37 protein-coding genes are annotated in these 44,788 nt (G+C 62.6%); 13 read left to right on the top strand and 24 right to left on the bottom strand.

The genetic code is table 11. From position 1 onward, the window contains the following. The first annotated feature begins 342 nt into the window (after positions 1 to 342). The 5 genes from B2Y33_RS06875 (at position 343) to B2Y33_RS06895 (ending at position 4,641) form a co-directional block, all read left to right on the top strand. A complete protein-coding gene (locus B2Y33_RS06875; RefSeq protein ID WP_145280116.1) occupies positions 343 to 1,281 on the top strand; it encodes a 2-hydroxyacid dehydrogenase in 939 nt (312 codons plus the stop codon). A gap of 51 nt (positions 1,282 to 1,332) precedes the next feature. Further along, the gene (locus tag B2Y33_RS06880; protein ID WP_049695636.1) at positions 1,333 to 2,121 is read left to right on the top strand and encodes a PhzF family phenazine biosynthesis protein; all 789 of its coding nucleotides are present in this window, start codon (positions 1,333 to 1,335) and stop codon (positions 2,119 to 2,121) included. Positions 2,122 to 2,226: 105 nt separating this feature from the next. Continuing rightward, entirely contained in the window at positions 2,227 to 2,565 is a 339-nt protein-coding gene (locus B2Y33_RS06885) for an FKBP-type peptidyl-prolyl cis-trans isomerase (protein WP_027915980.1), read from the top strand. Positions 2,566 to 2,741: 176 nt separating this feature from the next. Then, a complete protein-coding gene (locus tag B2Y33_RS06890) occupies positions 2,742 to 3,404 on the top strand; it encodes a hypothetical protein (RefSeq protein WP_059183764.1) in 663 nt (220 codons plus the stop codon). Between the two features lie 43 nt (positions 3,405 to 3,447). After that, positions 3,448 to 4,641 carry a D-amino acid dehydrogenase gene (locus tag B2Y33_RS06895; protein ID WP_206405602.1) on the top strand — a complete coding sequence of 398 codons (1,194 nt, stop codon included), beginning with the start codon at positions 3,448 to 3,450 and terminating at the stop codon, positions 4,639 to 4,641. 54 nt (positions 4,642 to 4,695) lie between these two features. Here the strand turns inward: B2Y33_RS06895 and B2Y33_RS06900 are convergent, their stop codons facing one another. Then, the gene (locus B2Y33_RS06900) at positions 4,696 to 5,424 is read right to left on the bottom strand and encodes an aspartate/glutamate racemase family protein (protein ID WP_027915983.1); all 729 of its coding nucleotides are present in this window, start codon (positions 5,422 to 5,424) and stop codon (positions 4,696 to 4,698) included. Positions 5,425 to 5,440: 16 nt separating this feature from the next. Then, positions 5,441 to 6,973 (bottom strand): NCS1 family nucleobase:cation symporter-1, encoded by a 1,533-nt coding sequence (locus tag B2Y33_RS06905; protein WP_027915984.1) that lies wholly within the window; start codon positions 6,971 to 6,973, stop codon positions 5,441 to 5,443. Positions 6,974 to 7,474: 501 nt separating this feature from the next. Here B2Y33_RS06905 and B2Y33_RS06910 point away from each other — a divergent pair. Continuing rightward, a complete protein-coding gene (locus tag B2Y33_RS06910) occupies positions 7,475 to 8,401 on the top strand; it encodes a class I SAM-dependent methyltransferase (RefSeq protein ID WP_027915985.1) in 927 nt (308 codons plus the stop codon). Positions 8,402 to 8,506: 105 nt separating this feature from the next. Here B2Y33_RS06910 and B2Y33_RS06915 read toward each other — a convergent pair whose 3' ends face one another. From B2Y33_RS06915 to gcl, 8 genes are all read right to left on the bottom strand, one after another. Continuing rightward, entirely contained in the window at positions 8,507 to 9,505 is a 999-nt protein-coding gene (locus B2Y33_RS06915; protein ID WP_027915986.1) for a sulfate ABC transporter substrate-binding protein, read from the bottom strand. A gap of 208 nt (positions 9,506 to 9,713) precedes the next feature. Next, positions 9,714 to 10,538 (bottom strand): ion transporter, encoded by an 825-nt coding sequence (locus B2Y33_RS06920; RefSeq protein ID WP_027915987.1) that lies wholly within the window; start codon positions 10,536 to 10,538, stop codon positions 9,714 to 9,716. Positions 10,539 to 10,582: 44 nt separating this feature from the next. Further along, complete coding sequence (locus B2Y33_RS06925; protein WP_027915988.1) at positions 10,583 to 11,458, bottom strand: urea transporter; 876 nt, start codon at positions 11,456 to 11,458, stop codon at positions 10,583 to 10,585. Positions 11,459 to 11,668: 210 nt separating this feature from the next. Then, positions 11,669 to 13,084 carry a pyruvate kinase gene (gene pyk, locus B2Y33_RS06930; RefSeq protein ID WP_206405601.1) on the bottom strand — a complete coding sequence of 472 codons (1,416 nt, stop codon included), beginning with the start codon at positions 13,082 to 13,084 and terminating at the stop codon, positions 11,669 to 11,671. Then, entirely contained in the window at positions 13,081 to 14,355 is a 1,275-nt protein-coding gene (locus tag B2Y33_RS06935) for a glycerate kinase type-2 family protein (RefSeq protein WP_206405600.1), read from the bottom strand. The genes pyk and B2Y33_RS06935 overlap by 4 nt, the downstream gene beginning before the upstream one ends. 177 nt (positions 14,356 to 14,532) lie before the next feature. Next, positions 14,533 to 15,426 (bottom strand): 2-hydroxy-3-oxopropionate reductase, encoded by an 894-nt coding sequence (locus B2Y33_RS06940; RefSeq protein WP_027915990.1) that lies wholly within the window; start codon positions 15,424 to 15,426, stop codon positions 14,533 to 14,535. A gap of 43 nt (positions 15,427 to 15,469) precedes the next feature. Continuing rightward, a complete protein-coding gene (gene hyi / locus B2Y33_RS06945) occupies positions 15,470 to 16,252 on the bottom strand; it encodes a hydroxypyruvate isomerase (protein WP_206405599.1) in 783 nt (260 codons plus the stop codon). 49 nt (positions 16,253 to 16,301) lie between these two features. Further along, the gene (gene gcl / locus B2Y33_RS06950) at positions 16,302 to 18,077 is read right to left on the bottom strand and encodes a glyoxylate carboligase (protein ID WP_027915992.1); all 1,776 of its coding nucleotides are present in this window, start codon (positions 18,075 to 18,077) and stop codon (positions 16,302 to 16,304) included. Positions 18,078 to 18,323: 246 nt separating this feature from the next. Between gcl and B2Y33_RS06955 the strand changes: the two genes are divergently transcribed. Beyond that, complete coding sequence (locus tag B2Y33_RS06955) at positions 18,324 to 18,764, top strand: GlcG/HbpS family heme-binding protein (RefSeq protein WP_023535891.1); 441 nt, start codon at positions 18,324 to 18,326, stop codon at positions 18,762 to 18,764. Between the two features lie 81 nt (positions 18,765 to 18,845). Here the strand turns inward: B2Y33_RS06955 and B2Y33_RS06960 are convergent, their stop codons facing one another. Together B2Y33_RS06960 and poxB are read right to left on the bottom strand one after the other, a co-directional pair. Then, positions 18,846 to 19,457 (bottom strand): TetR/AcrR family transcriptional regulator, encoded by a 612-nt coding sequence (locus tag B2Y33_RS06960; RefSeq protein ID WP_027915993.1) that lies wholly within the window; start codon positions 19,455 to 19,457, stop codon positions 18,846 to 18,848. Positions 19,458 to 19,582: 125 nt separating this feature from the next. Further along, positions 19,583 to 21,307, bottom strand: a complete 1,725-nt coding sequence (poxB, locus tag B2Y33_RS06965; RefSeq protein ID WP_033695150.1) for a ubiquinone-dependent pyruvate dehydrogenase — start codon at positions 21,305 to 21,307, stop codon at positions 19,583 to 19,585. Between the two features lie 301 nt (positions 21,308 to 21,608). On the opposite strand from poxB, the gene B2Y33_RS06970 reads away from it, so the two are divergent. Beyond that, positions 21,609 to 22,529 carry a DUF808 domain-containing protein gene (locus B2Y33_RS06970; protein ID WP_049695641.1) on the top strand — a complete coding sequence of 307 codons (921 nt, stop codon included), beginning with the start codon at positions 21,609 to 21,611 and terminating at the stop codon, positions 22,527 to 22,529. Positions 22,530 to 22,582: 53 nt separating this feature from the next. On the opposite strand, the gene B2Y33_RS06975 is transcribed toward B2Y33_RS06970, so the two are convergent. From B2Y33_RS06975 to puuE, 7 genes are all read right to left on the bottom strand, one after another. After that, entirely contained in the window at positions 22,583 to 23,365 is a 783-nt protein-coding gene (locus B2Y33_RS06975; protein ID WP_027915996.1) for an outer membrane protein OmpK, read from the bottom strand. 354 nt (positions 23,366 to 23,719) lie between these two features. Further along, entirely contained in the window at positions 23,720 to 24,505 is a 786-nt protein-coding gene (locus tag B2Y33_RS06980) for an outer membrane protein OmpK (RefSeq protein WP_049695642.1), read from the bottom strand. A gap of 133 nt (positions 24,506 to 24,638) precedes the next feature. After that, positions 24,639 to 25,994: a nucleobase:cation symporter-2 family protein gene (locus B2Y33_RS06985; protein ID WP_288632796.1), complete on the bottom strand. Its 1,356-nt coding sequence runs from the start codon at positions 25,992 to 25,994 to the stop codon at positions 24,639 to 24,641. A gap of 159 nt (positions 25,995 to 26,153) precedes the next feature. Then, positions 26,154 to 27,467, bottom strand: a complete 1,314-nt coding sequence (locus B2Y33_RS06990) for a urate hydroxylase PuuD (RefSeq protein ID WP_027915998.1) — start codon at positions 27,465 to 27,467, stop codon at positions 26,154 to 26,156. Positions 27,468 to 27,526: 59 nt separating this feature from the next. Continuing rightward, positions 27,527 to 28,030, bottom strand: coding sequence for an ureidoglycolate lyase (locus B2Y33_RS06995; protein ID WP_023535901.1), 504 nt, complete (start codon positions 28,028 to 28,030; stop codon positions 27,527 to 27,529). 49 nt (positions 28,031 to 28,079) lie between these two features. Then, positions 28,080 to 28,595 carry a 2-oxo-4-hydroxy-4-carboxy-5-ureidoimidazoline decarboxylase gene (gene uraD, locus B2Y33_RS07000; RefSeq protein WP_128610324.1) on the bottom strand — a complete coding sequence of 172 codons (516 nt, stop codon included), beginning with the start codon at positions 28,593 to 28,595 and terminating at the stop codon, positions 28,080 to 28,082. Next, positions 28,595 to 29,521 carry an allantoinase PuuE gene (gene puuE / locus B2Y33_RS07005; RefSeq protein WP_027916000.1) on the bottom strand — a complete coding sequence of 309 codons (927 nt, stop codon included), beginning with the start codon at positions 29,519 to 29,521 and terminating at the stop codon, positions 28,595 to 28,597. The genes uraD and puuE overlap by 1 nt, the downstream gene beginning before the upstream one ends. 372 nt (positions 29,522 to 29,893) lie before the next feature. Here puuE and uraH point away from each other — a divergent pair, with 372 nt between their 5' ends. Beyond that, positions 29,894 to 30,247: a hydroxyisourate hydrolase gene (gene uraH, locus B2Y33_RS07010; protein WP_027916001.1), complete on the top strand. Its 354-nt coding sequence runs from the start codon at positions 29,894 to 29,896 to the stop codon at positions 30,245 to 30,247. Positions 30,248 to 30,646: 399 nt separating this feature from the next. Here uraH and B2Y33_RS07015 read toward each other — a convergent pair whose 3' ends face one another. Further along, positions 30,647 to 31,996 carry an NCS2 family permease gene (locus B2Y33_RS07015; RefSeq protein WP_111475179.1) on the bottom strand — a complete coding sequence of 450 codons (1,350 nt, stop codon included), beginning with the start codon at positions 31,994 to 31,996 and terminating at the stop codon, positions 30,647 to 30,649. Between the two features lie 299 nt (positions 31,997 to 32,295). Here B2Y33_RS07015 and B2Y33_RS07020 point away from each other — a divergent pair, with 299 nt between their 5' ends. Further along, a complete protein-coding gene (locus tag B2Y33_RS07020) occupies positions 32,296 to 33,051 on the top strand; it encodes a GntR family transcriptional regulator (RefSeq protein ID WP_027916003.1) in 756 nt (251 codons plus the stop codon). Between the two features lie 32 nt (positions 33,052 to 33,083). Here the strand turns inward: B2Y33_RS07020 and guaD are convergent, their stop codons facing one another. The 4 genes from guaD to xdhA all read right to left on the bottom strand — a co-directional run bounded on the left by guaD (position 33,084) and on the right by xdhA (position 39,174). Beyond that, positions 33,084 to 34,394 carry a guanine deaminase gene (gene guaD, locus B2Y33_RS07025; protein ID WP_206405598.1) on the bottom strand — a complete coding sequence of 437 codons (1,311 nt, stop codon included), beginning with the start codon at positions 34,392 to 34,394 and terminating at the stop codon, positions 33,084 to 33,086. A gap of 10 nt (positions 34,395 to 34,404) precedes the next feature. Beyond that, positions 34,405 to 35,250 (bottom strand): xanthine dehydrogenase accessory protein XdhC, encoded by an 846-nt coding sequence (gene xdhC / locus B2Y33_RS07030; protein ID WP_027916005.1) that lies wholly within the window; start codon positions 35,248 to 35,250, stop codon positions 34,405 to 34,407. An 80-nt stretch (positions 35,251 to 35,330) separates the two neighbouring features. Next, positions 35,331 to 37,727 carry a xanthine dehydrogenase molybdopterin binding subunit gene (xdhB, locus tag B2Y33_RS07035; RefSeq protein WP_196110084.1) on the bottom strand — a complete coding sequence of 799 codons (2,397 nt, stop codon included), beginning with the start codon at positions 37,725 to 37,727 and terminating at the stop codon, positions 35,331 to 35,333. Beyond that, a complete protein-coding gene (xdhA, locus tag B2Y33_RS07040) occupies positions 37,720 to 39,174 on the bottom strand; it encodes a xanthine dehydrogenase small subunit (protein ID WP_206405597.1) in 1,455 nt (484 codons plus the stop codon). Before xdhA ends, xdhB begins: the two co-directional genes overlap by 8 nt. 268 nt (positions 39,175 to 39,442) lie before the next feature. On the opposite strand from xdhA, the gene B2Y33_RS07045 reads away from it, so the two are divergent. From B2Y33_RS07045 to zipA, 3 genes are all read left to right on the top strand, one after another. After that, on the top strand, positions 39,443 to 40,102 hold the full coding sequence (locus B2Y33_RS07045) for a GntR family transcriptional regulator (protein WP_023535885.1): 660 nt from the start codon (positions 39,443 to 39,445) through the stop codon (positions 40,100 to 40,102). A 3-nt stretch (positions 40,103 to 40,105) separates the two neighbouring features. Next, positions 40,106 to 43,597, top strand: coding sequence for a chromosome segregation protein SMC (gene smc / locus B2Y33_RS07050; protein WP_027916008.1), 3,492 nt, complete (start codon positions 40,106 to 40,108; stop codon positions 43,595 to 43,597). Between the two features lie 204 nt (positions 43,598 to 43,801). Beyond that, complete coding sequence (zipA, locus tag B2Y33_RS07055) at positions 43,802 to 44,692, top strand: cell division protein ZipA (RefSeq protein WP_027916009.1); 891 nt, start codon at positions 43,802 to 43,804, stop codon at positions 44,690 to 44,692. Positions 44,693 to 44,788: the final 96 nt, after the last annotated feature.

Raw genomic sequence — 44,788 nt, forward strand, 5'->3', positions numbered from 1 at the left:
AAGGGTGACTGTGCGCCACCCTAGCCAATGAATACCTACTCAATATAAATGCCCATGCTAACAATCCAACTCCAGCCTCAAAGACCTGAGCCCCAAGTCCCAGGTTCAAAGTCCAAAGTCCAAATTTCAAATTTCAAATTTCAAATTTCAAATTTCAAATTTCAAAGTTCAAAATTCAAAGTTCAAAGTTCAAAAACCGCAGGGTCCAATTCAAGATCAAGCTAATTACAAAGCGCCCGCCCCCAAATCCCACTCCCGCCTCCCATACAGCCCCCACCCATAATACCCATTGACTCCACCACCCACCCCCTCCGCATAATCCCCAACCCACCCGGAGGCATCATGCACAAGACAATCCTGGTCCTGGTCGAAACCGTAGACACCTACCTCCCCCTGCTGACAAACGCCGGCTACCACCTCATCCTCGCCCAGACCCCCGACCTGCGCACCCAGGCCATCGAGCAAAACGGCCCTCGCATCGACGCCGTCCTCACCCGCGGCCCCCTCGGCCTGACAGCCAAGGAAATCGACGCACTGCCCAACCTGCAGATCATCTGCGTCATCGGCGCCGGCTATGAGCAGGTCGACCTGCAAGCCGCCCGTGCCCGCAACATCACCGTCACCAACGGCGCCGGCGCCAACGCCGACGCCGTGGCCGATCACGCCATGGCCATGCTCCTGGCACTGCTGCGCAACATCCCGCAAGCCGACGCCAGTACCCGCGCTGGCCAATGGCAGCGCGTGATCAGCCCATCGGTCACAGGTAAACGCCTGGGCATTCTGGGCATGGGCGCCGTTGGCCAGGCCATTGCCAAGCGCGCACACCAGGGGTTCGACATGCCCGTGAGCTACTACAACCGAACACCACGACCGGCGTTGCCCTACACCGGCCATGACAGCGTCCCGGCCCTGGCCGAGGCAGTCGATATTCTCGTGGTCGCCACACCCGGCGGCGCCGACACTCGCCACCTGGTGAATGCACAGGTGCTGAAGGCGCTCGGCACCCAGGGCTACCTGGTCAACATCGCTCGGGCCAGCGTCGTCGATACCCAGGCCCTGACCCAGGCACTGCAGAGCGGTCAATTGGCCGGTGCGGCCCTGGACGTGTTCGACGAGGAACCTGATGTTCCCGACACCCTCAAGTCGCTTCCGAACACGGTATTGACGCCCCATGTCGCCGGGCAATCGCCAGAGGCGGCAGAAGCCACGGTGACGTTGGTCCTGCGTAACCTCGATGCCTTTTTCGCCGGCAAGCCAGTGCTGACACCGGTGCTTCATTAGGCCCCACACCGCCAATAGCCTGCACAAGGGCAGGCAACAAGGAGCGTATTGATGCAACTCGAAATCTTCCAGGTCGACGCCTTCAGTGCCGAACCCTTCGGCGGTAATCCGGCCGCGGTCATCCCGCTCGATCAGTGGCTGCCCGATGCCGTGCTGCAGCGCATCGCCGAGGAAAACAACCTTTCGGAAACGGCGTATTTCGTGCGCAACGGCGATGTGTTCGACCTGCGCTGGTTCACGCCCACCGTGGAAGTGGACTTGTGCGGTCACGCCACCCTGGCCTCGGCCTACGTGCTGTTCGAACACCTCAAAGAACCGGCGCAGGTGCTGCGCTTCAATACCCGCAGCGGTGAACTGCGGGTAACACGGCAAGCGGACGGCCTGTTGGCCATGGATTTCCCTGCCCGCCAACCTGAGGCCCAGCCAGTGCCAGCCGGTCTGCTGCAAGCATTGGGCCTGCGCCAGGCGCAGGCGGTGTATCGCAGCGATGACTACGTGGTGGTGGTCGATGACCCTGAGTTGCTCGATACCCTCACGCCAGATTTCGTCGAGCTGGCTGGCTTTGACGTGCGCGGCATCGCCGTAACGGCGCCGGGGCGTGGGTTCGACTTCGTGACGCGCTGGTTCGGGCCACGCGTGGGGGTCAATGAAGACCCGGTGACCGGTTCGGCCCATACCTCGCTCGCACCGATCTGGGCACAACGGCTAGGCAAGCAGTCGCTTGAATGCGAGCAAGGCGGTGCGCGCAAGGGCCAGCTGCGCTGCGTGCTCCCGGGCAATGGCCGGGTGATCATCAGTGGGCGGGCGGCGTTGTTCATGCGCGGTACCGTCTACCTGTAAGACGACCCTGTCGTCACCGACGATGCGCAGGCCGACACCAAGGCTTGCCAAATCCGGGCAATGCTGCGAAAAGAACGGCATTTTCGTAGCGGCTGGAGCCTGCGCATGAACCAAGAACTGCAAATCATCGACCTGGTCGAGGGTGACGGCAAGGCGGCCGTCAAAGGTGCGCTGATCACGACCCAATACACCGGGTGGCTGGCCGATGGCACCGAGTTCGACTCCTCCTGGTCACGCGGCAAGCCGTTTCAATGCGTGATCGGTACCGGGCGAGTAATCAAGGGGTGGGACCAGGGCATCATGGGCATGCGCGTTGGCGGCAAGCGCAAACTATTGGTGCCGGCGCACCTGGGTTATGGCGCGCGTAGCGTTGGTTCTATCCCACCTGATTCGGACCTTGCGTTCGAAATCGAGCTGCTCGAAGTGCTGACGCGCGATGACTGACACGATAGCCCCGTAATGCCTGTGCCAGACGCCTGGCACCCTGGCAGCGGGGAACAAAACGGGCTATTGGCACTCTGAACCGAACCCGTCGTCAAGGAAGGCACTCACTGCAAAAGGCGCCCTGTGCCCGTCCAGGCGATGCGCGGGTGACCCGTTTGTCACACGAGCCTGCATTGATGAAGTTGATTCCACACCTGCATCGTCGCCGTCATTGGTTGCTGGGCCTGGCCCTGACCGCCGTAGGCGTACCGCTGGCGCTGGACGCCGTCGAGAGCCGCGCGCAACCGGTAAATGGCACCCAGACCCTGGTGTTTCTGCGCCATGCCGAAAAACCCGGTGAAGGCCTGGGCCAGCTGAACTGCCAGGGCCTGAACCGCGCGCTGGACCTGGCCACGGTTTTACCCGAACGTTTCGGCAAGGCCGATTACGTGTTTGCTGCCAACCCGTCCCGGCACGTGGAGGAGGGCGCTGATGACCAAAGCTACAGCTACCTGCGTCCGCTCATGACCATCAGCCCCAGTGCCATTCGCCTCGGCCTGCCGGTCAACATCGACTACAGCGCCAACGACACCGATGACCTGGCCGACGAACTGCTCAGCGACAAGTACCGTAACGCGACCATCTATACGGCATGGTCTCACGGCTACCTGCCGGACCTGATCAATACCGTCGCCCAGAAGGCTGTCGGCAAGGAGCATGTCATCACCGAAGATTGGCAGGATGGGGACTTCGACACCCTCTATGTCCTGACCCTGGACTGGCACGATGGCAAGGCCAGCCTGCGCAGCCGCAACGTGCGTCAGGGGCTCGATGACGGTGAGCATAGCTGCCCGACCTGATCCGCTGGTACTGTTGAGCCAGGATGCTGAACAGGGATGAACGATGAAGCGGCAGGTGACGGTGATCGGGGGCGGCGTGATCGGGCTGGCGACGGCCTATGCGCTGGTGCAGGAAGGCCATTGCGTTGAATTGATCGAGGCCCACGACACCTTGGGGGCGGCCACCAGCTTTGCCAACGGTGGTCAATTGTCCTACCGCTACGTCGCGCCACTGGCGGATGCGGGCGTGCCGTGGCAGGCGCTGGGGTGGTTGTTGCAGGGCGACTCCCCGCTGCGCCTGCGCTTGCGTCTAGACCCGGCGCAGTGGCGCTGGTTACTGGCCTTCACACTGGCGTGCCGACGCAGCGTCAATCAGCGCAACGCCGCCGTATTGCTTGACCTTGCCCTGCAAAGCCAGGCCGTGTTGGCCCAGTGGCGCCAAGCCCAGGCAATCGGTGATTTTGCCTGGCGCCGCAACGGCAAGCTCGTAGCGTTTCGCAGCGAAGCCCAGTTCAGGCGCAGCCGTGTGCAACTGACGGACCCTGATCGCCAGCAGGTACTCGGCGCCGCTGAGCTGCGGGCGCTGGAACCGGCGCTGCAGGCGTCGCCATTCGTGGGCGGCGTCTTCACCCCGGACGAAGAAGTGGGCGACTGCCACGCCTTCTGCCTGCGCTTGGCCGCCGCTCTGCAAGCCTGCGGCCAATGGCAGTTCCGGCTCGGTCAGCCGGTGACGCAACTGCTTCACCGTGAGCATCAGGTGGTGGCGCTGCGCCTTGGCCATGAAGAACTGCCAATCGACCAGTTGGTGCTGTGCGCAGGTTACCGCAGCGCGGCGCTGAAGGTGCCAGGGGTGAACATTCCGATCTATCCACTCAAAGGGTACAGCCTGACTGCGCCCCTGGTGCCGGGGCAGGGGGCGCTTGAGATCAGCCTGACGGACTACGAGCGCAAGATCGTCTATGCCCGGCTGGATCGACAGTTGCGCGTCGCGGCCATGGTGGACATCGTGGGGCAGGACGAGGCGCTGGACAAACGCCGCTTGCAGAGCATGCGCCGCCTGGCACTGGAGACGCTGCCCCATGCCGCCGATTATGCCCACGCGGTGGAATGGGCCGGTATGCGACCGGCGACGCCCACCGGTGTACCCATCATAGGCGCAACGCCTTACCGTAACCTTTGGCTCAACCTTGGCCATGGCGCGCTGGGCTTCACGCTGGCCTGCGGCAGTGGCCAGCGGCTGGCCAGAATGATCGGTTGAGCAGTGCCTGCGCAGGATCGATTGCCGATCCCGCGCAGGTTGCGCCCTGGTGCCCTAGCGGCCGACGCGCATTGGCCAGCCTATGACCTTCTTCGCCCGAGGGGTGGCATAGGTGCGCACCTTGGACGTACTCAGGCCCAGGCGCACCAACGACTCGGCGATGGTCACCGCCGCGCTGACCCCATCGACCACCGGTACCCCGGTGCGTTGGCGGATCTGCTCGTCCAGCCCGGCCATGCCTCCGCATCCCAGGCAGATGACCTCGGCCTTGTCATCACGTACGGCCCGTTCGGCTTGTTCGACGATGGCCTCGACAGCGCGCTGCGGATCGGCTTCGAGCTCCAGCACCGCCAGGCCGCTGGCGCGTACCGATGCGCAGCGGTCGTACAGCCCGGAAAGCCTGAGGCGGTCCTCGATCAAGGGGACGGTACGGTCCAGCGTGGTGACCACCGAGTAAGCGTGGCCCAGGTACATGGCGGTGCTGGCGGCGGCATCGGTGATGTCCACCACCGGCACGTTCAGCAGCTCCTGCAGGCCTTCACGGCCGTGCTCGCCATAACCGGCCTGGATCACTGCATCATAGGGGCCCTCATAGGCCAGTACCCGATCCATCACGGCAATGGCGGCCAGGTAACTCTCGAAATTGCCCTCCACCGATTCTGCGCCGAACCACGGCGTAAGGCCGATGACTTCTGTGCCCGGCGCCGCCACGGCGCGGGCCTGCTCGGCGATGGCCTCGGTGATGGCTTCGGTGGTGTTGACGTTGGCAATCAGGATTCGCATGGGCAGTCCTCCTTGTTCAGTGGCTGCTGTGGTCGACGGCGATGCATTCGCCGCTGACGTCGTGGTAATGACGGTTGCGCGGCGCGATCAACAGGTACAGGGCGGCGGCGATGCCAGCCCCGATCAGCCACGAGAAGGGCGCGACGCTGTGGAAGTTGGGTACCAGGGCCAGCACGATGGCCAACAGGGCCGCCGGCACGAACGCCGCGACCGCGCGCAGGTTGATGCCCTTGGTGTAGTGATACGCGCCGGCGGGGTCTTCGCTGTAGAGCTGCGGGACGTTGATGCAGCCTTTGCGCAGCAGCCAGTAGTCGGACATGATCACCCCGTACAGCGGGCCCAGCAATGCACCCAGGCCGGACAGGAAGTAGACGATCACCAAGGGGCTGTTGTACAGGTTCCACGGCAGGATGAGCACCGCCAGCGTGGCGCTGATCAGCCCCGCGCGACGGAAATTGAGGTGACGCGGTGCCAGGTTGCTGAGCACGAAGGCCGGTGCCACGAAGTTGGCCATGATATTGACCGCCACCGTGACGATGAGGAACGACAGGCAGCCCAGCACCAGGAAGGTGGTGTTTGGAATGGCTGCGACGATCTGCGTTGGGCTGTCGATGATCTGGCCGTTGATCTTGAACTGAGCGCCGCACAGCACGACGGTGATCACGGCAAACACCAGGATGTTCACCGGCAGGCCCCAGAAATTGCCAACGCGAATGGTCTTGCGGCACGGCGAGGAACGGGCGAAATCACAGAAATTGAGCACCAGCGTGCCATAGATGGCCAGCCACAAGGCACCGCCGGCAAAGATGTTGCGCCACATCTCGTAACCGCTCAGGGGTTCTGCCACCGACCAGGCGATGCGTGTGTCGGCCTTGAAGTACATGAACACCGCCAGCGCTGCAACCGTTACCAGAATGACAGGGCCTGCGAAAGCTTCGTAGCGACGGACCATCTCCATGCCGTAGGCGAGAATCACCAACTGCACCAGCCAGATGGCCACGAAACAGGCCCAGCCCAGGCTGGACAGGCCAAGGATGCTGTCGTGGTCGTAGGCTGCCATCTGCGGCCAGACGGCGCTGAGCAGCACGCGCAGGACCACCGAGGCCAGGTAGGTCTGGATACCGAACCAGGCGATGGCGATGACTGCGCGGATCAGCGCCGGGATCTGCGCGCCGTGGATGCCGAAGGCGATGCGGCTGATAACCGGGAAGGGGACGCCGGTCTTCTGCCCCATGTAGCCCGACAGGTTCATGAAGAAGTACACCAGGGCGGCGCCAATGGCCAGCGACAGCAATATCTGCCAGCCGCCCAGGCCCAGGGCGAACAGGCCCATGGCGAATGAATAGTTGGCGATGTTGTGCACATCGTTGGTCCACAGGGCGAAGATGCTGTAACGGCCCCAGCGGCGCCCGGCGATGCGGGTGGGGGCCAGGTCCCGGTTGTGCAGGCGGGGGCTCAGTGCCATGTCCGGCACCGTGTCGGCCGGGGTTGGTTGGGTCTGGGTGCTGGCGACGGATAGTTCAGGGGCAAGGTTGAGGCTGCTACTCATTCCGGCGGGCTCCTGATGCACGTTGACTGCGATGAGCGGGCAGCGCACGGGCTCGCCATCTCGTCGGTGCAGCGTTGGCATCTCGGGGTTCTGGGCGCGGCGGCCGACGGTCAATCGGCGTCGCGGGTTCTTGTGTATTTATGTTCGGTGAAACTTGTATACAAAACACAAGCACAGGGAAGCCAGTTCCATGCCAGCTTCAGCAGGCGATCGCCACAGTGACCACTCAGGAAGCGTGCAGATTTCAGTAACAAGCTGAAAAATCAGCGTTTTAAGCTGACCATTAAGTCAATAATTGTTTGAATTCATGGGCTTAGTTGATCAGATGGTCAGCATTAAGTGAGCGCTTCATGTAACACATCGGGGCACGGGCGGTGCAAGTGCACACAAAAATGGCACTTAAGGTGACATTAGTGTGTACAAAAAATAGACAATTCAAGGTGGCGCACCTGGGCGGCCTTGCCATGTAAAATACGCCTCCGCTTACCGATGTGACCTGACATGACCTCTCCGATTGCCGCCCTCGAGCAGCATCTGCTTGCCGCCCTGAACCCCGCCCCTGCAGAAACCCGTCGCCTTTTCCACGGCCGAGGACGTTGCTGGCCCGGCCTTGAGCAGATCACGGTGGACTGGCTTCAGGGCGTGTTGTCGGTCGCCTTGTTCCGTGAGCCCCCCGAGGGGCAATTGGCAGAGCTCGAGGCGATGCTGTTGCGGCTGTCGCACCTTGAGCAGTGGACGGGCCAGGCGATCCTGCTGCAACACCGTTACCTGCCCGACAGCCCCGGTCAGTGGCTGGTGGGCGAGCCGTGTCAGCAACGTGAGGTGATCGAGGACGGGCTGACCTACCTGCTGGACCTGGGGGTACGTCAGAACAATGGCCTGTTCCTGGACATGCGTCATGGTCGCCAGTGGGTGCGCGCCCAGGCCAAGGGGCAGCGCGTGCTGAACCTGTTTGCCTACACCTGCGGTTTTTCGGTGGCGGCGATTGCAGGTGGGGCCGAGCAGGTGGTGAACCTGGACATGGCGAAATCGGCACTGTCCCGAGGGCGCGACAACCATCGCCTCAACCAGCATGACCCGTCCCGTGTGGCCTACCTGGGTCATGAGCTGTTCAAGTCATGGGGCAAGGTGCGCAAATACGGGCCTTACGATCTGATCATCATCGATCCGCCCACCTTCCAGCGCGGCAGCTTCGTGTTGACCCAGGACTACGCGAAGATCCTGCGCCGCTTGCCTGAGCTGTTGAATGAAGGTGGGACGGTTCTGGCCTGCGTGAACGACCCCGGCATAGGGCCTGAGTTCTTGATCGAGGGCATGGCCGAGCACGCGCCCGGCCTCGCCTTCGTGGAACGGCTGCAGAACCCGCCGGAGTTCCCGGATGTGGATCCGGCAGGGGGGTTGAAGGCGTTGGTGTTTCGGTTAGGTTGATCGGGGCGGGCCGTCATTCAGGGGACCACAGCCGCGTCCGGCTTTCATGGGTGTTGCGAAGCTCAAGGCCCGGACCGCTGTACTGCCGGCCTAGCCCCATCAGCCTCACTGACCGGTATAGATCTGGTCGAACACGCCCCCATCGTTGAAATGCGTTTTCTGCACAGTGCGCCAGTCACCAAAGGTCTTCTCGACCGAGAGGAATTCGACCTTGGGGAAACGATCGGTGTACTTGGCCAACACGGTCGCATCGCGTGGACGCAAGTAGTTCTGGGCGGCGAGTTCCTGGGCGGCCGGTGACCACAGGTACTTCAAGTATTCCTCGGCCACGGCTTGGGTGCCTTTACGGGCCACCACTTTATCGACCACGCTCACCGGCGGCTCGGCTTCGGCTGAAACGCTTGGATAGACCACCTCGAACTGATCGCGACCGAATTCGCGCGCAATCATTTCCGCTTCGTTCTCGAACGTCACCAGCACATCGCCAATCTGGTTGGTCATGAACGTGGTAGTGGCGGCGCGACCACCGGTGTCCAGCACTGGCGCCTGCTTGAACAGCTTGCCGACGAACGCACGCGCCTTGGTCTCGTCACCGCCTTGCTTGAGCACATAGCCCCACGCCGACAGGTAGGTGTAGCGGCCGTTACCCGAGGTCTTGGGGTTGGGTACGATGACCTGTACGCCGTCCTTGAGCAGATCCGGCCAGTCCTTCAATGCCTTGGGGTTGCCCTTGCGCACGATGAACACCGTGGCAGAGGTGAACGGCGCACTGTTGTTCGGCAGGCGCGTGACCCAGTTTTCAGGGATCAATTTGCCGTTGTCGACCAAGGCATTGATGTCGGTGGCCATGTTCATGGTGATCACGTCGGCCGGCAGGCCATCGATCACCGCGCGCGCCTGTTTGCTGGAGCCACCGAAGGACATCTGCACAGTGACCTTCTCGTTATGCTCGGCCTCCCAGTGCTTCTGGAAGGCCGGGTTGTAGTCCTTGTAGAAATCACGCATCACGTCGTAGGAAACGTTCAGCAGGGTCGGGGCAGCGTGGGCCAGGGTGCCGAAGGCCAGGCTGGCAGCGGCCAGCGAGACGGTGAAAAACTTTTTCACGACGCATTCCTTATAGGTATGAATGTTGGGGCAATGTGCCAGCGACTATAGCGTCTTGTTCTTCAGGTATTAAAGAATCAATGCGTCTTTGCTTATGCGTGCTGGCCGATGGGCGGTGTTGGCAGTTGTCCACGGGCTTTGCCCACTCAATGACTCCCTCACCCTCCAAGGTGCGGGAGCCCTACGGATCTCGTCATGAGCGCCTCGCTCAACCGGATTTGGGGAACAACGCATTTCCACACCGGGCACAAAACGCCGCTCCACTTTCATGGGATTTCTTGCTGCAGGTCGGGCAGGGGTGTTGCAGTTGCTCGCCACGCATGGCATTGGCAAGCTCGGCGGTAAAGATCCCGGTTGGCACCGCGATGATCGAGTAGCCGATGATCATCACCAGCGAAGACAGCACCTGGCCCAAAGGTGTTCGGGGCACGATGTCGCCGAACCCGACCGTGGTCAGCGTGACGATGGCCCAGTAGATCCCCTTGGGAATGCTCGTGAAGCCATGCTCCGGGCCCTCGATCACGTACATGAGGGTGCCGAATACGGTGACCAGCGTTGATACGCTGACCAGGAATACGATGATCTTCTGCTTGCTGCCGCGCAGGGCATCGAGCAGGTAATTGGCCTGCTTGAGGTACGGGCTGAGCTTGAGTACACGGAAGATCCGCAACATGCGGATGACCCTCACGATCAGCAGGTACTGCGCGTCACTGTAGTACAGCGCGATGATGCCCGGCACGATCGCCAGCAGGTCGACCAGGCCGTAGAAGCTGAAGGCGTAGCGCAGGGGCCGGGGCGAGCAGTACAGCCGCGTCAGGTATTCGCACAGGAAGATGGCGGTGAAGCCCCACTCGATCGCGGCCAGCAGGCCTCCGTAGCCGCGATGCACCTCATCGATGCTGTCCAGGATGACCGTGACCAGGCTCGCCAGGATGATCAGCAACAGGGTTTTGTCGAAGCGTCTTCCGGCCACGGTGTCGCTCTGGAAGACGATCACGTAAAGCCGCTCGCGCAGGCTTGCAGGTTTGTTCATTGGCTCTGTCCATCGTGAAGTCGGCTGAGCCTATGGGGTGCCTTTCAGCTATGCAAGCGCCCCGGTGTCTGGCGTTTGCCAAGCTTCAGGTGACTGCCCAAGTGGATGAGCCAGCAGGCGGCGACGAAAGGCGCCGTGAGCGCCGGGAACGGCAGCCTGCTCAACAGCGGGTGTAACGCCAGTGCCAGGCCGATGGCCAACAACGTGACCCAGGGTTTTTCCCCCTGACGGCTGAAGGCTAGGGCTGCCAGGGCCGCGTTGAAACCATAAAGCCCCATCCATGCCGACGGCGTATCACCCACGAGCAGTGCCAGGCCTGCACCTGCGGCAGAGCCTATGACCGCCCAGAAGCAGGCATACGGGTTGGCGATCAATAGGCCGACGATGATCAGCAGCCCAGCCAGGGGTTGATCGAGCAGGAAGATCTGCCCGACCCCTCTTGCCAGGGCACTCGCCAGGTCGGCCTCGACCACCGCGGGTACGGTGACCGTCTGTACGAACAGCAACGTGCCCCAGCCCAGGAGCACGAACGGCGCCGTGTAGGCAGTCAGCAGCTTGCCGCCGCGTTTGCGCCACTGGTGGGTGATGATGCTGGACAGCCCGCCGGCAGCGAGGATCAGCGGCGGCAGAATGGCGGACCAGGGCAGCACGGCGCTGATCAGCAGGCCTATGAGTACGCTGTTGTAGCAGTACAGCCCGGCCTGGCGGTCAGCACGGTCGTAGCCGCGACGCTGCGCGGTGAGCAGGCCGGCCAAGGCGCCGAGCAGGGCGCCACCTACCAGGTTGGGCGCGGTCAGCAGGATGGCCAGCAGGCAGCACAGGCCGCACATGGGGTTGCGCAGCAGTAGCACCTGGCTGAAACCGTTGAGTATCGCCGTCGCCCAGTCGGGGCAAGGGTTTACGAAATTTTTGGTGTACATGGGGCAGTCAGTGAGGTGGATGGGAGGGCGGTGGGCCTCTTTGGGCCTCGATTTACCGCAGGTCCGGTACATCGGTGTTCGGGGAGGGCTGCGCCCTCCATTCGCGGGTCAAGCCCGCTCCTACAAGCTCTGCGCTGTGCCATGGAGCGGCGCGCCTCCTGTGGGAGCGGGCTTGACCCGCGACGGGGGCGCATAGCGCCCCCGGGAATCTCAGTTCAACGTCTCGATCCGCAGCGTGTTGGTCGACCCTGGCTTGCCGAAAGGCACACCGGCAGTGATCAGAAGCGTGTCGCCACGGCTGGCCATGCCTTGGGCCTGGGCAATTTCCAGCGCAGTGGAAACCACTTCGTCTACCTGGCGTAGGCGGTCATTCACTACCGAATGCACGCCCCAAGCCACGCTCAGGCGGCGAGCGGTGTTCGGGTTCGGCGTCAGGTTGAGGATCGGTGCCCGTGGCCGCTCGCGCGAAGCACGCAGGGTCGAGGCGCCTGACTCGCTGTAGTTGACCAGCACCGCCACCGGCAAGATGCCGCTGATGCGGCGGATGGCGCAGCTGATGGCGTCCGATACGGTGGTCTCTGCCTTCGGCCGGCCGACGTCGAGCTGGGCCTGGTAGTCCGGGCCGTTCTCCACCTGGCGGATGATCTTGCTCATCATCTGCACGGCTTCGAGCGGGTAATCGCCCGAGGCCGTCTCCGCCGACAACATCACAGCGTCCGCACCTTCCGCCACGGCATTGGCCACGTCGGTGACTTCGGCACGAGTCGGAGCAGGGGAGAAGCGCATGGATTCGAGCATCTGCGTGGCCACTACCACGGGCTTGCCCAGCTGGCGGCAGGTGCCGATGATGCGCTTCTGGATCTGCGGCACGCTCTCGGCAGGCACTTCCACACCCAGATCGCCCCGGGCCACCATGATCGCGTCGGCCTGCTCGGCGATCGCTTGCAGCTGCTCCACCGCCGACGGTTTCTCGATCTTGGCCATCAAGTAGGCGCGGTCGCCGATCAGCTGGCGTGCCTCGGCAATGTCCTCGGGGCGTTGCACGAACGACAGCGCCACCCAGTCCACGCCAAGCTCCAGGCCGAACGCCAGGTCGCGGCGGTCCTTCTCGGTCAGAGGCGACAAGTCCAGAACCGCCTGAGGCACATTCACCCCTTTGCGGTCGGACAGCTCTCCACCTGCCAGCACCTCGGTGACGATGGCGTCACGGTGTTTGGCCGTCACGCGCAGCCGCAACTTCCCGTCGTCCAGCAGCAGGTCCATGCCAGGTTCCAGCGCAGCGATGATCTCCGGGTGAGGCAGGTTGACCCTGCTGCTGTCGCCTGGCGTCTTGTCCAGGTCCAGGCGCAAGGCTTGACCACGTTGCAGGTGCACCTTGCCTTCGGCAAAACGACCCACCCGCAGTTTTGGCCCTTGAAGGTCCATGAGGATGCCCAATGGGTAGTTGAGCTGCTGCTCCACCTCGCGGATCCATTGATAGCGCAGCGCATGGTCGGCGTGCTCGCCATGGCTGAAGTTCAGGCGAAAGATATTCACGCCTGCTTCCACCAGTTGCCGTACAGCGTCGATGCCACCGGTAGCCGGGCCCAGGGTGGCGAGGATTTTCACTTTCTTGTCAGGCGTCATGAGGGGTCGGTCTCGAGAATCAGGATGGCGCGAAAGTCGTTGACGTTGGTGCGCGTGGGTTCAGTGACGATCAGCGCTTCGAGCGCGGCGAAGTAGCCGTAGCCGTTGTTGTCGTCCAGCTCGTCGCTGGCAGAAAGGCCCAGGGCTTGGGCGCGTGCGTAGCTGCTGGGGGTCATCACAGCGCCGGCGTTTTCTTCCGAGCCGTCGATGCCGTCGGTATCGCCTGCCAGTGCGTAGACGCCCGGCAGGCCCTTGAGGCTTTCGGTGAGGCTGAGCAGAAATTCCGCGTTGCGCCCGCCGCGCCCATTGCCGCGCACGGTGACCGTGGTCTCACCGCCGGACAGAATCACGCAGGGGGCCTTGAGCGGCTGGCCATGCTGGACGATTTGCCGGGCAATGCCTGCGTGCACCTTGGCCACTTCCCGTGACTCACCCTCCAGGTCGCCCAATATCAACGGACTGAAGCCTGCCTGGCGCGCCTTGACTGCCGCAGCTTCCAGCGATTGCTGAGGCTTGGCGATCAGCTGGAAATGGCTGCGGGCCAGGGCTGGGTCGCCCGCCTTGAGGGTTTCGGAGGCCGGGTCGTTGAGCCAGTCGATGACGGCCTGTGGGGCGTCGATGGCGTAGCGTTTTAGGATCGCCAGTGCCTGGGCCGAGGTGCTCGGGTCGGCCACGGTGGGGCCAGATGCGATGACCGTGGCCAGGTCGCCCGGCACGTCCGAGATCGCATAGGTGTAGACCGTGGCCGGCCAGCAGGCCTTGGCCAGGCGCCCACCCTTGATCGCCGAGAGGTGCTTGCGCACGCAGTTCATCTCGCCGATGGTGGCGCCGGATTTGAGCAGGGCCTTGTTGATGTGCTGCTTGTCCGCCAGGGTCAGGTCGGCGGCGGGCAGCGCCAGCAAGGCAGAGCCACCGCCGGACAGCAGGAATATCACCCGATCCTGCTCGCTGAGGTTGCCGACCAGCTCCAGCACGCGCCTGGCAACCGCCAGGCCGGCTGCATCAGGCACCGGGTGGGCGGCTTCGACCACTTCGATGTGTTGGCAGTTGGCACCGTGGCCGTAGCGGGTCACGACCAGGCCGCTGACCTCGCCTTGCCAGTGCTTTTCGACCACCTCGGCCATGGCGGCGGCGGCCTTGCCTGCGCCGATGACGATCACCCGGCCACTGCGGTCGGCGGGCAGGTAGGGTTCGAGCACGTGGCTGGGGTGGGCAGCGGCAATGGCTGTGTCGAATAGCTCACGCAGCAGTTTCTGTGGATCGACCGACATGGCAGGCTCCCTTTATTGTTGTTCTGCACAATCGAGAACGCCCCTGGAACAGCCTCCGTGCAGGCCGAACCAGGGGCGGTGTTGCTCGGGGTCACCCCTGGCTGTGTTCAGCCAAGAGGCGTAACAGGCGTGCCGGTTTACCGGCAGCAGGGCTGCAAGGCAGGACCGGCGCTCGGATCAGCGGTCGTCGCGGATCGAGAAGTTGGCCATGTGCTCCAGGCCCTTGATCAGCGCCGAGTGGTCCCAGTTGCTGCCGCCCAGGGCCGCGCAGGTGTTGAACACCTGCTGCGCGTTGGACGTGTTGGGCAAGTTGATGCCCAGCTCACGGGCACCCTGCAGGGCCAGGTTGAGGTCCTTCTGGTGCAGGCTGATGCGAAAACCTGGGTCGAAGGTGCCTTTGATCATGCGCTCGGCGTGCACTTCCAGAATTTTCGACGAGGCGAAACCGCCCATCAGTGCTTCGCGCACCTTGGCCGGGTCTGCGCCGTTCTTGGCGGCAAACAGCAGCGCCTCGCTGACGGCCTGGATGTTCAGGGCGACGATGATCTGGTTGGCCACTTTCGCCGTCTGACCGTCACCATTACCGCCTACCAGGGTGATGTTCTTGCCCATGCTCTGGAACAGTGGCAGGGCGCGCTCGAAGGCGTTCGGGCAGCCGCCGACCATGATGCTCAGGGTCGCGGCTTTGGCACCCACTTCACCTCCGGATACCGGAGCGTCCAGGTAGGTAGCGCCGGTGGCGTTGATCTTCTGCGCAAAGGCTTTGGTGGCGGTCGGGGAAATCGAACTCATGTCGATCACCACCTTGTTCGGTCCCACGCCCTGGGCGACGCCGTTTTCCCCGAACAGCACACTGTCGACTTGTGGGGTGTCCGGGACCATGACGATGATGAACTCGGCTTCCTGGGCTACTTCCTTGGGGTTGGCCAGGGCCACGGCGCCGTCGGCGATCAGGTCGGCTGGAGCCGCATCGTGGTGGGTGGAGACGAACAGGCTGTGCCCTGCTTTTTGCAGGTTCTGGGCCATGGGCTTGCCCATGATGCCGGTGCCGATGAAACCGATTTTAGCCATGAGAAATTACCTCTTTTATCGTTGTTCGCGTTCCCGGTGGGGCTCAGATCGCGTTGTGTGATTTCAGCCAGCCGAGGCCTGCTTCGGTGGTGGTCAGTGGCTTGTACTCAGCCCCCACCCAGCCCTGGTAGCCGATGCGGTCCAGGTGCTCGAACAGGAAGCGGTAGTTGATCTCGCCCGTGCCCGGTTCATGGCGGCCAGGGTTGTCGGCCAGCTGCACGTGGTTGATCAGCGTGAGGTTGGCTTCCAGCGTGCGCGCCAGGTCACCTTCCATGATCTGCATGTGGTAGATGTCGTACTGCAGGAACAGGTTGTCGCTGCCCACCTCGGCCTGGATGGCCAGCGCCTGCTCGGTGGTGGTGAGGTAGAAGCCTGGGATGTCGCGGGTATTGATCATTTCTATGACCAGACGAATACCGGCGGCCTGCAGCTTGTCGGCGGCATAGCGCAGGTTTTCCACGAAGGTCTTGCGCACGGTGGCGCAGTCCGGGCCGTCTGGACGAATCCCAGCCAGGGCGTTGACCTGGGTGTTGCCCAGTACCTTGGCGTACGCGATGGCCTTGTCGACACCTGCACGGAATTCTTCGACGCGGTCGGGGTGGCAGGTGATGCCACGCTCACCCTTGGACCAGTCACCTGCGGGAAGATTGAACAGCACCTGGGTCAGGCCATGGGCCTTGAGCTGCGCCTGGATTTCTTCAGCGCTGAAATCGTAGGGGAACAGGTATTCGACACCACTGAAACCGGCGTCGGCGGCGGCCTTGAAGCGGGCCAGGAAGTCCTGCTCGGTGAACAGCATGGACAGGTTGGCAGCGAAGCGAGGCATGGTTGTCTCCTTGCGTTGAGAGCCCCGGACCAGCCGGGGCGTCAGGCGATCAGTCCAGCAGCGAGATGGCGGTCGGCGCGTCGTTGCCGACCAGGGCGAGGTCTTCGAATTCGTTGACCGCGTTGATCTCGGTGCCCATGGAAATGTTGGTGACGCGTTCAAGAATGATCTCGACCACGACCGGCACGCGGAACTGCTCGGCCATTTGCCGTGCCTTGAGCAGGGCAGGGGCGATGTCGGCCGGCTCGAATACCCGCAGGGCCTTGCAGCCCAAGCCTTCGACCACGGCTACGTGATCGACGCCATAGCTGGCAGCGTCGGTGGCGTTGATGTTCTCGAATGCCAGTTGTACACAGTAGTCCATGTCGAAACCACGCTGAGCCTGGCGAATCAGCCCCAGATAGGCGTTGTTCACCAGCACGTGGACGTAGGGCAGGTTGAACTGCGCCCCGACGGCCAGCTCCTCGATCATGAACTGGAAGTCGTAGTCGCCAGACAAGGCCACGACCTGGCGCTTGGGGTCGGCCTTGACCACGCCCAGTGCTGCAGGAATGGTCCAGCCGAGCGGGCCGGCCTGGCCGCAGTTGATCCAGTGCCGTGGCTTGTACACGTGCAGGAACTGCGCACCGGCGATCTGCGACAGCCCGATGGTGCTGACATAGCAGGTGTCCTTGCCGAACACCTGGTTCATCTCCTGGTACACACGCTGAGGCTTGACCGGTACGTTGTCGAAATGGGTCTTGCGCTGCAGGCTGGCCTTGCGCTGCTGGCAGTCTTCAAGCCAGGCCTGCCGGCACTTGAGTTTCCCGGCGGCTTGCCATTCCCTGGCGACTTCCAGGAACACATCCAGGGCTTTGCCGGCATCGGACACGATGCCCAGGTCCGGGGTGAACACGCGGCCAATCTGGGTCGGCTCGATGTCCACATGCACGAATTTGCGGCCTTCGGTGTACACGTCCACGGAACCTGTGTGGCGGTTGGCCCAGCGGTTGCCGATGCCCAGCACCAGGTCGGACTTGAGCAGGGTGGCGTTGCCATAGCGATGAGAGGTTTGCAGGCCGACCATCCCGACCATCAGCGGGTGGTCATCGGGGATGGTGCCCCAACCCATTAGGGTCGGGATCACCGGCACACCGGTCAGTTCGGCGAATTCGACCAGTTTGTCGCTGGCGTCGGCGTTGATGATGCCGCCGCCTGCAACGAGCAAGGGCCGCTCGGCTTCGTTGAGCATGGCCAGGGCTTTTTCGGCCTGGACGCGCGTGGCCGACGGCTTGTGCACGGGCAATGGCTCGTAGGCATCAATGTCGAATTCGATTTCAGCCATCTGCACGTCGAATGGCAGGTCGATCAGTACCGGGCCGGGGCGGCCGCTGCGCATCTCGAAGAACGCTTTCTGGAACGCGTACGGCACCTGGCCAGGCTCCAGCACGGTGGTTGCCCACTTGGTGACGGGCTTGACGATGCTGGTGATGTCCACGGCCTGGAAGTCTTCCTTGTGCAGGCGGGCGCGCGGCGCCTGGCCAGTGATGCACAGGATCGGGATGGAGTCGGCGCTGGCGCTGTAAAGGCCGGTGACCATGTCCGTGCCAGCTGGGCCGGAGGTGCCAATGCAAACGCCGATGTTGCCCGGGTTGGCACGGGTATAGCCCTCTGCCATGTGCGAGGCGCCTTCGACGTGGCGAGCGAGGACGTGATCGATGCCACCCACTTTCTTCAGGGCCGAGTACAACGGGTTGATGGCAGCCCCTGGGATGCCGAACGCAGTCACGACGCCTTCACGGCGCATGACCAGTACGGCTGCATCGATTGCTCTCATTTTGCTCATGATTTGTGCCTCATCGATTTTGTAATTGTATACAACCTGCGTTGCGATTCAGTGTATTCACGGTCAGGTGATCAGGTCAATGGGTTTTGATCGGGTAAGTCGATGCGGCCGTGAAATGGGGTGATTGCGCTATCGAATACGATTGGATCTAAATATTGTATACAAAAATATTTTCGGTTGTGTTCTATTGCTGTATCGGTTTTCAACTGCCCTCAGGGCTTCTCACAATAAAAAGAGGACCTTCCCATGAATGCTTTGAACCTGAACCTGGCGCTGAGCCTGGTAAACGCCGCATTGGCTGCTGGGCGGACCATCCAGGCGGCGCCGCTGACGGTGGCGGTGCTCGATGCCGGTGGGCACTTGCTTGCCTTGCAGCGTGAAGACGGCGCGAGCCTTATCCGACCCGAGGTCGCAACGGGCAAGGCCTGGGGGGCGATAGCGCTGGGCAAGGGCTCGCGTCTGCTGGCGCTGGATGCGCAGCAACGGCCGGCTTTCTTCGCCGCGCTCAACGGATTGGGCGAACGTCCGGTCGTGCCGGCGCCAGGCGGCGTGCTGGTGCGTGATCAGGATGGGCGGGTGCTAGGTGCGGTGGGGATCAGCGGGGATACATCGGATATCGACGAGCAGTGCGCGATCAGTGCCATCGAGGCGCTGGGGCTGCGCGCCGATGCGGGCGCGGTGGCCTGACCCGCATCAACTGTCTTTGCTCAATGCCCCAACCTGCGGCGCAGGTGGGCACATTCAGGGCGAACGGCAAGATGGTGCTGCTCAGGCCGGCTCGGGTTCGCAGCCCTTGAGCACCATGCGGATGATGGTTTCGGCCGCAGCGTCGTAGTCGCTGTCGGCCAGCTTGGCCTTGCCGGTCACCGCCGAGATCTGCCAGTCGAAATCGGCGTATGTCTGGGTCGCCGCCCAGATGCTGAACATCAGGTGATGCGCATCGACGTGAGCAATCTGGCCGCGGTCTATCCACTGCTGGATGCACTCGATGTTGTGCCGCGCCTGTTCGTTGAGCTGTTCAACCTGGCTGGGCGACAAGTGCGGTGCGCCGTGCATGATTTCGCTGGCAAATACTTTCGAAGCATGGGGCAGATCGCGGGAGATCCGGATCTTGGAGCGAATGTACGCGCTCAGTACTTCGCGAGGATCGCCATCGGCGTTGAATGGGGTGGAGGCCTGCATGATCGGCGCGATGATGCTTTCCAGCACCTCGCGGTACAGGTTGTCCTTGGATTTGAAGTAGTAGTAGACGTTGGGCTTGGGCAGGCCGGCCTTGGCGGCGATATCGCTGGTTTTGGTGGCTGCGAAGCCCTTGTCGGCGAATTCCTCGCTGGCCGCGCGCAGGATCAATTCCTTGTTGCGCTCGCGAATGGTGCTCATGGTCAGGGATCTTCCTCGTGTCAGGCCACCTCTAGGAGGCAGCCGGCATGGTAGCACCGTGCCCAATGGCGGCTCAAGGCAGCGGCTTTGGGCAGGGCCTTTGCATCCAGTCGCGCGCGTAGGCGCTAGCGCAGCAGGTTGGTCTTCGCCAGGTCCAGCACCTCGTCGCCGCGCCCGCTCATCACAGCCTTGAGCATGTACAGGCTAAAGCCCTTGGCCTGCTCCAGCTTGATCGCTGGCGGCATGACCAGTTCTTGGGTGGCGGTGACCACGTCGACCAGTACGGGGCCGTCGTGGGCCAGCGCACGGCGCAGGGCCTGCTCCAGGTCTTCGGAGCGCTCGACGCGAATCCCCAGGATGCCCATGGCATTGGACATGGCGGCGAAATCGGGGTTGTGCAGGTCGGTGCCGGTATCGAGGTAGCCGGCAGCCTTCATTTCCATGGCGACGAAGCCCAGTGACGCGTTATTGAACACCACCACCTTCACGGGCAGCTTGAGCTGCGCGAGCGAGATGAAGTCCCCCATCAGCATGCTGAACCCACCATCGCCACTCATCGAGATCACCTGGCGCCCCGGGAAGGCCGCCTGTGCGCCCATGGCCTGGGGCATGGCGTTGGCCATCGAGCCGTGGTTGAACGAGCCGACCAGGCGACGCTGGCCATTCATCTTCAGGTAACGCGCCGCCCAGACCGTGGGCGAACCAACGTCGGCGGTGAAGATCGCGTCTTCGGTGGCCAGTTCGCTGAGCAGGCGTGTGACATATTGCGGATGGATCGGCCGGTCACCCTTAGAGGGTACCGCCAGATCGTCCAGCCCCTGGCGCGCCTTGTCATAGGCTTTGAGTGCATCATCCAGGAAGCGCCGATCAGTCTTGCGCGTCAGGCGTGGCAGCAGGGCGGTGAGGGTTTCGCCGACATCGGCAGCGATACCCAGCGATAACGTGGCGCGTCGCCCCAGCGCTTGCGGGTCACGGTCGACCTGCACGATCTTGGCGTCGCTCGGGAAAAACTGCCGGTAGGGAAAGTCGGTGCCCAGCATCACCAGCGTGTCGCAGCCGAGCATGGCGTGGTAACCGGAACTGAAGCCGATCAAGCCCGTCATGCCGACGTCGAAGGGGTTGTCCCATTCCACATGCTCCTTACCGCGCAGCGCATGGACCACCGGTGCGCCGAGTGCATCGGCCAGGGCCACGACCTGGTCGTGCGCACCTGCGCAGCCGCTGCCGCACAGCAGGGTCACCTTGTGGCTGTCTTGCAACAATTCGGTCAGGCGCTGCAGATCGACGTCCGTGGGCAAAATGCGTGGCTGCTGCAGGGTAGGCCAGGCCGCCGGTTTCTGCTCGACCTCCAGCAGCGAGACGTCACCGGGAATCACCACCACCGCCACACCGCGATTGAGGATGGCCGAACGCATGGCCCGGTGCAGCACCTGCGGCATTTGCGCAGGGTTGCTGACCAGTTCGATGAAATGGCTGCATTCCTTGAACAGTTCCTGCGGGTGGGTTTCCTGGAAGTAGTTCAGGCCAATCTCCGAGGAGGGGATCTGCGCGGCGATGGCCAGCACGGGCACCCGGTTGCGGTGGCAGTCGAACAGGCCATTGATCAAATGCAGGTTGCCCGGCCCGCAACTACCCGCGCACACCGTCAGCTCACCGGTTACCGCCGCCTCGGCACCGGCGGCAAAGGCCGCAACTTCCTCATGGCGCACGTGCATCCACTCGATGCTGTCCATGCTGCGCAGGGCGTCGGTCAGGCCATTGAGGCTGTCGCCGGTCAGGCCCCAGATCCGCTTGATACCGGCTTGTTCGAGTGTCGAGGCCAACTGCTGGGCCATGTTGAGCTTTGCCATGGGTACTCCTGGTGCGAATGGAAGAATGTGATCGATGGGATAGAGACAGGCGCTTGGCCACGGCTGTTCGTTTGCGTCCATGAACGAATCGTCATGCGCGCTGCCCCGTGCCTGACGCTGCCCTGAAACCCATGTGTGCGTCCTGGGTCATCTGCCGCCGGCAGGCCACGGCACGCGCGCGCCCGGCAGAACTGTTCCGCCACCGGCCGGTCTGTATGCCATCGTGATTGCCCTGGGAGCGCCTGGTTATTCAGGCGCTTCAGGATGATGAAATCGCACGCGTCTACTAAGGATGAATGGAATGGCTGGCAGCAGTTTTTTTGCGTTGTTGGATGACATCGCGGCCCTGTTGGATGACATCTCGTTGATGACCAAGGTCGCGGCCAAGAAGTCGGCCAGCGTACTGAGCGATGACTTGGCCGTTAACGCCGAGCAAGTAACAGGCATGAAGGCCGATCGCGAACTGCCGGTGGTATGGGCCGTATTCAAAGGCTCTCTGAAGAACAAGGCCATCCTGGTGCCGTGCGCCCTGATCCTCAGTGCGGTGCTGCCGGCGGCGGTCAAATGGCTGCTCATGGCCGGCGGCCTGTACCTGTGCTACGAGGGCTTCGAGGCGATCAAGGACAAGTTTTCTCGCAGCGAGCATGGCGCGAAGGGGCAAGGGAAAAAAGCGCTTCCCAAGAGCCCCGAGGAACTGGCCGCGTATGAAAAACGCAAGGTCAAAGGGGCGATCAAGACCGACTTCATCCTGAGCGCAGAAATCATCGTCATTACCCTCAACGTGGTGGCTGAGGCCCCGCTGTACCAGCAGATTCTGACCTTGGTCTTGATCGCCTTGGTGATGACGATTGGCGTGTACGGGCTGGTCGCTGGCATCGTGCGGCTGGACGACGCAGGGTTCGCCCTGGCGAAATCCAAAGCCCAGGGTATGTGGGGTCGCGCGGTCAGAAAGCTGGGTGAAGTGCTGGTGTCGGCCGCGCCTTTCCTGATGAAGGCGCTGTCCTGGATCGGCACGGTCGCGATGTTTCTGGTCGGCGGTACATTCATTACTGAAGGCATTGCGCCACTTGAGCACGTCATCGAAGGCTGGGTCGCGCACAGCGGAAGCTGGGAAGCAGTGGCCAAGCTCGTCGTGTTCGGGGTTGTCGGGGCTGTCGCTGGCGGCCTGACAGCGCTGGTGGTCGGCGGATTCTCTTGGGTTCGCGCACGCGCTACCGGCTGAGCGACAACGCTTGGGCAAAGGGGCCGCCAGGCGGCCCCGTCATCATGCCGTGATCAGAACAGCACCTTGACCAGGAAGCTCATGGTGTTCTGGTCAGTGGTGAAAGCGCCGGAATCCTTGATGCCGTATTTGTTCTTCCAGTAGTCGTATTCCACACCCACGTACAGCTGCTTCTCGCCCAGGTGCATGGCTTTGCCCAGGTCATACTTGATCTGCGGGTTGAAGTGCAGGTTGGCGTGGTAGGTGCCACGGCGGTTTTCATCGTTGTCCACCACCCAGTCCATGAAGCCATCGATCAACACGTCGGAGGCGCCGACCGGGATGGTGTAGGCCCACACCGGGGTGATCTGCCAGACATTGTCACCAGGGCGGCTGCCGTCGGTGGTGCGCTGGTAGAAGTTCAGCTGGAAGTAGTCGAAGCCTGGGATGTCCAGGTCGAAGCCGGGGCCGATCAGGTAGGCTTCCGTGTCGCCCTCGCCAAACTCGTAGGTCATGGCCAGCAGCACGTCCTTGACCGGCCCGAAGGACAGCTTCTGATCGAAGATCTTGTTGAACGACAGCCGCGGGCTGATCTCGCCGTAGTAGGTGTTGGGGCCGTTGCCGGCGTCCTTCTGGCCTTGGTAGAAGATCTTGTCGACGAACAGGAAGTTATCGCCGTACTTCCAGCCGTCGGCGTGCTCGAAGGTCAGGGTCTGTTGGGTCGACGGGTTGACCTTGAAGTTCTTGCCCCACAGGTAGGTCAAGCTGTTGCTCTGCCACTGCAGCAGGTCGCCGGCGAAGGTGGTGCCACAGGCCAGCAGGCCGCCGGCGAGGATCAGGCTGTTGATGGTACGCATTGCGGATGTCGCTCCCTTGGTTGATCTGTTGTCAGCGCTCGGTGTTGGCGCTTTTTCTGTCTTTGTAGTCAGCTTTTTTCGATGGGCCACAGCTGTCTGGCAAGGGTTGAGCCAACTTCTTCCCGGTTGGCGAAACCGTCCTGCTCGACGTCGTTCTGAACGGATGAAAAGGGTCTTTCAGGCTGGCAACACGTTGGCCAACCGCCCGAATTCATTGACTGAGCGGTCAGTAAACGCAGGCAGAATCCGTCCTGCCCTGATCGAGGGGGCGCGCAGATTACTGGCTTGCGCGCCTGGCCTCAAGTGCTCCGTCATGGAGCACGGTGGAGCAAACCTGTGCATGTGGTCAGGTTGTCAGAAGTGTACCTTGATCAAGGCACTGGCCACGCTCTGATTGCTGTCCAGGGCGCCCCGGCTGTCGATGCCGTATTTGTCTTTCCAGTAGCTGTACTCCAAGCCCACGTACAGCTGCTTGTCGCCCAGGCTCAGCGCCTTGCCCAGGTCGTATTTCACCTGCGGGTTGAAGTGCAGGTTGGCGTGATAGGTGCCCCGTCGGTTCTGGTCGTTGTCGGTCACCCAGTCCATGTAGCCGTCTATCAGAATGTCGGATTTGCCCAGTGGCACGGTGTAGGACCAGGCGGGCGTGATTTGCCATACGTTGTCGCCGGGGCGGCTGCCCTCGGTATTGCGCACGTAGAAATTGAGCACGAAGTAATTGAAACCTGGCACGTCCAGGTCGAAGCCTGGGCCGATCAGGTAGGCTTCATTGTCACCTTCGCCACGCTCGTAGGTCATGGCCAGCAGCACGTCCTTGACCGGACCGAAGGCGAGCTTGCGGTCGAGGATCTTGCCCAGCGAGAAGCGAGGGCTGAACTCGCCGTAGTAGGTGGTCACCCCTTTGCCGGGGTCGGCCTTGCCGTTGTAGAAAATCTTGTCGACGAACAGGAACGTGTCGCCGTATTTCCACTTGTTGGCGTGCTCGAAGGTAAGCGTCTGCTGGATGCCAGGGTTGATCTTGAAATCCTTGCCGTACAGGTAGGTCAGGCTCTCGCCGTGCCATTGCAGCCATTGGCCGGCCTGGCTCGGTACGCTGGCAAGCAGGCTGGTGCCCAGCAACAAGGCGGTGGGGATGTGGTTCATGTGACAGCTCCCGGATGTTGTTCTTGTGGGTTGTCAGGCGCGTGCGCGCCCCGGGCGGCCCACGCGCAGTGGGCCGACGGCACAGCAGTGATTCAGGCGTGAAGCATGGGCGGCCAGGGCGCCGCCCGTTGGCTCAGTGGGGGTGGCAGGGCGCGTTGTGCGCTGCGCGGTCCGCGCCGCCGAGGATGTTGAACAGCACGTTGAGCACCAGCGCACTGACCGTGGCCATGGCGATGCCGCTGTGGGTGATGGGCTCCATCCACTGGGGCATCTGGGCGAAGAACTCCGGCCGTACCACCGGGATCAGACCGAAACCGACGCTGACCGCAACCAGCAACTGATTACGCCGATCGCCGATGTCCGCTTCCTGGAGGATCTTGATGCCCGTGGCAGTGACCATGCCGAACATGGCAATGGACGCGCCGCCCAGCACCGCTGGCGGGATCGAGGCGATCAGGTAGGCCGCCTTGGGCAGCAAGCTGAGCACCACCAGCAAGCCGCCGGCCACCACCGTGACGAAACGGCAGCGTACGCCGGTCATCTGCACCAGGCCGATGTTCTGGGCGAACGAGGAATGGGTGAAGGTGTTGAAAAAGCCTGCGATGAAAGAGGCGCCTGCGTCGCACAGCAGCCCCCGGCGCAGCATGCCTGGGGTGACTTCACGGTCGGTGACCTTGCCCAGGGCCAGGAACATGCCGGTGGACTCGACGAAGATGATCACCACCACCAGGCACATCGACAGGATCGGGGCCAGGCTGAAGGTGGGCATGCCAAAGTGCAGCGGCGTGACCACCTGCAGCCAGGGGGTGGCCCCCAGGCCCGAGAGGTCGACCATGCCGATCGACCCCGCCAGCAGGTAACCCAGGCCCATCCCCACCAGCACCGACACGTTGACCCAGAAGCCCCGCATGAAACGATTGATCAGCAGAATCACTGCCAGCACCAGGCCGGCGACCAGCAGATAGATCGGTGAGCCGAAGGTGGTCGCTTGCTGGCCGCCTCCGGCCCAGTTCACCGCCACGGGGAACAGCGACAGGCCAATGGACGTGATCACCGTGCCGGTCACCAGCGGCGGGAAGAACCTCACCACCTTGGACATGAAGGGCGCGACCAGCATGCCGAAGAAGCCTGCGGCAATGGTGGCCCCGAAGATGCCCTGCAGGCCCACGCCGGGCATGCCGGCCATGGCCACCATGCTACCGACGGCGGCAAAGCTGGCCCCCATCATCACGGGCATGCGAATACCCACAGGGCCGATGCCCAGCGACTGCACCAGGGTGGCGACGCCGGCGACCAGCAGGTCGGCGTTGATCAGAAAGGCAACTTCTTCACGGGACAGGCCTGCAGCCTGACCGATGATCAGCGGTACCGCGATGGCGCCGCCATACATCAGAAGCACATGTTGCAGGCCAACCAGAAAGAGCTGGAACAGGGGCAGGGGCTGTCGCGGCGGCGCTACCGAAATAGACGCCTTGGATGACTCGGACATGCAGCACCTCGAGTTTTGTTTTTATTCTCGGATCCAAGCGGCGGGCGAGCCCAGGCTTCAAATGGCGGTCTTCAACCTGAAGATCGCCTTGTTTGAAGCCTGTGCCAGCGCCTGCGCTCGATGCTTGCGTACGACGTTATGCGGTGTAGCCAATTACGCTCAGTTGACCGGCGCGCCCTTGGCGATCCAGTCGCCTACCAGCTTGCGCTCCTCGGTGGTCATCTGCGTGATGTTGCCCAGCGGCATGATCTGGCTGGCAACCGCTTGCGCCTGGATGCGCGCGGCCTGGGCCTGGATCTGTTGCGGTGTGTCGAACATCACGCCACCTGGAGCGGCGCTGAACAGTGGGCTGGTCGGTTTCGAGGAGTGGCACACGGTGCAGCGTTCCTGGATCACGTGATGGATCTTCTCGAAGCTGTCACCGCCGGCCTGCGCCGTCGCCTCGGCCGGCACCGCCGGTTCGGCGGGCTTGGCCGCGTCTTCGGCGCGGCGCTCGGCGGCCGTTTTGCCGCCCACGGCTGTGGCTGGCAATGGCTGGTATTCGATCTTGGCAGCGGCCTGTTCCGGGCTGACCGGCATTGGCTTGGGACCGGTGACATAGGCCAGGCAGATCATGGCCAGGGCACCGACCGGCAGCGTCCAGGCGTACTTGTTGCTGTCGTGACGGGTGTTGAAGTAGTGACGGATCAACACCGCCGCCACTGCGATCCCCGCCAGGATCAGCCAGTTGTACTGGCTGCCGTAGGTGCTGGGGAAGTGGTTGCTGATCATGATGAACAGCACCGGCAGCGTGAAGTAGTTGTTGTGGCGTGACCGCAGCAGACCCTTGGCCGGCAAGACCGGGTCCGGGGTCTGGTTGTTCTCGATGGCAGCCACCAGCTGGCGCTGGGCCGGCATGATGATACGGAACACGTTGCCGACCATGATGGTGCCGATGATCGCGCCCGTGTGCAGGTAGGCGCCGCGGCCACTGAACACCAGGCTGAAGCCCCAGCAGGCGGCAATGATCAGCACGAACAGCACCGCACCGAGCAGGGCAGGGCGCTTGCCCAGGGGCGAGTCACACAGGAAGTCGTAGACGAACCAGCCCACGACCAGCGACCCAATACCGATCGCCACGCCCTCGGCGCCACTGAGGGTGCTACCCGGTGCCAGCAGGTACAAGGTGGGGTTCCAGTAGAACACCACGCACAGCAGGGCAATACCGGACATCCAGGTGAAGTAGGCTTCCCATTTGAACCAGTGCAGGTTCTCGGGCATTTTCGGCGGGGCGAGCTTGTATTTTTCCAGGTGGTAGATACCACCGCCATGGATGGCCCAGAGGTCACCTGACAACCCATCGCGCGGGTTGCTTCGATTCAGGTGGTTCTCCAGCCAGACAAAGTAGAACGATGCACCGATCCAGGCCACGCCGGTGATCATGTGAACCCAGCGAATGCTCAGGTTCAGCCACTCGTGAAGGTGTGCTTCCACAGTATGTACCTCTTGCCGGTCACAGGCGCGGGCAGTGCCCTGGCATGACCGACCTTTTCTTATTGGTGGGGGTTGAGGATCAGCATCTGTTCCTCGCTGAAGTAATGCTCATCGCAGTTGTTGCCAGAACCACTGCGATCAACCACCAGGAAGTCATCCCGCTTTTCGATCGTCAGCACCGGGTGGTGCCAGACGCCGCGATGGTAATTGACGCCCTGCCTGCCGTTGCTGCGGAAGGCGCGGACCAAGCCTGATACAGGTGCATCGCCAAGTGGCGCGACCACGATCAGAAAGGGGTTGCCGAGCAGCGGAATGAAAGCCTGGCTGCCCAGCGGATGGCGTTCGAGCATGCGCACGGTCAGCGGCATTTCCAGCGCGTCGGCGCGGAAAATACTGATGATCGCCTTGTCTTCAGGCTCGGCGGTCTCGACCGTGGCGAGCTTGTGAAAGCGCATGGTCGAGCCGTTGTTGATCATGAAGTGGTCGCTGCCATCGGTTTCGATCACGTCACCGAAAGGGGCGAAGGCTTCTTTGGTCAGGGGCTCGATCATCAGGGTGCGCATGCGGTTATCTCTTCTATTGTGCGTTGTTCTGTAAAGAATCGTCGGTCGCTTACAGCTGTTGCAGGCGAAACAGGGCGATCTGGTTGATCTGCTTGAGCGCCTCGGCGAACTCGGCCTTCGCATCGTTGTGGATGCGCTGTTCGAACGAGGCCAGGATCTGGTGCCGGTCGCTGCCCTTGACGGCCATGATGAACGGGAACTGGAACTTGGCCTTGTACGCCTCGTTGAGCGAGGTGAAGCGCGCGAATTCCTCGGCGGTGCATTGGTGAATACCGGCCCCGGCCTGTTCGTTGGTGCTCGAGGCGGTCAGTTCACCCTGGACGGCAGCCTTGCCGGCCAGGTCCGGGTGGGCGTTGATCAAGGCCAGTTGGTCGGCGTGAGGTGCGCTCAGCAGGATGTCGCTCATGCGCTGGTGCAGCGCGTGCACGTTGTCCAGTTCGTCCGATTGGCCGAGGTCGTAGGCCTTCTCGGCAACCCAGGGCGAGTGCTCGTAGATGTCGGCGAAGGCGTGAACGAACGCGTCACGGTCAAGGGTGGACGGCTTGAGGGTCTTGAAGGTGGTCATCAGACGGTCTCTTTCTGGTACGGGTGGGTGGCTTGCCAGTGGCGGGCAATGTCGACACGGCGGGCGAACCATACCTGCTCGTGGCTTTTGGCGTAGTCGACGAAACGCTTGAGCGCTGCCAGGCGTGCCGGCCGGCCGACCAGACGGCAGTGCAGGCCGATGGAGAGCATCTTCGGCGCCTCGGCGCCTTCGGCGTACAGTACGTCGAAGGCGTCCTTGAGGTACTGGTAGAACTGCTCGCCACAGTTGAAGCCCTGGACCTGGGTGAAGCGCATGTCATTGGTGTCCAGGGTGTAAGGGATGACCAGGTGCGGCTTGCCGGTGGGATTGTTCGGCTCCCAGTAGGGCAAGTCGTCGTCATAGGTGTCGCTGTCGTAGAGAAAGCCGCCTTCTTCCATGACCAGCCGACGGGTGTTGGGGCCGGTGCGGCCGGTGTACCAGCCCAGCGGGCGTTCGCCAGTGATTTCGGTCAGGATGCGGATGGCTTCGAGCATGTGCTCGCGCTCCTGGGCCTCGTCCATGTACTGGTAGTCGATCCAGCGGTAGCCGTGGCTGCAGATTTCATGACCAGCCTGGACCATGGCGCGGATGACGTCGGGGTGGCGCTGGGCGGCCATGGCCACGGCGAAGATGGTCAAGGGGATGCCGCTGTCTTTAAACAGCTTGAGCAGGCGCCATACGCCTGCGCGGCTACCGTATTCATAGAGCGACTCCATGCTCTGGTTGCGCACGCCCTGCAACGGCTGGGCCGCGACCATCTCGGAGAGGAAGGCTTCGGATTCCTTGTCACCATGCAGGATGTTGCGCTCGCCGCCTTCTTCGTAGTTGAGCACGAACGACAGCGCAATGCGGGCGTTGCCTGGCCAGTGCGGGTGAGGAGGGTTATTGCCGTAACCGATCATGTCGCGAGGGTAGTCAGCGCTCACTGCAGTCTTCCTTCTTGTACGTGTGGGCAGGGTGGCGGGCCGCGTCGCTGTGTCGCACCACCGGATGCAATGATTGTATACAACTTATGAATTCTTTTGTAAGTCCGAATTTCCGTATTTATGACCAGGTGTCGCGTCTGGATACCTTGCAAGAAACCTGCCCACTTGGTCAGCTAAGCAAGGCGAAGACGCAGTGTCCCGCTTAATTCACGCTGGTGCCATGGCCCACAAGGGCATCGGCTTGGAAAGCAAAAAAATTGTGTACAATTTACTTTGCGAATGTCTTAATTGCGTTCATCCAAGGCGCACGCTGCCCCGATTCGGGTCACTGCCGTGCGTACTTGCCCCTGGCAAACACGAGGCGACAAGCAGATGGGACGTTTGACCACTCACGTACTGGACGCAGCCCATGGCTGCCCAGGCAGCGCAATCAACGTGGAGTTGTACCGTGTCGAAGGCAGCCAGCTGACGCTGGTCACCACGGCGCTCACTAACAGCGATGGCCGCGTCGATTCGCCATTGTTGCAAGGCGATGACTACCGTTCCGGTGTTTACCAGCTGCAGTTCAGTGCCGGTGACTACTACCGCGGGCGTGGCGTGGCGCTGCCTGAACAGCCGTTCCTGGATGTGGTGGTATTGCGCTTTGGCATCGATGCGCAGCAGGAGCACTACCATGTGCCGCTGCTGATCTCGCCTTACAGTTATTCGACCTATCGTGGAAGCTAGTTGGTCGCTAGAAGAATCTTCGTAGGTCCTTGCCCGCTCTCACACTGGCGGGCTTTTTTTTGCGTTGGGTACGCGTCAGATTCTCAATCTATCCAGACCTGCACCGCGCCAGTAGGCAAGCGCATCTCAAGCAGGTGCGGCCTTGCACTGCGATGAGCTCCAAATACGGTGCACGGTTGTTGCGCTCACCCCGCAGAGAGGTGGCCTTGAGGTACTGGCCGGCGGTTTACACCGATAAGGCATGCGCCCCAGTGCTGAGCGTTCGCATTGCTTATGCGCCTGGATAAACGGCAGTGTGCGAAGGTTGTACAAAGCGGTATTTCTCGTACCAGGGTCATGAGTTACATTCCGCCTCTGCGGACTTAGGCGCTCAGGCGCCTTTGTCCGCAGAGGATCGGGTCAAAGAAATATGAACTTGGCAATGAAGATCGCGCACAGTACCCACAAGCTGGCGGAAATCTCCTTGTACTTACCCGTACCGGCCTTCAATGCCACGTAGCTGATGAAACCCAGCGCAATGCCATCGGCCACCGAGAACGTCAGTGGCATCATGATCACGGTGACGATCGCCGGAATGCTGTCGGTCGCCTCGTCCCAATTGATGTGCGCCATGCTGCCCATCATCAGCATCGCGACATAGATCAAGGCACCTGCGGTAGCATAGGCCGGGATCATGCCGGCCAGCGGTGCGAAGAACATGGCGGCGATGAACAGCACGCCCACTACCACCGCCGTCAGGCCGGTGCGACCCCCGGCGGCCACCCCCGCTGCGCTTTCCACATAGCTGGTGACCGGCGGCACGCCGACCACCGCGCCAAACACGCTCGACGCACTGTCGGCCTTGAGGGCCCTGGACAGGTTCTCGATACGGCCGTCGGGGGCCACCAGGTTCGCCCGCTGTGCCACGCCCATCAGCGTGCCGGCGGTGTCGAACATGTGCACGAACAGAAACGCCAGGACTACGCTGATCATGCTGACGTTGAACACGCCCGCCACGTCCATGGCCATCCAGGTCGGTGCCAGGCTGGGCGGCATCGACACCACGCCACCGAACTTCACCAGCCCCAGGCCCCAGCCCGCCAGCGTCACGCCGATGATGCTGATCAGGATCGCCCCGAATACCCGCTTGTAGCTGAGGATGGCGATCAGCAGGAAGCACACCGCCGCCAACAGCGGGCCTGGTTCATGCAGCGAACCGAGCTTGATCAGGGTGGAGGGGCTGTCGACGATGATGCCTGCTGTCTTCAGGCCGATCAGGCCGAGGAACAGGCCCACACCGGCGCCCATGGCATGGCGCAGGCTGACGGGGATGCTGTTGAGCAGCCACTCGCGCACCTTGGACAGCGTCAGGAACATGAACAGCACGCCGGAGATGAAGACCGCGCCCAGCGCCGTTTCCCAGTTGTAGCCCATGGTGCCGACTACGGTGTAGGTGAAGAACGCATTGAGGCCCATGCCGGGGGCCAGGCCCACCGGCCAGTTGGCATACAACCCCATGAGCAGACAGCCGAGGGCGGCGGCGATGCAGGTAGCCACGAAGGCGGCGCCATGATCGATGCCGGCATCGGCCATGATGTTGGGGTTGACGAAAATGATGTAGGCCATGGTGATGAAGGTGGTCACCCCGGCGATCAGCTCGGTCTTGACGGTACTGCCGTGTTGCCTGAGTTTGAAAATGCGCTCCAGCCAACCCGTGGCGGGCGGTGAGGCGATGTCCAGCGTAGGGACTTCGGTTTTGCGGCTTTCCACAGCGAGTACTCCTCAAGTCTTTCTTGTTGTTATGCAGCCCGTGTTCCTGAGCAATGCACTTGGCGGCTCCGCGAGGGCGGCAACTGTCCAGCGGCTTGCAATGTCGCTGGATATTGTTGACCGTAAGGTCAGGAAGTTGCCTGAGCGATTATGCTTTTGTGTACAAAGAAGGCAAATACTGTTTTATGTTTTGTATGCCGGGTGTGGTGAACAATCGCTATATGCGTTAAAGCGCGCCTGCAGAAACGGCTCAGCCTGTGTACAATGACGCCATACTTTCCTTCGTGCCTCGAGAGCCCATGAACGAACAGCTGCAACCCCTGAAAAAACCCGCGCGTACCGGCAAGGCCGGCCGCAGTGGTACCCAGGACGACATTGTCTATGCGCACATCTTCGAGGCCATCCTGGAGCAACGTCTGGCGCCGGGCACCAAGCTCAGCGAAGAGGCGCTGGGCGAGATTTTCGGCGTCAGCCGCACCATCATTCGTCGGGCCCTGTCACGGCTGGCTCATGAGAGCGTGGTGCTGCTGCGGCCCAACCGAGGTGCCGTGGTCGCCAGCCCAACCGTGGAGGAGGCGCGCCAGGTGTTCTTCTCGCGGCGCATGGTCGAGCGCGCCATCACCGAGCTTGCCGTGGAGCACGCCACGGCCGAGCAGTTGGCCGAGCTTAGGCAGATGGTCCGCGAAGAGCGCGACAGCTTTTCTCGAGGGGATCGCGGTGCCGGTATCCGGTTGTCCGGCGAGTTTCACCTCAAGCTCGCCGAAGCGGCCGGTAATGCGCCACTGGTCAGCTTCCAGCGCAGCCTGGTATCGCAGACGTCGCTGATCATCGCCCAGTACGAAAGCGGCAACCGTTCCCATTGCTCGTACGACGAACACCTGCAACTGATCGATGCTATCGAAGCGCGTGACGCCGCCCAGGCCGTCAGCCTGATGATGCATCACATGGACCACATCGACAGCAAGCTGAACCTGGACGAGGAGAGTGCCTCGGACGATCTGCACGCAGTGTTCTCCCATCTGCTGAAAAAGCCCAAGGTCGCGGTCAAGAACTGACCGCTCGCCTGGGCTCGCATCAAGCGCGAACCTTATCCTTCGCGCTGATGCACGCAACGGCCGGCCGCATAGGTTTCACGAACCGTGCGGTCGTCGCCCAGGGTGGTCAACACGAACAACGTCTCCTCGATGTTTCTGGACTGCTGCAGGCGATAGTCCAGCAAAGGCGTTGCCTTGTAGTCCAGCACCACGAAGTCCGCGTCATTGCCCGGGCGCAGGCTGCCAATCCGGTCATCCAGGCGCAGCGCACGCGCACCGCCCAGGGTCGCCAGGTAGAGCGACTTGTAGGGGTGCAGGCGTGCACCTTGCAGTTGCATCACCTTGTACGCCTCATTGAGCGTGTTGAGCAGCGAGAAGCTGGTGCCGGCGCCTACGTCGGTGCCCAGGCCGACATTGACCTTGAAACGCTCCGCCTGGGGCAGGTTGAACAGCCCGCTGCCCAGGAACAGGTTGGAGGTGGGGCAGAACGCGATCGCCGAGCCCGTTTCTGCCAAGCGCTGGCATTCTTCGTCGCACAGGTGCACGCCATGGGCGAATACCGAGCGCTCGCCCAGCAGCTCGAAGTGGTCGTACACATCCAGGTAGCCTTTCTGTTCGGGGAACAGCGACTTGACCCAGTCGATTTCCTGAAGGTTCTCCGACAGGTGCGTGTGCAGGTAGACGCCTGGGTGTTCCTTGAGCAGTTGGCCGGCCCGTGCCAACTGCTCAGGCGTGCTAGTCGGTGCGAAACGCGGGGTGACGGCATAATGCAGACGACCCTTGCCATGCCAGCGCTCGATCAGCGCCTTGCTCTGAGCGTAACCGGACTCGGCGGTGTCGGTCAGGTAATCGGGGGCATTGCGGTCCATCATCACCTTGCCGGCGATCAGGCGCAGGTCCAGGCGCTCGGCTTCCTCGAACAAGGCATTGACCGATTCGGGGTGCACACTGCCGAACACCAGTGCGGTAGTGGTGCCGTTACGCAGCAGCTCCTTGAGAAAGATGTGCGCCACCTGGTCAGCGTGGTCCTTATCGGCGAATTGCTTCTCGCAAGGGAAGGTGTAGGTGTTCAACCAGTCCAGCAACTGCTCACCGTAGGAGCCGATCATGCCGGTCTGCGGGAAGTGGATGTGGGTGTCGATGAAACCTGGGGTGATCAATGCGTCCTGGTAGTGCTCTACCGGTATGTCGGCGTCCAGGGTCGGCAACAGGTCACTGGCATGGCCCACGGCCTGGATGCGTCCGCCGTCGATCACCAGGAGGCCGTCTTCGAAATACTCATGGGAAGCGTCCAGGCCGACCTCGGCCGGGTCGGCGATGCTGTGCAGGATGGCGGCTCGGTAGGCTTTGCGGGTAACGGTCATATCTCACTCGTCAAATGGCTTGGCTGCGCCGTGAAGGCGGCAGCAACTGGGCAATGGGGCCGGCGTTGGCGGCAGCATCGTGCTGGCCGAAGCGGGCGTTGTAGGTGGCGATGATTTCGCCGGCGATGGACACGGCGATTTCGATGGGCAGCTTGCCCTTGACCTCGGTCAGGCCCATCGGGCACCGCATGCGGGCCACCACGGCGGCATCGAACCCGCGCTCGCGCAGGCGATGCTCGAACTTGACCCGCTTGGTCTTCGAGCCGATCAGGCCGAACCAGGTGAAATCGTTGCGCTTGAGGATGGCAGCGGTCAGCTCCAGGTCGAGCTGATGGTTATGGGTCATGACGATGCAGTAGCAGCCCGGCGGCAGGTCTGCCACTTCGTCGACCGGCTCCTCGCTCACCACGCGCGTCACGCCAGCAGGGATCTGGGCAGGAAATTCCTGCTCGCGCGAATCGATCCAGCGCACCCGGCAGGGCAGCGCGGCGAGCAAGGGTACCAGAGCCCGGCCTACATGGCCCGCGCCGAATACCGCGATCTGCGCTTGCACGGCGGCCATGGGTTCGAACAACAGCACCGTCACGCCCCCGCAGCACTGGCCGAGGCTGGCGCCCAGGCTGAAGCGTTCCAGATGGGGGGTGCCGCGTTGCTCAAGGAGCATCTGCCGGGCGATATGCAGCGCCTTGTATTCCAGATGGCCGCCGCCGATGGTGTCGTATGAACCGCACGCGCTGACCACCATCTTCGAACCGGCATTGCGCGGGGTGGAGCCGCGCTCCTCGATGATGGTCACCAGTACGCAGGCCTCACCGCGGGCTTGATGTTCGGCCAGGGCGTTGATCCATTGGTGCATATGCAAGATCCTCCTGTGGATGCCAGTTCAGGCCTTCCTGCCGACTTGCCGGCAATGGGGCCCGAACAGGCAACGCACCTTCAATTGTTCACTGCGTCCAGTTCCTGCACCGCAGGTTGCACGGCAGCCGCCTTGCGCATTTGCTCGCAGCCCCACAACACCCGCTCTGGCGTGGCAGGGGCGTCTATGTTCGGCTGCACGCGGTAGTCGGCCAGGCTGGCCACCGCATCCTTGATCGCGCACCAGGCGGCAATTCCGAGCATGAACGGCGGCTCGCCCACAGCCTTGGAATGGAACACCGTGTCCTCTGGGTTCTTGCGGTTCTCCACCAGCTTGACCCGCATGTCCAGCGGCATGTCGGCCACCGCTGGGATCTTGTAGCTGGCCGGCCCATTGGTCACGAGTTTGCCCTTGACGTTCCACACCAGCTCCTCGGTGGTGAGCCAGCCCATGCCCTGGATGAATCCGCCCTCGACTTGCCCGATGTCGATGGCCGGGTTCAGCGAGTCGCCCACATCGTGCAGGATGTCGGCACGCAACATCTTGTACTCGCCGGTCAGGGTGTCGACGATCACTTCCACGCAGGCTGCGCCGAAGGCGTAGTAGTAGAAGGGGCGGCCCCGTGCCTGGCTGCGGTCATAGAAGATCTTTGGTGTGCGGTAGAACCCGGTGCTCGACAGCGACACCTGACCGAAATAAGCCTGCTGCACCAACTGCTCGAAACTGACGATCTGGTCGCGCACACGCACGTGGCCATTACGGAACTCGACGTCTTCCTCGGTGACCTGGTAATGCCTGGCGGCAAACTCGGTCAAACGCTTCTTGAGAATCTCGGCGGCATGCTGGGCGGCCTTGCCGTTCAAGTCGGCCCCACTGGAAGCAGCGGTGGGGGAGGTGTTGGGTACCTTGTCGGTGTTGGTGGCGGTGATCTGGATCCGGTCGATATCCACCTGGAAGACCTGGGCCACCACCTGCGCCACCTTGGTGTTCAGGCCCTGGCCCATCTCAGTGCCACCGTGGTTCAGGTGAATACTGCCATCGGTGTAGATGTGGATCAGCGCCCCTGCCTGGTTGAGGAAGGTGGCGGTGAAGGAGATGCCGAACTTGACCGGGGTCAGCGCCAGGCCTTTTTTCAGGATCGGGCTGCCGGCATTGAAGCGACCGATGGCCGCTCGCCGTTCGGCGTAATCACTGCTGGCTTCAAGCTCGGCGGTCATTTCCTCGAGCATGTTGTGCTCGACGGTCTGGTAATAATGGGTAACGTTGCGCTCGTCCTTGCCGTAATAGTTGGCCTTGCGCACAGCCAGCGGGTCGCGGCCAAGGTATCGGGCGATATGGTCCATCACCTGCTCGATGGCGACCATGCCCTGCGGCCCGCCAAAACCTCGGTAGGCCGTGTTCGACGCGGTGTTGGTCTTGCAGCGATGCCCGTGGACGGTGGCATCGCCCAGGTAGTAGGCGTTGTCGGAATGGAACATGGCGCGGTCGACGATCGAGCCGGACAGGTCTGGGGAATAGCCACAGTTGCCGGCCAGGTCCAGGTTGATGCCGTGCAGGCGACCCTGGTCGTCGAAGCCCACGTCGTACTCGACGTAGAAGGGGTGTCGCTTGCCGGTCATGGTCATGTCCTCGACCCGAGGCAAGCGCATCTTCGTCGGTTGCCCGGTCAGGCGGGCGATGACGGCGCACAGGCAGGCCGGGCTCGCGGCCTGGGTTTCCTTGCCGCCAAAGCCGCCGCCCATGCGGCGCATGTCCAGCACCACTTTGTTCATGGGCACATCAAGCACTTCGGCCACCAGTTTCTGCACCTCGGTGGGGTTCTGAGTGGAGCAGTAGACGATCATGCCGCCGTCCTCGGTGGGCATCACCGAGGAAATCTGTGTCTCAAGGTAGAAGTGTTCCTGGCCACCGATGTGCAGGGTGCCTTGCAGGCGATGCGGCGCGCTGGCCAGGGCCGCGGCGCTGTCACCGCGCTGGTGGGTATGGCTGTCGAGCACGAAGTGCCGCTTGCGCAGCGCCTCGACCACATCGAGCACCGGTTCGAGGTCCTCGTATTCGATGATGGCTGCCATGGCGGCGCGGCGTGCGGTGTCCAGGTCACGTGCGGCCACGGCCAGGACCGGCTGGCCAAAGAACTCGACCTTGTCGATGGCCAGCAAGGGGTCGCCTGCCACCACCGGTCCAATGTCCTTGAGCCCGGGGATGTCCTCATGGGTAATCGCGATGCGTACCCCTTCGAAGGCATAGCAGGGCGTGGTGTCGATGCGCAGGATGCGCGCGTGGGCACGGTCTGCGGTGCGTGCGTAGACGTGCAACTGGTTGGGGAATTCCAGTCGGTCATCGATGTACAGCGCTTCGCCGGACACGTGCTTGTCGGCGCTGTCGTGCTTGACGCTGCGCCCGACCCCGGTGGTCAGGTCCTGGCGGAACAGGTCGGCCATTTCGGCCTGGCTTTTTGCCACATGATGATTAGACATAAGCGGTCACCCGGGTTTCGATGTGCGGCGTTTGCTGTTCGATGAAGTACTTGCGCAGCAGGTTCTGCGCGGTCAGCAGGCGGTACTGCTGGCTGGCGCGGAAGTCGCTGAGCGGGGTGAAGTCTTCGGCCAATGCCTGGCAGGCGCGCTCCACGCTGGCCTTGTTCCAGGGCTGGCCCAGTAACGCCGCCTCGCAGGCACGGGCGCGCTTGGGGATGGCGGCCATGCCGCCAAAGGCGATGCGTGCCCCGTTGACCACACCGTGCTCGATGCTCAGATTGAAGGCTGCGCACACCGCCGAAATATCATCGTCCAGGCGCTTGGAAACCTTGTAGGCGCGGAACGTCCAGTCGTGCCGGGCGAGGGGTACCAGGATCTTCTCGATGAACTCGCTGTCTTGCCGGGCGGTGATGCGGTAGTCGATGAAATAGGCTTCCAGCGGCATCGTGCGCTGGCGCTCGCCCTGGCGCAGGACCACCTGGGCATCCAGTGCGATCAACAAGGGCGGTGAGTCGCCGATGGGCGAAGCGTTGCCGATGTTGCCGCCCAGGGTGCCCTGGTTGCGGATTTGCAACGAAGCGAAGCGATGCAGCAGCGCGCCGAAGTCCGGGTACTGCGCATTCAACGCCTGGTAGCAGTCGGTCAGTGGGGTGGCTGCACCGATTTCAAGGTGGGTGGCGGTCTGCTCGATCCGCTTGAGCTCGGCCACATGCCCCACGTAGATCATCACCGGCAGGGTCTTGTGCATTTGCGTGACTTCCAGCGCCAGGTCGGTACCACCAGCCAGCAGCCTGGCTTCGGGGTGCGAGCTGTACAGCTCGGCCAGGTCGGCGACGGTCAGCGGGACCAGGCAACGTTTGTCGCCACTGTTCAGCTCGCCGGTCTGCGACGGTGCAATGGCCTTGAGGCGGGCGATGGTCTGCGCTTGCTGGGCATCGAACTGATCGTGGCAGGGCTGCCGGCAGCTCTGCCGGGCCGCGTCCAGGATGGGCCGGTAGCCCGTGCAGCGGCACAGGTTGCCCGCCAGTGCTTCCTGGGCCTGATGCTCGTCGGCACCCTGACTGTTCTTTTGCAGGGCGAACAACGACATGACGAAACCTGGCGTGCAGAAACCGCATTGCGATCCATGGCAGTCCGCCATGGCTTGTTGCACGCTGTGCAGCTGGCCTTGGTGCTTGAGGCCTTCGACGCTGATCAGTTGCTTGCCGTGCAGGCTGGACACGAACGTCAGGCAGGAATTGAGGCTGCGATAGCGCAAGGCATCGTTGCCGGCGTCGTCCTGAGTCAGTTCACCGATCACCACGGTGCAGGCGCCACAGTCACCGCTGGCGCAGCCCTCTTTGGTGCCGGGTTTGCCCAACTGCTCGCGCAGGTACTGCAGCACGGTCATGTTCGGGTCCAGGGCGTGCTCGCTGCGCAGCTCCTGGTTGACGAGAAACTGGATCACGGGGATGGCCTCGCAATGGTTTTATTGTTGTTGGGCCGACTCTAAGCAACACCTGTCACGCGGGTCAATGTTTTTCTGACTCAAAGGTCAGGAAATTGCCCGGCGGCCGGCCCACCCTGGTTGATGATGCTTACACCAAGCATAGATCGCGCCGCCCCGGCAGCTGTCCGGGCGGTCAAATAAACCGCGATACACCGCTGCGCTTCCCAGGGGCAAGTAGGCTACAATCCGCCCCCTTGTGCCCCGTTCAGTGATTTGAAGGAAAACCATGACGTTCAAGGCCCCGGACAGCCTCGCCGAGCAGATCGCCGATTACCTGGCCGAGCGCATCATCCGCGGCGAACTGGCGCCTGCAGAGCGTATCCAGGAACAGAAGGTGACCCAGGCGCTCAACGTCAGTCGGGGTTCGGTGCGTGAAGCGCTGCTGATCCTCGAGCGCCGCCACCTGGTGGCGATATTGCCGCGCCGTGGCGCCCACGTCACCGAGCTGGACGAGCGCAGTGTGCGCAGCCTGTGCACGCTCATGAGCGAGTTCTACATCCTGCTGGGCAACGCGGTTGCACAACGCTGGCGCAACGAAGACGAACTGCGCCCGTTTCTGGACATTCAACAGCGTCTTCAGGTGGCTCACGCCGCGCGTGACATCGAGGCGTTCGTGGCCGAGAGCTTCGAGGTAATGCGTGCCGCCTATCCCTTCGCCGACAATCCGTTCCTCCAGGAAACCGTCGAGAACCTGCAACCCGCCATGAGCCGCGCCTACTACCTGTCCCTGGACCAGCGTCAAGCGAACATGGTCGATTACCTGGGCCTGTTCAGTCACTTGCTCGAGGCGGTGGTGCTGCGCGACTTGCCGCGCATTCGTGAAGTACTCACCGCCTATGGCCAGCGCAGTTGCGAACTGGTACTGGCGGCGCTGGCCCGGCCCTGATCGATGCGCCTCAAATGCATCCGCCTGGCGGGGTTCAAGTCATTCGTCGACCCCACCACCGTCAACTTCCCGAGCAACATGGCGGCGGTCGTGGGCCCCAATGGCTGTGGCAAGTCCAACATCATCGACGCCGTGCGCTGGGTGATGGGCGAAAGTTCGGCAAAGAACCTGCGCGGCGAGTCGATGACCGACGTCATCTTCAACGGCTCCAGCGGCCGCAAGCCAGTCAGCCAGGCCAGCATCGAACTGGTGTTCGACAACAGCGAAACCACGCTCGTGGGCGAGTACGCCGCCTACGCCGAGATCTCGATTCGGCGCAAGGTGACCCGCGACAGCCAGAACAGCTACTACCTCAACGGCACCAAGTGCAGGCGCCGGGACATCACCGATATTTTCCTGGGCACCGGCCTTGGGCCACGCAGCTACTCGATCATCGAACAGGGCATGATCTCCAAGCTGATCGAAGCCAAGCCCGAGGAACTGCGTAATTTCATCGAGGAAGCGGCCGGTATCTCCAAATACAAGGAGCGTCGCCGCGAAACCGAAAACCGCATCCGCCGCACCCAGGAGAACCTGGCGCGCCTGACCGACCTTCGCGAGGAGCTGGAACGCCAGCTCGAACGCCTGCACCGCCAGGCCCAGGCGGCCGAGAAGTACCGTGAATACAAGGCGCAGGAACGCCAGCTCAAGGCACGCCTGGCGGCGCTGCGCTGGCGCGAGCTGGATGAACGGGTTCGTCAGCGCCAGTCGGTGATCGGTAACCAGGATGTGTCCTTCGAGGCACTGGTGGCCGAGCAGCGCAATGCCGATGCCAGTATCGAGCGGCTGCGTGACGGTCATCATGAGCTGTCCGAGCGCTTCAACCAGGTGCAGGCCCGGTTCTACTCGGTGGCCGGCGACATCGCCCGGGTCGAGCAGAGCATTCAGCACGGCCAACAACGCCTGCGCCAATTGCAGGACGATTTCAAGGAAGCCGAGCGCACGCGCCAGGAAACCGAATCGCACCTGGGGCATGACCGTACGCTGCTGGCAACCCTGGGCGAAGAACTGGCCATGCTTGAGCCCGAGCAGGCGCTGACCCTGGAGGCTGCCGAAGAAAGCGCTGCCGTGCTGGAAGAGGCCGAGTCAGGCATGCACGGGTGGCAGGAGCAATGGGACACCTTCAACAGTCGCTCGGCTGAACCGCGTCGCCAGGCCGAGGTGCAGCAGGCGCGCTTGCAGCAGTTGGAAAGCGGCCTGGAGCGACTGGCCGAGCGTCAGCGCAAACTCACCGACGAGCAGGCGCAGTTGGGCGAAGACCCGCAAGACGCAGCCATGCTGGAGCAGGTTGAACAGTTGGCCAGCAGCGAGTTGTCGCTCGAAGCACTGCAACAGGAGGAAGAGCAGGTTATCGAGCGCCTGGAAACGGTGCGCCAGGCGCTGCAGGAGGCTGGGCTGGCTCAGCAGCAGGCCCAGGGCGATATGCAACGCCTGGGCGGGCGCCTGGCATCGCTGGAAGCCCTGCAACAGGCAGCCCTGGACCCAGGCGCTGGTGTGGGCGAGTGGTTGCAGGGGCAGGGGTTGGCAGACTGCCCCCGCCTGGCACAAGCGCTGCGCGTGGAGCCCGGGTGGGAGCTTGCGGTGGAAACCGTGCTGGGCGCCGATTTGCAAGCGGTGCTGGTGGACGACTTTGCACCGTTGGACCTGGCAGGCTTGCAGCAGGGCGATGTAAGCCTGCTGCTCGCGGCTTGCGCCAGCCAGGCAGCGACTTCCGGCAGCCTGCTAGACAGGGTGCAGGGTCCTGTTGACCTGGCGCCATGGCTGGGCCAGGTCAGGCCCGTGGAAGACCTGGCCGAGGCCCTGGCCTTGCGTGCCGGGTTGGGCGAAGGGCAGAGCCTGGTCAGCCGCGATGGCTACTGGGTCTCTCGAAACAGCCTGCGTGTGCGCCGCGGGGGTAGCGGTGAGAGCGGCGTGCTGGCGCGCGGTCAGGAAATCGAACGACTCGAGCACAGTCAGCGCGAGCAGCACATCGCCTTGCAGCAGCTTGAACAGCAGTTGCAGACTTTGCGTGAACAGCAGCAGCACCTGGAAGCGCAGCGCGAGCAGGTACGCCGTCGCGCCCAGGAAGAAAACCGCTTGCAGGCCGAGCTCAAGGCCAGCTTGTCAGCCAACCGTGCCCGCGCCGAACAGGTCGCGCTGCGCCGCCGCCGTCTGGAAGAGGAGCTGGCGGAGCTCGACGAGCAGCGCGCCCTTGAGCATGAGCAGCTGGGCGAAGCCCGCTTGCTGTTGCAGGATGCCCTCGAACTGATGGCCCAGGACACCGACCAGCGCGAAGTGCTGCTGGCCCAGCGCGACCGGCTGCGTGAGGGCCTGGACCGTATTCGCCAGGAAGCCAGGCAGCACAAGGATCATGCCCACCAACTGGCGGTGCGCCTGGGGTCGTTGCGCGCCCAGCATGACTCCACGCGTCAGGCTCTGGAACGCCTGGAACTGCAGGCGGCCCGTCTGAGCGAGCGACAGGAGCAGTTGAGCCTGAACCTGGAGGAGGGGGAGGCGCCGTTGGAGGAACTGCGGCTCAAGCTCGAAGAGCTGCTGGAACGGCGCATGGGTGTCGACGAAGAAATGCGCCAGGCACGCTTGCAGATGGACGAGGCCGACCGCGAACTGCGCGATGCCGAAAAGCGCCGCACCCAGGCCGAGCAGCAGGCCCAGTTGCTGCGCGGTCAACTTGAACAACTGCGTCTGGAATGTCAGGGCCTGGAAGTGCGGCGTACCACGTTGCAGGAGCAGTTGCTTGCCGACGGTTACGACTTGCAGGGTGTTCTCGCCACGGTCGAGCCCGACGTTACCGAGGCCGGCACCGAGCAAGCGTTGGAGCAACTGGAGGCCCGTATCCAGCGGCTGGGCGCGATCAACCTGGCCGCCATCGAGGAATACGAACAGCAGTCCGAGCGCAAGCGCTACCTCGATGCCCAGGATGCTGACCTGGTCGAAGCGTTGGACACACTCGAAAATGTCATTCGCAAGATCGACAAGGAAACCCGCCACCGCTTCAAAGATACCTTTGATCAGATAAATGCCGGATTGCAGGCACTTTTCCCAAAAGTTTTCGGCGGTGGCAGCGCTTATCTGGAACTGACGGGCGAAGATCTACTCGATACAGGGGTGACGATCATGGCGCGACCACCGGGCAAGAAGAACAGCACCATTCATCTGCTGTCCGGTGGCGAAAAAGCACTGACCGCCTTGGCGCTGGTGTTTGCCATCTTCAAGTTGAACCCCGCACCGTTCTGCATGCTCGATGAAGTCGACGCACCGCTGGACGATGCCAACGTCGGGCGGTATGCCCGGCTGGTGAAGGAAATGAGTGAGAGCGTGCAGTTCATCTACATCACGCACAACAAGATCGCCATGGAAATGGCCGACCAGTTGATGGGTGTCACGATGCACGAGCCAGGCTGTTCGCGCCTGGTGGCCGTGGACGTGGAGGCGGCAATGGCGATGGTCGATGCGTGAAACCTGTAGTCAAACGGCACAATCTTCATTGAAATGCCCCTGTCATGTGAGACAGACGGTGTAAAGTTGTCTTTGGTCGTGCTAGCTTTATGTCACTCGTTTTCTGCGTGGGTAAAACGCCTGTCAGAACATAGGCTTGGCGCCACGTGTTAAAGGCCTTTGAAGCCTTTGTTTTCAGCATATTTATTAGAGGCACGGGATTACATGGAAATCGGTCTGCGCGAGTGGCTGATCCTTATCGGCATCATTGTCATTGCCGGCATTCTTTTCGACGGCTGGCGCCGTATGCGCGGCGGCAAGGGCAAGTTGAAATTCCGTCTGGACCGCAGTTATGCCAATGCGGCGGACGATGAAGGCGGTGGCGCCGAAGTACTTGGCCCACCCCGCGTGCTCGACACCCACAGGGAGCCTGAGCTGGACGAAAGTGATCTGCCGTCGCTCAGTGCCTCGGATCGCGACCGTGAGCGTGAGCCCAAGCCCGCCAAGGTCAGCAAGTGGCCAAAACGCCCGACGGCTGCAGAAGCGCCACGCGTTGACGCAGGCTTCAGCGCGCCTTCCCGCGAAGCGGATATCGTGATCGACGAGGAAGACGACTTCGCCGCGGACAATGGCCGTAGCCCATCCCCAGCAACGGCCAACAACAGCGTCAAGGAGCTGCCACCGGCCGAGGAAGTGCTGGTGATCAGCGTCATTTCCCGGGACGAGGGCGGGTTCAAAGGCCCGGCGTTGCTGCAGAACATTCTGGAGAGCGGCCTGCGGTTCGGCGAGATGGACATCTTCCACCGTCACGAGAGCATGGCCGGTCACGGCGAAGTGCTGTTCTCCATGGCCAATGCCGTCAAGCCGGGCATCTTCGACCTGGATGACATCGACCATTTCAGCACGCGTGCGGTGAGCTTCTTCCTCGGCCTGCCAGGCCCACGCCATCCGAAGCAGGCCTTCGACGTGATGGTGGCGGCCGCTCGCAAGCTGGCCCATGAGCTCAACGGTGAACTCAAGGATGATCAGCGCAGCGTGTTGACGGCGCAGACCATCGAGCACTACCGCCAGCGCATCGTGGAATTCGAGCGCCGCGCCCTGACCCAGAAGCGCTGATAAATCCAGACGAAGAGCAGCCTCGGGGCGTGCTGGTCGGCTCAGGCCTTTTGCTCATCGAATCGGCTTTCGGCAAGCGAGCCCGCTTCACAGGTT

The sequence above is a fragment of the Pseudomonas sp. UBA5666 genome, from assembly GCF_002420785.1.
Lineage (GTDB): Bacteria > Pseudomonadota > Gammaproteobacteria > Pseudomonadales > Pseudomonadaceae > Aquipseudomonas > Aquipseudomonas fulva.

Excerpts from the sequence above, each read along its gene's own strand:
- B2Y33_RS06875 (WP_145280116.1), top strand. The coding sequence starts at position 343 with ATGCACAAGACAATCCTGGTCCTGGTCGAAACCGTAGACACCTACCTC.
- B2Y33_RS06880 (WP_049695636.1), top strand. The coding sequence starts at position 1,333 with ATGCAACTCGAAATCTTCCAGGTCGACGCCTTCAGTGCCGAACCCTTC.
- B2Y33_RS06885 (WP_027915980.1), top strand. The coding sequence starts at position 2,227 with ATGAACCAAGAACTGCAAATCATCGACCTGGTCGAGGGTGACGGCAAG.
- B2Y33_RS06890 (WP_059183764.1), top strand. The coding sequence starts at position 2,742 with ATGAAGTTGATTCCACACCTGCATCGTCGCCGTCATTGGTTGCTGGGC.
- B2Y33_RS06895 (WP_206405602.1), top strand. The coding sequence starts at position 3,448 with ATGAAGCGGCAGGTGACGGTGATCGGGGGCGGCGTGATCGGGCTGGCG.
- B2Y33_RS06900 (WP_027915983.1), bottom strand. The coding sequence starts at position 5,424 with ATGCGAATCCTGATTGCCAACGTCAACACCACCGAAGCCATCACCGAG.
- B2Y33_RS06905 (WP_027915984.1), bottom strand. The coding sequence starts at position 6,973 with ATGAGTAGCAGCCTCAACCTTGCCCCTGAACTATCCGTCGCCAGCACC.
- B2Y33_RS06910 (WP_027915985.1), top strand. The coding sequence starts at position 7,475 with ATGACCTCTCCGATTGCCGCCCTCGAGCAGCATCTGCTTGCCGCCCTG.
- B2Y33_RS06920 (WP_027915987.1), bottom strand. The coding sequence starts at position 10,538 with ATGAACAAACCTGCAAGCCTGCGCGAGCGGCTTTACGTGATCGTCTTC.
- B2Y33_RS06925 (WP_027915988.1), bottom strand. The coding sequence starts at position 11,458 with ATGTACACCAAAAATTTCGTAAACCCTTGCCCCGACTGGGCGACGGCG.
- pyk (WP_206405601.1), bottom strand. The coding sequence starts at position 13,084 with ATGACGCCTGACAAGAAAGTGAAAATCCTCGCCACCCTGGGCCCGGCT.
- B2Y33_RS06935 (WP_206405600.1), bottom strand. The coding sequence starts at position 14,355 with ATGTCGGTCGATCCACAGAAACTGCTGCGTGAGCTATTCGACACAGCC.
- B2Y33_RS06940 (WP_027915990.1), bottom strand. The coding sequence starts at position 15,426 with ATGGCTAAAATCGGTTTCATCGGCACCGGCATCATGGGCAAGCCCATG.
- hyi (WP_206405599.1), bottom strand. The coding sequence starts at position 16,252 with ATGCCTCGCTTCGCTGCCAACCTGTCCATGCTGTTCACCGAGCAGGAC.
- gcl (WP_027915992.1), bottom strand. The coding sequence starts at position 18,077 with ATGAGCAAAATGAGAGCAATCGATGCAGCCGTACTGGTCATGCGCCGT.
- B2Y33_RS06955 (WP_023535891.1), top strand. The coding sequence starts at position 18,324 with ATGAATGCTTTGAACCTGAACCTGGCGCTGAGCCTGGTAAACGCCGCA.
- B2Y33_RS06960 (WP_027915993.1), bottom strand. The coding sequence starts at position 19,457 with ATGAGCACCATTCGCGAGCGCAACAAGGAATTGATCCTGCGCGCGGCC.
- poxB (WP_033695150.1), bottom strand. The coding sequence starts at position 21,307 with ATGGCAAAGCTCAACATGGCCCAGCAGTTGGCCTCGACACTCGAACAA.
- B2Y33_RS06970 (WP_049695641.1), top strand. The coding sequence starts at position 21,609 with ATGGCTGGCAGCAGTTTTTTTGCGTTGTTGGATGACATCGCGGCCCTG.
- B2Y33_RS06975 (WP_027915996.1), bottom strand. The coding sequence starts at position 23,365 with ATGCGTACCATCAACAGCCTGATCCTCGCCGGCGGCCTGCTGGCCTGT.
- B2Y33_RS06980 (WP_049695642.1), bottom strand. The coding sequence starts at position 24,505 with ATGAACCACATCCCCACCGCCTTGTTGCTGGGCACCAGCCTGCTTGCC.
- B2Y33_RS06985 (WP_288632796.1), bottom strand. The coding sequence starts at position 25,994 with ATGTCCGAGTCATCCAAGGCGTCTATTTCGGTAGCGCCGCCGCGACAG.
- B2Y33_RS06995 (WP_023535901.1), bottom strand. The coding sequence starts at position 28,030 with ATGCGCACCCTGATGATCGAGCCCCTGACCAAAGAAGCCTTCGCCCCT.
- uraD (WP_128610324.1), bottom strand. The coding sequence starts at position 28,595 with ATGACCACCTTCAAGACCCTCAAGCCGTCCACCCTTGACCGTGACGCG.
- uraH (WP_027916001.1), top strand. The coding sequence starts at position 29,894 with ATGGGACGTTTGACCACTCACGTACTGGACGCAGCCCATGGCTGCCCA.
- B2Y33_RS07020 (WP_027916003.1), top strand. The coding sequence starts at position 32,296 with ATGAACGAACAGCTGCAACCCCTGAAAAAACCCGCGCGTACCGGCAAG.
- guaD (WP_206405598.1), bottom strand. The coding sequence starts at position 34,394 with ATGACCGTTACCCGCAAAGCCTACCGAGCCGCCATCCTGCACAGCATC.
- xdhC (WP_027916005.1), bottom strand. The coding sequence starts at position 35,250 with ATGCACCAATGGATCAACGCCCTGGCCGAACATCAAGCCCGCGGTGAG.
- xdhB (WP_196110084.1), bottom strand. The coding sequence starts at position 37,727 with ATGTCTAATCATCATGTGGCAAAAAGCCAGGCCGAAATGGCCGACCTG.
- B2Y33_RS07045 (WP_023535885.1), top strand. The coding sequence starts at position 39,443 with ATGACGTTCAAGGCCCCGGACAGCCTCGCCGAGCAGATCGCCGATTAC.
- smc (WP_027916008.1), top strand. The coding sequence starts at position 40,106 with ATGCGCCTCAAATGCATCCGCCTGGCGGGGTTCAAGTCATTCGTCGAC.
- zipA (WP_027916009.1), top strand. The coding sequence starts at position 43,802 with ATGGAAATCGGTCTGCGCGAGTGGCTGATCCTTATCGGCATCATTGTC.